Source organism: Legionella antarctica, from assembly GCF_011764505.1.
Taxonomy (GTDB): Bacteria; Pseudomonadota; Gammaproteobacteria; order Legionellales; family Legionellaceae; genus Legionella; species Legionella antarctica.
On sequence record NZ_AP022839.1, the window covers coordinates 1,104,730 to 1,162,400 of the forward strand.

The window sequence follows — 57,671 nt, forward strand, 5'->3', positions numbered from 1 at the left end:
AAAAAAGGTTTTTTAAGAGCTATTCTTCTTAATACAAAGAGGAGAATAAAATGTCTAAAAAGCGAGCTTATTATACGGCGGCCAAGAAGGCAAAAATAACGCTAGCTGCGATTGAGGGGAAACTCACACAAGCGCAAATTACCAGTGAATACGGTGTTCACGCAACGCAGGTAAAAACTTGGAAGCAATCGGCCATCAAAGCCATTAACGATTTATTCTCTGGGGCTAATGAAAAAGAAGCCAAGTCCCAAGAGCAGCTTGTTGAGGCATTATATCAAGAAATTGGTCGACTTCAAGCGCAGCTATCTTGGCTAAAAAAAAAGCATGAACTTTAGTCTGGATGAAAAGCGCGTCATGATTGATCCTCTTGCCGAGCTCACCATTCGTGAACAATGCTTGCTATTAGACTTGCCTGTTTCAAGTTATTATTATAGTGCCAAGCCCATTTCTGTCGAAGATGAAGCGCTTATGGCGCTACTTGATGAGCACTATCTGCAGTATCCATGTGAAGGTAAAATTAAGCGGGCAAGATGGCTGTCAAAAGAAGTAGGCTATCCTGTTGGTAAACGTCGAGTAAAAAAGTTGATGGAAATGATGGGGTTATCGACTGTTTACCCAAAGCCAAATACAAGCGTTCCCAATAAGGAGCATGAGGTGTTCCCTTATTTATTAAAAGAGGTGGATTAATATAGGCGCGGTTTTCTGGACACAAAAAAAGGTTTTTTAAGAGCTATTCTTCTTAATACAAAGAGGAGAATAAAATGTCTAAAAAGCGAGCTTATTATACGGCGGCCAAGAAGGCAAAAATAACGCTAGCTGCGATTGAGGGGAAACTCACACAAGCGCAAATTACCAGTGAATACGGTGTTCACGCAACGCAGGTAAAAACTTGGAAGCAATCGGCCATCAAAGCCATTAACGATTTATTCTCTGGGGCTAATGAAAAAGAAGCCAAGTCCCAAGAGCAGCTTGTTGAGGCATTATATCAAGAAATTGGTCGACTTCAAGCGCAGCTATCTTGGCTAAAAAAAAAGCATGAACTTTAGTCTGGATGAAAAGCGCGTCATGATTGATCCTCTTGCCGAGCTCACCATTCGTGAACAATGCTTGCTATTAGACTTGCCTGTTTCAAGTTATTATTATAGTGCCAAGCCCATTTCTGTCGAAGATGAAGCGCTTATGGCGCTACTTGATGAGCACTATCTGCAGTATCCATGTGAAGGTAAAATTAAGCGGGCAAGATGGCTGTCAAAAGAAGTAGGCTATCCTGTTGGTAAACGTCGAGTAAAAAAGTTGATGGAAATGATGGGGTTATCGACTGTTTACCCAAAGCCAAATACAAGCGTTCCCAATAAGGAGCATGAGGTGTTCCCTTATTTATTAAAAGAGGTGGATATCACCAAACCAAATCAGGTTTGGGCCGCAGATATCACCTACATCCGCATGAAAGGAAAGCATGTGTATTTAGTAGCTATTATGGACTGGTATAGTCGTTATGTGATTGGATGGTGTCAATCAGCATCCAATTTTGACCCTCAAACCGCATCCAAAATTGACCCTCAAAAACATATCACATTGATTATTTACTTTACTGTTTTAGCTTCGATTTTTAAAGCGATAACTTTCATTTCCAGTCTCAACAATAGAGCAATGATGAGTCAATCTGTCCAGCATGGCTGCGGTCATTTTTGTATCACAAAACACCTTTGGCCATTCACCAAAATTTAAGTTTGTTGTAATGATTAATGATGTTTTTTCATATAATTTGCTAACTAAATGAAACAACAGAGCTCCGCCCGCTTCAGAAAATGGTAAATATCCAAGCTCATCCAGGACAATAGCATCAAAATTTTGCAGGCGATTAGCTAGCCGTCCTGTATTAACTTGTTTTTTTTCTTGTTCTAATTTGTTGACCAGATCAACAACATTATAAAAACAAGCCCGCTTTCCTTGCTTAATTAAATTAGTTGCTATAGCAATAGCTAAGTGCGTTTTACCAGAGCCCGTGCCACCCACAAAAATAATATTGCGCCCAGCATCAACAAAGCTCCCTGCGTGCAATAAACTTATTTCTTCTTCATTAACAGGATGTTGCGTAAAATCAAATTGGCTTAAATTACGATTGACCGGGAATTTTGCGACACTCAGTTGATAATTAATAGCACGCGTTTTGCGTGTTATTTGTTCTGCTTCTAATAGCATAGATAACCACTCATAATGAGTTAGTTTCACCAAAGGCTTCGACTCTTCATAGGCTAGCAACCTATCTAACATGCCTTGTAATTTTAATATCTTAAGCAACTCAGATAATTTAGTGAATGGCATGATTTGCTCCCGTTAAGAGTAAATTATATTTATGACAATTACTTGTGGGTTCTTCCTTTAAGATTAATCCAGCGGGCATTGTCGTTGCTTGAGGAAGTGCTGTAGGCCGTAATCGATGCAACGCATTAAGAATATAATCACGGCTAACCACCTGCTCTGTTAGCGCTAATTCACAGGCTACACTCACCGCCTCAATGCCATGCTCACTCATTGCCAACAGCACCTCAACGCATTCTCTGTCACCACCACGGCGCTTCATGAGAATGCTTTTGATTTTTAAAATGGCTGGTGGTAATTGCCAGTCTTTGAATGGAGCACCATTGCGTAATGCCCCTGGCTTGCGCTCCAGTAAAGGTAAATAATGCCATGGATTAAACAGTGTTTTATTGCGGCCAAAGGTGCGTTGGTGGCAACCGATGGACTCATTACCTGAAAATACCTCTATAGTTAATGCGTATATCCTGAGCGTCACCATCTGGTTGGCATAGGCACAATCAACGCTATAACGATTTCTATCGCAATGAATCAAGCAGGTTGAATGTACTAGAGTTGAAACTTCTTTATACCCATCAAATGGATGATTTAACGCTCTAAAATGAGTTCTTTCTTCTTGAAATACAGCGTCAACAGTTAGTTCTTGTTGTTCTGGGTGATGCCTTTTCTCGGCCAATAATTGGCATTGCTGCTGAAGATGTTCATTTAATAACGACAAGGTTTCATATTTAAGACGTGGTTTAAATACCCAGTCACGTACATTATCAACTTGATTTTCAATCTGCCCCTTTTCCCATCCGGCTGCGGGATTGCAGGCTGTAGGTTCAATTAAGTAATGATCCATTAATGCCAAAAATCGCCGGTTAAAAGCACGCTCCTTACCCTTGAAAACACTATCTACCGCCGTTTTCATGTTGTCATAAATACCTCTTAGCGTTAAGCCACCAAAAAATTTGAAGGCTAAATTATGCGCATCAAATAACATTTCTTGAGTTTCTCGAGGATATGCTACAAGAAAAAATTTACGGCTGTAGCTTAAACGAAATTGAGCTACTTTGATTTTTTGAACAACGCCTGCAAGCTCTACAGTTTCTTCACTCCAATCAAACTGATAGGCCTCTCCGGGATGATAGTATTGTGGAATATAGGCTTTTAATGACTCTCGACTCGTACAGCGCCATACTTTAACAAAACGCTGGACACTATCATAAGAACCGCAATAGCCACTTTCTTTTAGTTGAGTGTAGTACTTCATTGCACTACGGCGTTCCTTTTTCGATAACTTGTGGTCGTTGTTCAACCATGATACCAACGTCTCTTTGAAGATATTCAGTGCAGGTAGTGGTTGAATGGAGCGTTGATAATTTTTCCCAGACTTTTCTGCTCGGATTACCCGTCTAACTGTATTACGCGATAATCCTGTTGTGCGAACAATTTCCGCAATAGTTAATTTTTGCACATGAAACATGCGCCTAATTTTTGCTTCTGTTTCCATGATCAACATCCTCTAATTCCCTCTAGATTATTAAAATCTAGAGTACACGTTTTACTCGATTTTAGAGGGTCAAAATTGGATGCTGATTTACCCTAAAAGGGGGTCATTTTTGCATGCTGATTTACATTGGATGGGCTATTTCACCTACTATGGAGGCTGAATTTTGTATTGAGGCGCTTAGAAACGCTTTGCTGCATTCGCGTTGTGAGATCTTTAACACGGATCAGGGTTCTCAATTTACCTCAAAAGATTGGATAAATACGCTAAAATCTCACCACATTTCTATCAGCATGGATGGGCGAGGACGTTATTTAGATAATATATTTATCGAGCGATTGTGGCGTAGTGTTAAGCAAGAAAAAATCTACCGGTATGATTTTGATACAATTGAAGAGGTTGAGCTGGCCTTAACGGAGTATTTTGAGTATTATAATAACCGAAGGCTTCACCAGTCCTTTAATTATTTAACGCCCGCAGAGGTGTATTATGGCCGGAAAAGACCATAAACCCTAAATGAGAGCGTCATGACTTACCCACAAGGCCCACAGGCCTATACGAGAAAGTGAAGCTCTCCTGACCTGTGGACTTGTGGATAAGTCATTCTGATAGAGTTGTGGTAAAATGACCTAAGACAATTCGTAGTAGCAATCACTATTCATACGGTATTGAGTAGGTTTAAATAGGTTAATTTGAGTGAATTTTTAACTATAAATGATGGATGAATAGCTCTTATTTTTCCTTAATTTTGTTCCAGACATGCGGACCCATATCAGATATCACCAAACCAAATCAGGTTTGGGCCGCAGATATCACCTACATCCGCATGAAAGGAAAGCATGTGTATTTAGTAGCTATTATGGACTGGTATAGTCGTTATGTGATTGGATGGGCTATTTCACCTACTATGGAGGCTGAATTTTGTATTGAGGCGCTTAGAAACGCTTTGCTGCATTCGCGTTGTGAGATCTTTAACACGGATCAGGGTTCTCAATTTACCTCAAAAGATTGGATAAATACGCTAAAATCTCACCACATTTCTATCAGCATGGATGGGCGAGGACGTTATTTAGATAATATATTTATCGAGCGATTGTGGCGTAGTGTTAAGCAAGAAAAAATCTACCGGTATGATTTTGATACAATTGAAGAGGTTGAGCTGGCCTTAACGGAGTATTTTGAGTATTATAATAACCGAAGGCTTCACCAGTCCTTTAATTATTTAACGCCCGCAGAGGTGTATTATGGCCGGAAAAGACCATAAACCCTAAATGAGAGCGTCATGACTTACCCACAAGGCCCACAGGCCTATACGAGAAAGTGAAGCTCTCCTGACCTGTGGACTTGTGGATAAGTCATTCTGATAGAGTTGTGGTAAAATGACCTAAGACAATTCGTAGTAGCAATCACTATTCATACGGTATTGAGTAGGTTTAAATAGGTTAATTTGAGTGAATTTTTAACTATAAATGATGGATGAATAGCTCTTATTTTTCCTTAATTTTGTTCCAGACATGCGGACCCATATCAATCAGCGGACGATCCACGGCAAAAATATCTAAATGCTGAAACGCAAAATTTATATGCTATCGAAAACTCTTATAAAAATTTATTTCTCAATGTACAGGGTGATTTTTTGGATGGTGAATACAACTTTGTTCTGACCTGTCAAGAAGAGCCTAAACTACTGTGTGATAAAACCTTAAATCATTCCTATTTAGCAAACGGAAAAAAAATCCTTGCAGGTGGCAGTTTGGTATTTAAAGACGGAATTCTTATAGAAATAACCAACAATAGTGGCCACTATAGACCCACTGATGCAGAAATGTTGTCAGTTATCAGAATCTTATACAGTGCAAGCAGAGGCACATTAATCAATTACATAAGTTACTGCACTAGCGAGCCTAAAATCTATTCTGTTGCTGAACTTGAATACTCTGATAAATTCACTTCGCCATTAGTGGCGAGGATGAAAAATAATACACCTGAAATTAAGAAGAATTTATCCGCAACGTGTGTGGAGTCAGGAGGAGTTCGAAGCACGACTAAATTACCTCAAGATTATGAAGGGCTCATGGACTTATATATGACCTCTGATCTTTCCCGGGATTATGATGAAGAGCTTGTCGAATTAATTATGCCCTCCAGGATAATCTCAGGTTACGATGAAAAACTTGTGGCACCTGATAAAAATAGGCTACCAGCTTTGGTTGATGGAGACAAACCCATTGGAAAAGATACATTTTCAGATCGAAGATTTGGTAGAAACTTGTCTGAAGATCTGATAACAAAATATAAGGAATTTTTTGGAAAAAGTACTTTTTTTTCCAAAAGTGTCGATTTGATAGAGCAGAACCAAGGTTCATCAAACGCATTGATTTCATAAAAATTAATGAATGAGCATCCAAAAATTATTGTGATTCAATTTTATTGGAACGCTAAAAATTCTTAATTGACGGGTAGAGATAATTTATTGTTCTTTGGATAATGATGAAAAACTAATACCCGTTCAAGCAGGGTCTAATAATTTCGCGAGTCCAACTCCAGGATCTTGAAGTTGTTTAAAAGAGAATGTTGCACATTACTAAAAGATGCTAAAAATCAGGCTACTCATGCGGACAATGGGCCTTCACAAAAAGCAAAGGCCATAAACCCTTAATGGTAAACTATCTTAGGCAAGCACTTGGCTTCTTCGATCCATGATTTCACCATTGAGGTGCTTGGTATACGACGACAAAGGTGGTGTAGCTCATTGGTTTTTCTCAAGGCTAGATATAAATTTTCATATCGACGATGTGCCAATTCCGGGATTGAGTCGACACCGCATTTTTCCAATAGTTCAGCAAACTCTTCGCCGATACCGTGGACTCTTGCCAAGTCAGCATGGTTTGTCCATTTAAGAATTAGTTTGGGGCTGATCCCGGTATGTTTACAAAGTTGATTTCGCTTACTGCGAGTGCAACAGGCTTTAAGAAACTGCTCCTGATAGTTAAGCCCCTCTTCATGAAGCAACTCAGCATAGCGTTTGCCAATACCATCAATTTCAATGAGTTTATGCATGATTAGTTCTCCCTGATGTTCTGTTTAATTATAGACCAATGTAACTCAGACAGGTTGGGAAATTTATCAGCTTAAGGTCTTGCTTAAATGCAGTTGTTCACAAGTTTATTTATAGTACAGGCCTCATACGTAATAGTGCTTCCATTACAACAGGACCCAATCCAGCTCCACACTTTTTTCTTTGTGATTTCTTGCACAACGAATCATAAATTTCGAATTACGAATTCAACTGATGCAATTGTAAAAGGAAGTTTATGATTTTATCCAAGGCTTTATTGATATCAGATTCAGACATTAACAATCATATCAAATCCACCATAAATCATACGTTTGCCATCAAAAGGCATGGGGTTGGTATCAGATTTTAAGCGAGGATCTTCCACGGCTTTCATCATTCCTTCATCATGAACATGCTTGGAAGGCCAAAGAATCCATGAAAAAACAACTATTTCATCCTCTTTGCACTTGACTGCCATAGGGAAAGACGTAATTTTTCCTTCGGGTATTTCATCTCCCCAACACTCAACCAGTTGTATGGCGCCGTGTTCTTTAAATATCTGGCCCGCTTTGGTTGCATGCTCAATATATTGCTGCTTTTTAGCCTTTGGTACTGCAACTACAAATCCATCAATATAACTCATAAAGCCTCCATTTAAATGTGTGGGTAAAATAGGTTACAGATTATTAACAGGCCACGTCAAGTTTCGTTTTTTTCAATTATTTTTCTTGCATAGAGTAAGCACTCTTTAATACCATTCATTTTGTTGTATATCCAACAAAATGTTATTATTTAGTTCAAAATTTTGTATCCTGTCAGAATCGCCGGGTAAGTGTCTGCCACTGAGCCCGGACTAATCCGAGCCGCGCGCGTCAGCAAGCGGAATTATCTCGAGATGCTTATGTGGTGCATGGAACCTGCCGCACTTTAAGTAAGATTAATTCAGCCAATGATGGCATTTCAAATTTTTTAGTCACCCTATCGTAAATATACTGATAAACGTTAACTTTCAGTTTTCTGGCCGTCTGTACAATCGTGGCAAACGTATCCTTTGATTTGGTGCCATTTTGGGAGACCGTTTGGAGATTGATGTCGCGTATCCTTGCTTGAAACCGTGTCCCTAATTCAGAGGCATTGTTGTGCAATGGCAGAAATGGATGGTCTAACACCAATAATAACGCTTGTTTTTTAGCACGTGTCTTTGCAATGCGTTGATCTAAAACATCATAGCCTGTCGTGGTTGCGAACAAAGTATCAAATTGCATTGATAGTTGTTGGGCCATTGATTGAGATGGAGCCGTCTTGTAAGTCAATAATGCATGGTAGAAATCCCATAATTGCTCAAGAAATACAGCCAATATATTCTGATTCATATCTGAGAATGGAGTGAGTTTTTTATAATGACGACCTTCATGGATCCAGCACAGCGCATGATGTAGGGCCAATTTATTAAACTGAGGCGCATCATCTGTCATTAAATAATGGATGAAGTATTTCGAGTGCTGATAATAGGCAAGAGCTGCTGACTCAAGAATTATGCGTCGATTCGTGCTGTGTTTTTTTGGATTTGGAAAAAGTGTTCCCATCAAACTATCGATTGATTCACGTGTGAGGGGTTGTGCATGCAGCATTGGTTTAATTTGATCCAACCATTTTTTTGCGAGACCAAACTCATCCATTAACTCATAAGCCTCCTGATTAAACATAAACTTTAATTGGTCTCGACACAGCAACTCCAATAAGGTCAAGCGATCTTTTTTACGACGAGTGAAGTATGCTGTAAAAAAGTCATTACATAAAACATGGGTGTAGTGATTTTTGCCGTTAACACGACTGCCTGTGTCATCCATCTGCTGGTACAAGCCTGCGTTGCTACCGGCATCGACAATATCTTCTTTTTCCTGATGAAAAATATCATTGCCTTCTGTCAGCATGGAAGCAATTTTACCATGTGATATTTGAATACCACATGTTTTTAAAAAGCGCTCAATGGCGCTCTCCGTCATCCCTGCATCACGGTATAATGTGATGACCAGCGCTTTAACCCCAGGACCAAATTCACTGCCCTTATATTCGCCAGGAATCGGCGCAATAAAGGTTTTTTTCAAAGATGGTGAGTAATACGTTTCCAGCTTGAATTCAACATTATCCGTGATGATTTTTAGATCCTGGATGATTCGAATCTCAAAACCCTTGAACTTGGCGTCATCTGGCAGCGTTGCTTTGTCCAGAGCAATCGTAACACGTCTATCAATACGTACGTTTTTTTTGTCTTTGCCTGTGTTTTTATTGTTCCCTTTACCACGTTTATTGCGATCTCCTTCAGATGAATGATTGGAATTGCCTGTATTATCGCCATTGCTACCTTTGGATTGACCGCGAATATTAGGTTTGCCCTGTTCACCCTTAAGGCGGTTTATCTCATCACGTAATACTTGGTTTTCCTCTCTGAGCAAAGCATTTTCTTCGGCAAGCATTTCGACCAAATTAACCAATACCTTAATGATAGTCACGGCCTTTTTGTCGGCAAGACTATCGATATCTTTTGTTAACTCATCTAAAACTTGTTTGATTTCTTGGCGTTTCATCATCTACCACTGCGTTACTAATGCTGATACGGCAATCATAACATGACTTTTTTTGAACGCATTTTTCGAGTTTTAACGCCACTAAGGGCTAAGAAAAAATCTGACCTCAGGAGGGAGATGTTTTATTAGTGAAAGGGGCTACATTGTGATCTTGGGGATCTTAGGGCATGCATATTGCATGACTTACGTTTGATATGGAAAAACATCAGTTTTACAGAAAAACCGTGTCAATAGGTATTTTGAATATTTTTAAAGAATTCCGCTTGCTGACGCGCGCGGCTCGGATTAATCCGGACTCAGTGGCAGACACTTACCCGGCGATTCTGACAGGATACAATATGATTGCGCCTAAAAACGTAATAAGGCTGAGCGCAAGTGATGGTGTAAACCCGTGCCACATGGTCAATTCCATAGTCACCGAATGACCAAGGATGGCGCTCGCCGCTGGTGACAATATTGCTTTATTAATAATAAATGGCACAATGCTTATAATTAATGTAAACACTGCAAGCAAAAACGCATTTATTGACATTTTTTTGTTTGCCTCCAGAACATGTTTTGGTTTTTGTTGCCCAAAAAAAGGCTTAATAATCAAGATAAATGCTAACGATGCAACCATCATGTTGGCAAAAACGACCATTGCGGTCAATATATATGAAGCAATTGGTGCAGCTAAATTGGCTTCATAAACTAATTCTTTTACATAAAAGCCAAGTAAAGGAGGCAATCCTGCCATAGAGGCGCCAGAAACTAATGCAGCCCAAAATGTCACTGGCATCGCTTTATGTAATCCACTCACTTTAGTCACTAATCTGGTGCCTGTTTGGTGTTGAATATCACCTACTACCATAAATAATGTTGCTTTATAAAGTGCGTGTGAGATGAGGAATGCAACAGCGGCTTTGATAACAGCATCCTGATCTGAACCTAATAAGAAAACCAGTGATCCCATTGCTGTTACGGTGGTGTAAGCCAATATTAATTTCATGTCGGTCTGTTTGAAAGCAAGCAATACACCAACAACCATTGTGATAGCCCCGATAGTAGTCAGGGCAATAAACCACAAGGCACTACCAGACATTACAGGATGAAATCTCGCTAAAAGATAAACCCCTGCTTGTACCATTGTTGCGGAATGAAGGTAAGCACTAATCGGGGTCGGCGCCTCCATTGCGTTAGGCAACCAAAAATGAAATGGAAATTGGGCAGACTTGGTAAATGCGCCAATTAATACCAATAACAAAATAGCTGTATACCACCTGTTTTCAACAAACCCACGCCCTTGATTTAATAATTCTGAAATGGAGTAAGTATCTGTGGCCAAGCCTATTAATAAAAAACCGGCTAGCAGGCACAGTGCACCCGAGCTTGTAATTAATAAGGCGTTTAATGCCGCCTCTCTTGCAGACGCTCTTTCATGATTGAATCCGATAAGTAAATAGGAACTAACACTGGTTATTTCCCAACAGACAAAGAGGGTAATTAAATTATCAGCCAGAACTACTCCCAGCATTGCGGACATGAATAAAAATAAGTAACAAAAATATCGGGATAAATGCCTGTTATTCTCAAGATAAGGGATGCTATAAATGACAATTAAAGTCCCAATACCGGTAATAAGCAAAGCAAACAATAAACTAAGACCATCAACGCAGAGTGAAATGGATACGCCTATTGATGGGAACCACTTTAGCGTATAAAAAATAATTGTTCCGTTCATTACTTGGGGAATAAAATGAGCAAAATAGAAAAATAAAAAAAATGGAATAGTTGAAATCAGCCACACAAAACGGGGGCGAATAAAAATAAATAGCATTAAAAATGCTGTTGTGAACAGTATTAGAATGATCCAGATTAACATCATTAAAATCCATTTAAGGACGCAATTTACATCTCTGCGGAAAAAACAATATACCTTTATAACATTTATTAGGTTTAGTGTGTATCCTGTTTACGGACAACATCAGTTTCTTTGAATCGCTGACCATGCTTCAGATTTCATCCAGCCTACAATAATTCGTTAACATCCCAGTTGTAATATGCATAGGATTTTAATATGGATTTATAAGGGCTATCAGGTTGTTTTTCTATCCAGGAGGTGAATGTTTGGTTGGCGGCAGCCCCTGAATGGACAAAGGTATAAAATAATTTTATGTAGTCCTTTCGAGCACAATGATATTCTTTTTTCCATGGCTGTGCTGCTATGGATGGAGATCTTCCGAACAAATCAATTCCTCCCAAGCCAGCTTGACGAGTAATGATGTCTTTTAAATGGACGTATTTTGCATTTGCAAGTATATCGCGCATGATCATGAACGTAGTTGTCCTTCCCTTCCCTGCAGCACAATGAACGTGTAGCCAGGTATTGAGAGGTGCGTTGTTAATTATTGCTATAAATTGATCTACCTGGCCAGGCGTAGGTGGATGATAATCAGGCACCTCAATTCTAACGTAAGCTACCCCTGCTTTTTGAGCAGCCTGCTGCTCTGTATAGGCCTCTTTGATCGGCACAATTACTGGTTCTATTGGAACCTTGAAGCCCGCTTGAGGTTTGCCCAACTTATTAATTTTGGCTACTCCTGAGCTAAGAAAGTATTCTACCCAAGAGTACTCTGCATCACTAATTGCCCTAGGTGTTTTACCCCAGTTTATCTCGTCTCGTTTATAAAATAAGCTAATGGGTAATCCATTAATATAGAGGTGCGTTTCCTGACGCAAATCAATAATATAAACAGAATGGGTCTTTCCCAAGGTTTTCCTTAACCAAATCATATTCCCTAGAGTAGGGGCAGCACTTCCGGAAATAAACAAGGCATTCATTCCTTTTTTATTAATTTTGACTTTTTTTCCGTCTAAGACTTCGATAGAGCTTGTTGCGCTACGCCAATGAACAGGTGCCACCTGCGGGGATCCATCGTTATTGGGCCAGTGATTTTTTATCCAGAATGCTCCGGAAGTGAGTTGTATTTTTTCTGCGGAATTTGTGGCTTTCATATTACTTGCTTCTGCAAAAAGGGTTGTAACTGTAAGTATGAAAATGTAGAAAACTAATAATCTGATAATTCTCATAGTAAAAACCTGATGCCTTTCTTTTAGTTTAAGCCTTAATTAATCAAGAAACCATCAAATTTATTTACAGGAACATATCCTAATCTATTAGGTAAAAAATGCCCTTGTGCTGTGCTATAATTGAACAATGAATGTAGGAGGTATTATGAACAGAACCATAGTTATTGGTCTATCTATACTCCTTTTTACAACAGCCGTTACAGCATTTGAATTTGACAAGAATAGAAGTTCACAAACAGGAGTCAGTCTCCAGGATAAGGCTGAGCAAGGCAATCCTGAATCCCAACTGCAATTAGGTATTAATTATGAAAAAGGCTACAGCGTTGAACAGGATCTGAAACAAGCACTCTTTTGGTATCAAAAAGCGGCAGCGCAAGGAAATCCTGAAGCTCAAAATAATCTTGGTTTATTCTACTTAAAAGGCTTGGCGACTTCCCAGGATATCAATAAAGCGCTGTTTTGGATAAAAAAGGCTGCAGACCAGGGCTTGGCAATGAGTCAAAATAATATGGGGGTCTTGTATGAACATGGAACGGGAGTGAAGCGCGATATGCAACAAGCCTTTTTGTGGTACAAAAAATCAGCAGATAAGGGGAGCTCTGATGGTCAATATAATTTAGCCACAATGTACATGAATGGAGGTGGCGTTCAACAAAACATGAGTAAAGCGATTTATTGGTACCAAAAAGCAGCCGATCAAGGTGATCTTGATGCTCAAAATAATCTTGGAGTGATTTATGAGAGTGGTGATTCGTGGGTTAAGAAAGATATAAAAGCTGCAATTAATTGGTATACAAAAGCAGCTAATGCAGGCTTATCTTTAGCACAGACAAATCTTGGTGTGTTGTACATGAATGCTGATTATGCAGTCAGAGATTATAAGCAAGCAATATATTGGTTTGAGAAGGCTGCTGAGCAAGGAAGCGTTAAGGCAAAAAACAATCTGGGCTTTTTATACGAACGTCGATGGGGAACCAGTAAGAATCCCAAGCAAGCAATATATTGGTATAAGAAAGCAGCGGATAAAGGCTTTGCAATGGCACAAAATAACTTAGGAATTTTGTATTCCAGTGATGGGGAATTTAGAGATTATAAACAAGCATATATATGGTTTAAAAAATCTGCCGATCAAGGCTTTGCAGAAGCGCAAAATAATCTTGGTTTAATTTATATGACTGGTAATGGGGTCGATAAAAATTACAAAAAAGCTGTTTTTTGGTACAAAAAGTCCACAGAGCAGGGATTAGCCTTGGGTGAGTACAATCTTGGGGTAATGTATATGAATGGTCTTGGTACCAAAAAAAATAATAAAGAAGCAGCACGTTTATTTCAAAAAGCAGCGGATCAAGGTTTAGCAGTGGCACAAAATAATTTAGGTGTAATGTACATGGAGGGGGAGGGGGTAAAAATAGATTTCAAAAAGGCAATTTATTGGTTTAATAAAGCAGCAGATCAAAATCTGGAGCTGGGTCAAATAAATCTGGGCATTATGTATGCTGAAGGTAAAGGGGTACTTAAGGATTTAAAGCAGGCGAAGTATTGGATTGGCAAAGCAAAGGATAGTGGCTCTTCTGATGCCAGCAGAATATGGATGTCTTATAAACTATGGAACTATTAAAGAGAGCAAAAACCACTGGGTTTCTAGTTATCTTTCTTGGTATGCTTATAATGATAGATATAAAAACTAACGGATTAGTTCTATGGCAAATTTTCAGATAAAAAATCCGGAAAAGAGACAATGGCGTATGCTGTTAGTTTATGATCTGTATAGAATTTTAAGTATTGCTGTATTTTTAGGTATTTATTTTTTGATTCCACCCCAAATTTAGCTAATTTAAATGGATTTCTGCAAGATCAAGAAAAAGAATTAATCCTCAATGCGCTCAATAAAACAAAATGGAATAGAACAGCTGCCGCTCGACTATTAGGCATTAGCTTCAGGACCTTACGGTACAGATTAAAAAAATTAGGTCTGGATTAAGCTTGGCGTGACTCCAATACGATGGAGACTATCTCGCTGTAAAATAATATGAGGTAAATTTATCTTAGACATTGAAATATATAACTTCTTGGTCTAAGGTTTAAAGACGCGATGATCAATCATTCACGCGAATTCTAATAATACATTACTAAGGAAAGTTATCATGAGCTCATGGAATAGTGTTGTTTTTTTAAAAACAAAAAATGCATGGTCTGACTCTGCTTCAATTTCAAGAATGAATGGCGTGCAAAGCCTTTGGTCTACCTCTGGTGACTGGGACTGGTGCATTAAGCTTGATCCTAAACATTCAACACCAGAAGAAACTGCAGATTTTGTTAAAAACCTAAGAAATGCTGACTGGGTTGCTGAGACTAAAACCAGCTGGTGGAAAGAAGTTGCAGTGAAATAAAAGTTACATCTGGCTGATTTGGGAGATTATCTCGCTTATGATGTTACTCATCAATATTTGGTGGACTTTAGCTGACTTAGTCTCTCAATTCGCCTTAACTTTCCAGGGCCTTTTTTGTATTGTCTTTCTTATATATCGTAGTTATTTTTTCCCCATTCCAAACATAGCTGAAATGCGCCCCTTGTTGGCATTTATGTATAATGTTGGGCTTAAATAAAGCAAAATTAGCCCCAGCGGACCGCACTGAATGATAAACGATGCCATCTTCTTGCTTTTCCTTGATTTGAGCTCCAAAATTTTGACTCAATTTATAATCTAAAGGTGAATAGATAGGATCAGTCTGTTTATTCAAAATTGTTAAATCGAATAATTGAGCACTAAAATCCGCAATTAAACTTCGCATATCCAATTCTTGAGCTGGCTCATTGGTGTAAGATAAGAATTGTTCTTTATGATAAATGGTTTCTGCAATAGCAATTGAGAGCGACTCGGCAGCATAATAGACTCCATAATCACCGTTAGAGAATCGACTGCCCTCAGGGTTAATATGGGTAAAGGCTGCCATAATATATCCACAGCCAGGAACAGCATATAATCTTTCTTGTTTAGGCACTAAGCCCAAAAGTCCAATTTCATCCTGTATCCTGGGGTTTGTTAGCATTTGTACTGCAAACAACGCGTCAAACTCTTCAGCGCAAGCGACATCTTCAAACAAATGAATAGGGGGAAATTGAGAGGGAATCAAGCGATAACAACGTTGTCGCGTATAGGGTAATTTACACAGTAAGTCTAATGAAGGCATCAGGCTTTACCGCCTCGTTCTGCATTTAGCCTGCTGGCAACTGCCCAAAGATCCACAACGCGCCCTTGCACCATAATATCCATAGCAGATCGGCCATTATAGAAAGGGGCTTTGTTGGGTTTCCTGACCCATTTATAAACGGATTCTTGATTTGAAAATAAAATCCTCAAAGCGGCATGAATGTTTAATAAGTATGATATACGTTCAATGAGATCGTGACTAAATGAGGCTTTTTCAGGAGAGTTTTTGTATTTAAACCAGGTTGAACGTTTGAGACCTAATAAGGATAACGCCTCATCGGTGGTGCAATGCCATTTATCTAAAATATTTAAAACCACTTTAAAGGCGGTTTGGACCTGTTCATGATTTATAGTAGTTGACTGCAATGGAATCATTGATTATCTCAACATGGCTTATAGTCTAAATATAGACTATATTATAGTTTTAGTCCATATATGGACGATTAATCCGTCCACATTAATACGTTAATTTGTTACCATAAATTTAATTTCATCAATTTTGGCTAAAATTCGTGCTTTTAAATAGTCGTCATGTTTTGCTAAACCAAGAGCCACCTTTAATTGTGCGATAGCTGCTCTTTTTTGTCCCTCAAGTAATAAACATTGTGACTGAGTAAAATACGCATAACTTTTTTGATGAGCTTCTGCTTGTGCACGAGCCAAAGCTCGGCAAAGTGGCAGATCGTGTGTGTATATTCTACTTCCTTTTAAGAGAATACTGATTGCTTTCTCTGCTTGATTAGCCGCGAGCAGCCCCTCGCTGTATGCCATTAGTGCAGCGTAATTATCAGGATAAATATTGAGCATTTCTGCCAGGCGAGAAAGGGCTGCCTGATGTTGCAACATTCCTGTTTCTGCATGAGCCATTGCAATTTGGAAATAAAGATTATCCTTATTTTGTTCTAGCAATGGTATTAGGCGGTCAGAGGCTTTACGGAAATAATTATTATTTAACAATGCCAGAACGTATCCATATTGGCAGGCAACATTGTGATTTTGTTTTGGACAGTGATATGCATAAAAATCGAGTAGTTTTTTATTTTCTGGCGCTACAGATACTCTGATTAACTCCTTAAACAGGGCATAATCTAAGGAGTCCGTGTATTGTTTTTTAGCTAAATGATCAGTCCGATTTTCAGCTTCTGCAATTCGGTCAGCATCCATTGGGTGGGTGCGCAGAATTGCCGGGATATTTGCAGTATAATAATAACGAGAATTTTCCTGCATCTTTTGAAAAAATGCAGCCATACCCCGTGGATTGAATCCGGCTTTGATTAACATATCAATGCCAATTCTATCGGCTTCTTTTTCTTTAGATCGAGTAAAATTGATATTATCCTGAGAAAAGCCGGAAAGTGATGCCATCATTGCTCCCATTCCTACAGTGGGATTTAAGACTCCTAAAGCTGCGGAGGCTAACAAAGAAGCTAACATAGGTATACGCATCTGTTTTTGATGCTCTATCATACTGTAAAGATGGTGTAAACGAACGTGGGCTATTTCATGGGCCATTACTGCCGCCAGTTCACTTTCATTGCTGGTAGTTAAAATAAGTTGAGAGTTAATACCGATGTATCCGCCAGGACCTGCGAAGGCGTTGATCTCTTTTGATTTAACAATAAAGAAATAGGGTGCTCTAATGTTACCAAAATGCGCCAGTTTTTTCCCTATATTATTAACAAACTGAATGGCTAATGGGTTACGCTCTATACTGTCTGATTGATTAATCAGTTGAATAAATTCCTTTTCTAACTGCTCCAGTTCATTTGTTGAGTAAGGGGATAATCCCTGAGCAAATGAGGTTAGAGTCAAAAGTGACAGAATTAGTAGTGCGATCCATGATTTTAGTTTGGAAAATTTAAGGTTAAATCTAAATTTCATGTTCAATTTAATCATTAGGCTACTCAAAAATTGAATAATTTGTTATCATTCGTGCACTTTTTAAAGGTGATTAATTGATGCACGAAAAGTTTCTGCTCACAGCACTTGAACAAGCCAGACTTGGTCGGGGGCTCTGTGCGCCCAATCCTAGTGTTGGTGCTATTGCTGTGCAAAATGGCAATATTATAGCACAAGCTTGTCATCAAGGTGCAGGTACGCCACATGCAGAACAACTATTGTTAGCACAAATCTCCCCTAAAATGCCAGGGATTCGTCTTTATATTACTCTTGAACCATGTAACCATTGGGGTAGAACACCGCCATGTGTTGATGCGATCATTGAACATGGGGTCGAAGAGGTATTTTTTGCTTATTTAGATCCTAACCCAATTGTAGCAAAAAATAATTCCTCAGCTAAATTACGTGAACATGGGGTCAAAGTTACTCATCTACCAATAGAGCAAATTAATGAGTTTTATAAAAGCTATGCCTACTGGACTGAAACCCGTCAGCCGAGAGTGACGGTAAAAATGGCTCAGTCTTTAGATGGTAAAATAGGGCGGTCTGAAGGGAAGCGATTGATTTTATCCAACTCGCTATGCTCTGAGTTTACGCATAAGATGCGTGCAACCACAGATATTATCTTAACAACAGCCAGGACTATCCAACTGGATAATCCCAAAATGAACGTCAGATTGGATAATACGGAACAGGCGAAACCAGTTGCTGTGATTGACCGCCATTTAAGTTTAAGTCCCCTCGCGGCTATTTTTTCAACAGCGAGCCACTGTCACATCCTTCACCATGAGTTAAAGAACGTTTCCTACCCAAACAGCAGCTTTTATTCTATACCATTAATAAATGGCACAATGGATTTAAAAGCAATATTTAGCTATTTAGGCGAGCTCGGATATCACGATGTTTGGGTAGAGGCTGGGGGTGCAATGTTTAGTGCTTTGCATCAAAAGGGTTTAGTTCACCGAACTTATTTGTATATAGTTCCAATCAGTTTAGGAGAAAAGGCTGTTTCAGCTTACCAGCAGAGCGGAATATTTGAACGAGCGCATACTGTTTCATGGCATGCTATGGGGGATAATATGATAGCATGTCTAGATTGGCAGGAGGATTAGTGTTTACAGGATTAATAGAGGAAAAAGGTAAGATTATCAACAATGTTGCTCATGGTTGTTCAAATCGCCTGGTGGTTTCATCACCTTTTGAAAGTCTACAAACAGGTGAAAGCATAGCTGTTAATGGGGTATGTTTAACTTTATTACCTTCAAAATCGAATGAATTAAATTTTGATGTGTCACCTGAAACCCTTAATTTAACTACGCTGGCTCATTTATCATCTGGAGACTTTGTCAATCTTGAGCGAGCTATGTTTGCCACGACTCGTTTTGGGGGCCATTACGTAAGTGGTCATGTGGATACTACAGCTCGAATAAAATCCATTAATTCAATGGATGAATACATTGAATTGGAGCTAACAGGGTTTAGTCCAAACGCCCTGCTTTATTTAGTTCCCAAAGGGAGTATTACAGTAGAAGGGGTTAGCTTAACTATTAATGCTTTAATAAACCAAAACGTTAAATTAATGTTGGTACCCCATACTTTGTCACAAACAAACTTAGGAATGCTAGGAGAAGGTCAGCACGTGAATATAGAATTTGATTATCTTACCCGTATTGTTGCTCATCAGCTTCAAATTTTCGGGAAATTGAACTGTGAGGTAGAGCCATGAACTATTCGTTAGCCACTATAGAACAGGCAGTAGAAACACTTAAAGCCGGTAAAATGATTATTTTAATGGATGATGAAGACAGGGAAAATGAAGGCGATCTCGTGATGGCTGCAGAGTTTGTTACTCCTGAAGCAATTAATTTTATGTCACGATTTGGTTGCGGATTAATTTGCCTGCCAATGGCTGATGAACTGATTGATAAATTGCAGTTACCTATGATGGCTCAGAATAATAAGTCACCTTATGGAACAGCATTTACTGTTTCTATAGAAGCAGCTCAAGGGGTCTCAACTGGAATTTCAGCCCGAGATAGAGCACATACGATTAAAGTAGCCATAGATTCTAAAAGTGGCCCCTCGGATGTCATATCTCCTGGCCATGTATTCCCATTACGTGCGAGAAGAAAAGGTGTTTTAGAAAGGGCTGGCCAAACAGAGGGCAGTGTCGATTTGTCACGAATCGCGGGATTAATTCCTGCTGCGGTAATTTGCGAAATAATAAACGAAGACGGGACAATGAGCCGACGCGATGAATTGGCATTGTTTTCCCGAACCCATCAAATCCCTATGGTAACGATTAAAGATTTGATTGAATACCGAATCCACCATGAGACCCTAATCCAAGCTGTTGCAAGTACTCCTATTCCTTTGCAGAATAGGGGGATTTTTAATATGACGGTTTTTGAGAATGATTTAGATTCTTCAGAACATTTTGCTCTGGTCAAACCACCATTATTCGGTAATCAGGCCCCTTTGGTTCGTGTTCACTCTGAATGTATTACTGGTGATGTTTTTGGATCGTGTAAGTGTGATTGCGGGAAACAACTAGAGCACTCCCTCGATTTGATAGCTGCTGAGGGGGGGGTATTAATTTATCTACGTCAAGAGGGCAGAGGGATTGGATTGGCTAATAAGTTGAAAGCCTATGCCTTACAAGACCAGGGTTTGGACACAGTTGAAGCTAATCTTAAACTGGGTTTACCTGCTGATGATAGAGATTACGCTATTGCCTATCAAATGCTTAAATATTTGGGTATTGAAGCGTTAAGATTAATGACTAATAATCCTTCAAAAATTGCTGCTGTTGAGCAATATGGAATTACAGTTACTGAACGTATCCCCTTAGAAATGGAACCAACTAACGACAATCGTGGATATTTAAAAACAAAAAAAGAAAAATTGGGGCATTTATTGTCCATTGAATAGGATGAATATGAAAGAAATAAAGGCACTTCCAGGTAAAACTAATAGTACATTCCCAGTTGCATTGGTCGTTAGTACCTTTAATCAACCCATTACTAATGCTTTAAAAGAAGGAGCGTTAGAGCGGTTGACGGAGCTTGGGTTTACATCGAATGAACTTACTGTAGTAGAAGTGCCTGGTGCTGTAGAAATCCCCTTAGCTGCCCAATTATTGGCCAAAAAAAAATCGGTGCAGGTTATCATTGCCCTGGGGGCCGTTATTCGTGGTGAAACGAGTCATTATGACTATGTGTGCGATCAAATTAGTCAAGGCTGTCAGAGGGTCATGTTAGATTTTGATATACCGGTCCTGTTTGGTGTACTTACTACAGATAATGAAGAGCAGGCTTGGGATAGATTGGGTGGTCAGCATGGGCACAAAGGGCGCGATATGGCAGATTCTGCGGTGATTATGCAGTCAATAAAGCAGCAATTAGAGTAAATGAAGGTTTACATAGATTGACCTGTTCATCTTGTAAACAATGTAATAGGGTGCTTCACTGAGCTTCCGCTTTCTTTAAAATTTGTTTGCTACTATGACTACTAAAAAATAAACATTGTATTAATTTATTAAATTTCTGTTATTTATATCCCCACTTTGATAGAATTAAATCCCGTTTACATGCAAATTTAATTTAGCACCAATTTGGGTGGATGCGGCATTAACGGGATAAAACATGACAAAATATATTTTTATTACTGGTGGGGTAGTGTCTTCTTTAGGTAAAGGCATTGCAGCCGCTTCACTTGCAGCCATTCTTGAGGCTCGCGGTCTTAGTGTTACATTAATTAAGCTTGATCCTTATATCAACGTTGATCCTGGTACTATGAGTCCGTTTCAGCATGGAGAAGTTTTTGTGACCCATGACGGCGCTGAAACTGATCTCGATCTAGGCCATTATGAGCGCTTTGTTAATACTACTATGACGAAGCGCAATAATTTTACTTCCGGTAAAATTTACGAAAACGTCATTAAAAAGGAAAGAAAAGGCGATTATCTAGGTGGAACAGTTCAGGTAATTCCTCATATTACTAATGAAATTAAAAGATGCATCAAACTAGGCGCTGATGGATTTGATGTTGCCATGGTAGAAATTGGCGGTACAGTAGGGGATATAGAATCATTACCTTTTCTTGAAGCAATCAGGCAAATGCGTATTGAATTAGGTGCACAAAGGGCTTTATTCATCCATCTTACTCTAGTACCTTATATTGCAACTTCTGGGGAAACTAAAACAAAGCCGACTCAACATTCTGTTAAAGAATTGAGATCTATAGGTATTCAACCCGATATTTTGATTTGTCGTTCAGAACAACCTTTATCTATGGGTGACAGGGCTAAAATCGCGCTGTTTACCAATGTTGAAAAAGAAGGGGTGATTTCTCTTGAAGATGCTCAAAGTATTTATCAAATACCTATGATGTTACATCAGCAAGGATTAGATGAAATTGTAGTAAAGAAATTAGCCCTGGATGCTAAACCAGCCGATCTTGGAGAGTGGCAGCATGTTGTGGACATGCAGGTAATTCAAACCGCGAAGGTAAAAATAGCAATGGTAGGTAAATACATTGAATTAAACGATGCCTATAAATCAATTAATGAAGCGCTGCTGCATGCAGGCATACATACCCAGACTAAAGTTGAAATAGCTTATCTGGATGCTGAATTAATTGAAAAACACGGAGCATCTTTGCTTGAAGGAATCGATGCCATTCTGGTTCCCGGCGGATTTGGAGAGCGAGGGATTGAAGGTAAAATCAAAGCAATAGAATATGCTCGAGAAAATAAAGTCCCTTTTTTAGGAATCTGTTTGGGTATGCAAACTGCCGTGATTGAGTTTGCCAGAAATGTCGTAGGTTGGGCTGATGCAAACTCTACTGAATTTAATAAAACAACAAACCATCCTGTGCTTGGATTAATTAGTGAATGGATGGACTCAGACGGTAGCAAACAAATTCGTGATGAGAATACTGATTTAGGTGGAACAATGAGGCTTGGAGCTCAATTGTGTCAATTGGTGGACAATACTTTGGCGCGAACAGTTTATGGAAAGCCACAGATTATTGAACGACACCGTCATCGATATGAAGTGAATAACTCCTATATTGAGGAGTTGGTTAAGCATGGCTTGATTATTTCTGGTCGCTCAGTAGATAATTCATTGGTGGAAATGGTAGAGTTACCTGATCATCCCTGGTTTTTAGCCTGCCAATTTCATCCTGAGTTTACTTCTAATCCCAGAGAAAGCCATCCTCTTTTTCAACAATTTGTACTTGCAGCACGTAAAAAACATCAAGAAAAGGATTAAGCATGAATTTATGCGGATTTGAAGTTGGGTTAGATAAACCTTTATTTTTGATAGCGGGTCCTTGTGTCATTGAAAGCGAGGAGTTAGCAATAGAAACCGCGGGTTATTTAAAAGAAATGTGTACTTACTTAAACATTCCTTTTATTTATAAATCTTCTTTTGACAAAGCGAATCGCTCTTCTATTTCAAGTTATAGAGGGCCTGGTTTTGAAAAAGGATTATTAATCCTGGAAAAAGTAAAGTCTCAAGTAGGCGTACCTATATTAACAGATGTTCATGAAGATACTCCTTTACTTGAAGTCTCCAGTGTTGTTGATGTATTACAAACTCCAGCTTTTTTATGCAGACAAACGAATTTCATTCAGAAAGTTGCTGCGATGAATAAACCCGTTAATATAAAAAAGGGCCAATTTTTAGCTCCATGGGAAATGAAGCATGTGATAGAAAAAGCAAAAGCTGAAGGCAATCAACAGATTATGGCTTGTGAGCGTGGGGTAAGTTTTGGCTATAATAATTTAGTATCTGACATGCGCGCTCTAGCCATAATGCGTGAAACAGGTTGTCCTATTGTTTATGATGCGACCCATTCAGTACAGTTACCTGGAGGCAATAATGGTGTTTCAGGGGGACAGAGAGAGTTCATTCCTGTTCTTGCCAGAGCGGCAGTGGCAGCAGGAATTTCAGGGTTGTTTATGGAAACTCATCCCGATCCTGATAAAGCATTAAGTGATGGACCCAATAGTTGGCCATTAGCTAAAATGAAACAATTATTAGAGTCCTTAAAAGCTATTGATACTGTGTATAAAAAAACAGGTGAAATTTGTATATAACCGCCAAGCAGTTATAACCAGTTGGAAGTTTGCCGGAATCAACTATGGAATTATTAGAAACTGGCAAATTAAACATTTGGGACTAAACATGAACTTCCGGCGCTGGATTCGATTTAGAAAGAGAATTAAATTATTACCCATTATCTGGACTTTGGCCATTTTCCAAAACCTGCTATGAGATAATTTAAAACCTCAAGCAATATATCGAACCCAATTCTACTCACCTCGCCTCAACCATAGCATGGAATTCGAAATGATAAATATAAATTCACTATGTACTTTTTTTGTGATACTGGTTATAATATGTGAATTATTATTAAGAGAGAATGGGTATGAAAAAATCAATCTACGATTTACCTTCAGAGATAGGAAAGGAAATTTCGGGTCACCTACCTTCGATAAAAGCCAAAACGAATGCTATATTAGATAAACATACCCGAACCTTATTTCAACCCCCTGCCATTTTATCCAAATTCCTGGAGTTTGTGGCTCATGGAAAGCAAGACCATGCAGAAAAAATATTTACAATAAGGAAAAAAAATCCCCACCAGCTCCAGGAGTTATTACTTGAACGAGGCACAGTGACCGACTATTCAGGTCGAACCTTTACCAATATTTCAGCGTATGAATACGCTTATTGGGCAAAGGACAAGCATATGTGCCGGATGCTTGAATCGCATATGGACGAGAATACAAAAGCGGCGATGCTAAAGCGCTGCGAAGCGATAGAGAGCAATGGGTTAACCTATAAGCAACATGGGGTCGAGGTTAAGAATTCAAAGCATTTTGACTTAACCCCACTCAAAACAGCACTGAACAATTATATTGATGGTTATGATAACTGGGAGAGCTCCCAGAATTGTGACGCCATGAAGGCGGCATGGATGGAGGTTGGAAAAGAGCAGCGCGATGTTCCAGTCCATGTGGCTAATGAATATTGCCGTAAAGACCGCTCGTTTGACCCAACACCTCAGTTTAATGAGGACAAATTACCCCGTAAGTTAGCGTTCCACAATTATAATACAAACAAAGGCGAATCGTGGTTCCCCTTGGTTATTTCTGATTCTTCCGGGCTTGCGGTTGATTTTGCATTAATTAGGGCGGGGCGTGGGGTGGGCGCGGCGGGGCCGTGGGGGTTGGACGCTTTCGGCGGCGCCGGATGATTTGGCGGCTATAATCCGCCTTGATGAAGTAAGAACATTAGATCTCACGCAGTCGCGTAAAAACCTGGAGCCGACAAAACCTGGGCTTGAGATTGATAACCGTATTTTTTAATGGCGTGCGTGAGCAGACCGGCGGCATAGGCCGCCGGGCTAAAATCCCAGCACACATTTAAAAACCATTCAAGTAGCTCCTGGTACTGCCAACTTTCTGTTGTTCTTACCCACCACATGACCCAGAGATGTAGGTACCTTCTGATCTTTTTGGGAGACACCCCATCTTTGACCATAAGATTAATCTGCTCTCGTGCTTTTCGTAACGTCCTTGCGTGCGGGACAATAGTGTCAAGCCCAGGCGTTTGATGATTAATTGCAATCTCTGTACCCCCCCCCACAATGAGGTTAGATTTTGCGCAGTACCCGCCGGGATAACTGCTCTATCATTTGCCTGTATCACATGGGTGTTATCCTGGGTTTGCGTCCCAGGATAGTGTATTCCGAGAAAGTGGAATCCTTTCTCAATGTTGCCTATGCGTGTCTTTTTGCGCGATAAACTGAGCCGTCTTTCATGCAACACCTCCATCATGCGCTGTTTGCAACGGTTAAGCTGACGGCTGGTTTGGCACAGAATAAGAATGTCATCCTGATACCGGATATAGGTTACATCCATCGAATTGAAGGCATCATCCAATGGCTTTAAATAAATGCCACTAAAAAACTGAGACAGCGGCCCACGTAGCGCAATTCCCTGATCGGGATTTTTATATCCGCGAGGGGTTTCAATGGGATTGATAATAATTTGTTCTAGCATGGATTGGACATTGAGATCGTTATAGTGCTTTTTGATATCTTGAATCAATTGGTGATGCGGGATGGACTTGTAAAACGATTTGATGTCAGCGCGGATGATGTATTGTGGTTTTTTTTCCAAAAGCACTTGCCGGATACGCCGCGTGGCAAGCCGTACACCACTTGGTCCATGAAGATGGTAGCAATTGGGGTTCATCACGTAAGGGAAGGTAGGTTTTATTTGTTTGAGCAAAATATTTTGGAAAATCCTGTCCGATAAATGCAGCTGATCAACCATTTCATCTGGAAAATAATGGCGCTTAAGATGGCGCGGTGTATAGCTGCCATTCACCATGGATTCAACACCCCGCACCAGCCAATCATCTATTTCTCGTGCCATGAAATGCACGTCGTGATTAGGGTTTGCATGATGTTTTTGTTTGTGAATTTTGGCGAACAACTTGCGGCCAATATTCACCATGTCGGCAATACTCCATCGTTTCATGTTGATTTTTGTTCTGTATGTTCGTGGTGTGAGGCCAAGAGCGGGATGACTCCTATTTAAAAAAATTGCTAAAGCGGATAAAGCGAGTATCTTGATGTTCGCAAAAACAATAAGGTACAAGGAGTTGCTCAACAATGACACCCGAGATTATATCCGTTTTAGCTGCTTTTGCACCTTTATTTACACGTCCTACCTGGAACAATATCAATACGCTTTTCATTGGTGCCATCCTTTGTCGAGGGGCAAGGCGTATTACGAGTATTTTACGTGTTATGGGCTTAAGCGAGGTTAAAAATTTCTCAAAATATCATCGTGTATTGAGTCGTACACAATGGAGTGGTTTAACTGCCAGCAAAATTTTATTTGGTCTTTTAATCACACTGCTTCCTGAATCATGGCCCAAGATTGTTGCTGTTGATGAAACACTGGAGCGCCGACGCGGAAAGAACATCAAAGCCAAAGGAGCATACCGTGATGCTGTTGCGTCCAGCCAATCACGGGTGGTTATTTGTTTTGGTTTGAAATGGGAATGCATGACCTTGATAGTACCGCTTCCTTGGTGTAAAAGACCATGGGCTTTGCCTTTTATGGTTATCCTTTCACCATCAAAAAAGTCAGATGAGGCCTCAGGAAAAAGACACAAAACATCGATAGACTGGACCATACAAATGGTGCGTTGTGTCAGCCGATGGTTGCACCGTACCCCTTGGATTTTGGTTGGTGATGGCGCCTATGCTTGTATGGCCCTTGCAAAAGTCTGTATAAAAAATGGTGCAACACTCATATCCAGAGTACGAATGGATGCGCAGTTATTTGAATTTCCTGAGGTCAAGCCAGCGGGAAAGCGTGGAAGAAATCAAATTAAAGGACAGCGTATCCGGCTCAAGGAATTACTAGTAGATACTAAGACATGGGATACACTTCAGGTAAAGTGGTATGGTGGTGAACAAAAAACTATTGAGTGCTTAACCTTTGAATGCCTATGGTATCATGCAGGCGTTCCACCAATAAGGCTACGCATAGTGCTTGTTAAAACACCCGATGGTAAGAATGAGGCGGAGACATTTTTCAGCACCAATACGGAAAATTCACCGACACAAATTATTGAGTGGTTTGTTTTACGCTGGAACATTGAAGTTACCTTTGAAGAAACCCGTGCCCACTTAGGCATTGAAACACAGCGTCAGTGGTCAGATAAGGCTATTGCAAGAACTACCCCTCTGCTTATGGGACTACTTTCGATATTGGTACTGGTTGCCATTAAAATGCATGAAACTAAAAAATTGTTAGTGCAAGAAACTACATCATGGTATGACAAAAAGGGCGAGCTCACCTTAGTCGACATTATTACAGCCATAAGAAGATCAATCTGGGTGAAGATGTATTTTTCAATGTCTAAAAATTACGAAAATAATACGGATTCTTTAAAAATAACCGAAAAAACTGCTAACTTATTGATTTATCAACTGGCTTTGGCTGCATAATTGGCTAAAGTCGAGAATAAGGAGCCAACTGAATACGAGCTCTTAACTGAAGAAATCCGACAGTGTAAGTTTCATGGTAATAAGTCACGTTATGATTTTGCAAATTATGAAATACGAAAATCTCGAGCCCGCTTGATGATGATGGACTGGATGGTTCTATTTGATGAGTCTTTTCCATTAGAATTAGGTTCTACAGACTCCCTGACTGCTGAAGCGACTCAGATGTTGATCTCGTTTAAGAAGCACCTCACAAAAGACACTGAGGCTGTGCAGCGTATCGGGAAATTGGTTGGCAACCTGGAATCACTTTTAATTAAAGCAGGTGAAGTTGAGCGAAACTGTACTCTATTAACCAATGACTTGCGTTCTCAGCTTGCCGATAAAACAAGAAGCATTGGCGAGTATTCTTCGCTTTGCGGTATTGTTAGATCCTTTCTTTCGAAAGCGAATCAGATCCATGAGAAAAAACATGCTATATCCGATATAATATGTAAAAAGTTTGCCCATCAAATTGTACGTAAAGTAATTGATTTGTTAGCTGCGGATACAGAAATTGGGCTTGTTCCTTACATAGCCAAAGTTAAAAGTACTGATAATGACATCTATCTAAACAAAGATTGGACTAGTGCAGTTAGTACTTATCTTGAGCACATGCCTTGGGATAAAATGGTTAAATATCTCGAGTTATCTAAAAAATCATCATCCAATGTGGAAGAGATTGAGAAGCTACCTTGGGAGAATATAGTAAAATATCTAATAGAATCTAAAAAAAATGGGTCTAATCTGGATGCTATCTCGGATAAGATTTTACGTATCATCAAAATAAAATCGAGTATGCTTTTATCGAAATCCGCTGGTTCAGAAGAAACTCAGGTTACCACGCCAGATGAAGATGCCGGTGACTTCAAAGAGAAACAAACCCTCAGTATCTGAGCTAATGGAGATTGATTGACTTTATTTGAATCTGCTGAGTCGCAAGGACGGGGTTTAATAACTGAAATGTGATGATATTACATGTGGAGGGAATACAGGTAGAGACACTTCTCTACCTGTGAGGTTTTAATTAAATCAGGGCTTAGTCTTGATCTTTGTCTTCGACTTCGTCCTTGCAACGTTCGGCTTTAGTTGCCATTTTGTCTTGCCATTTTTTTACCATATTTTGATAGGCAGTTTTCTGTTGTGGATTAAGAATCATATATATTTGATGTTTTGCATCAACTTTTGCCCTCATCATATCGCCCATTAATTTTGTTTTCTTGTCAATTAAACCATCGACTGTGCCTTGATCCATGCTATCAGATTGAATTTGCTGATTAATTTGCATCCTCAAATCTTTTATCTGGTTCCAGTTTGCTTGCATGGTTGTTTTTAATTGATCCAAAACAGGCATGATTTTAGCTTTCTGGGTTGCATCAATTTTTAGATTTTCAATCATTCTCTTCATGCCTTCACCGCAATGCTTGGATGCAAATGCTGCTTGACCAAGTAAGAGAGAGAAGGTAACCGCAACGATCCATAGAAGACTTTTTTTCATGATACTTTCCTTAGTTAAGTTAAATCCTATTACAGTATAGATACAAATTCTAATTTAGGGTAATTTAGACGGTTAATGTTCAATTATTAGGGAAAATCTATGAATTACTTACATACAATGGTCAGAATTACCAATGTTGAAGCCTCTCTTGATTTTTATTGTAACAAATTGGGATTGATTGAAGTAAAGCGAATTGAAAATGAGCAAGGACGTTTTACTTTAATATTTTTGGCTGCTCCAGATGATATCGAGCAAGTAAAACGTTCAAAAGGGCCAATGATTGAGTTAACTTTTAATTGGGATCATGAACAATATTTTGAGGGTCGTAATTTTGGTCATTTAGCCTTTTGCGTGGATAATATTTATGAAACCTGTCAACGTTTAAAAACTTCAGGTGTGGTGATAAACAGGCCTCCTCGAGACGGTCATATGGCGTTTATCCGCTCCCCGGATAATATTTCTGTTGAGTTGTTGCAAAAGGGAGAGCCATTGCCTAAACAAGAGCCATGGATGTCAGCGCCTAATATTGGAGTTTGGTAATCTCCAATAAAGCGATAATTCCAGATTCTTTTATAAGCTAAATTAATAAGTCGATTGGATTTTGAAGCGTTTATTTTATTTAATATTAGGTATTTTGATGAGCAACTCAACTGTATCAGCCTTAACTATAGTAAATTTGGCTCAACCTGAGTATCTCCCTGTTTTAAAAATGCCAGCCCAGCCAGTTCAATTTCCTCTCAGTCAATCTGATCGTGATTTGATTGAGCAGATGAGATATAAATTATTTGAATTAAATGGGGTAGGGCTTGCAGCCCCTCAGGTTAATCAACCGAAACAGATTTTGGCCATCTACATCCCAGAGGACGCGGCACTTCTAAGAGAGCATGTTGCTCCATACCCTATGCATGTGATGATTAACCCCTCCTATGAAGCTGCTCCAGATACTGCCATTCGATACGATTTTGAAGCCTGTTATTCTGTGCCGAATAGAGCAGGTAAGGTGCCCCGATTAGATGAAATTACACTGAACTACTTTGATGAATCAGGTCATTATCATCAGCAGGTAGAACGGGGGTTTTATGCCCGGGTTATTCAGCATGAAATCGATCATTTAAATGGAATTTTAATTGTTGATCGTTTGACATCAAATTGTGTGCAAGGCACTGTAGAGGAAATGATGGTACTGCGCCGTGCTGAATTACCGGAAGAAAAACGTATTTTATTTGATAAGCTAGTCAAAAAAAAATTGAACAATCGGTTGGAACCATGAGTGGATCATGACGCCATAGGAGCTGAGCTATATGAGTGGGAAGTAAAATTTAGCTTTGGCCTAATCTGTTTAGCAACTTGATACATTCTCTTTAGATTAAATTCCAGGATTACCCTGATTGTCTCCTCAAAATTGACTATTCTTATACTATACATAATAGTAAAAGAGGAGCGCAATATGAAAAAATTAGTTTTATTTTTAATAGCTCTCATTGCTTTACCCTCTGCAAATGCAAACGATATTAATAAAGGGGGGGCTGCCACCTTTCAGATAGCGGCTGATAATAGTACAGCATCTGGTAATGGCTCAGGTACTGCGAATGGCTTGGGTGGTTTCAATAGTACTGGCTCAGGTAATGGGTCAGGTACTGCGAATGGCCTGGGTGGATTCAATAGCACAGGCTCAGGTAATGGCTCAGGTACTGCGAATGGTTTAGGTGGTTTCACAAGCACTGGCTCAGGGAATGGCACCGGTACTACAAATGGCATGTAGACAGTATGTTTTATCTATTTCCTGGGATCAACAATATAAAATCCGGTGAAGTGAGATCACCGGATTTTGAACTGATAACTTGTCTTACGTCACTTGTTGTCTATTTGATGATGTATGTTTTATATTAGGTTAACAAGTATACTGAATACCCAATACCAAGGCATTTATTGTCGGGTTCAGATTGTTACTGGTTAAATTGCTGGTAAAGGTCGTCTCGTCAAGGAAGCCAGTGGATTGGGGCGTGGAGCCCATAGCAAAAATATAAGCTCCAGTTAGTGACCAATTCGTATCAAAATTGTAGGAAGCACCTATTTTTATTTCAGGAAGTGCCGCAGTATGGTTGATCTTTGAGGTGAAACCATTTGCCAGAGGAAAAGTTGGGTCATATGACTCAACGCTGGTTTTAATTTGCATGTTTTGTATTAAAGCGCCACCCTTTAAGAAAAGGCTATAGCTAGGTTGAATGTAGGCAATACCTATGAGTGCATCAAAACCAGTCAAAGTATGTTCAATAGTCAAGTTGCCAAATCCTACAAAGGCAGGATCAAGAGTAGTCCGGCCATAATAGCCCCAACCTAATTCACTAGTCACGGCAAATAGGTCATCCATCATAAAAAGCATACCAGCTGACAAAATCCCGGTATAATGCTGGGTGCTTTTGATCGATGAGAAAGCCTGATTGAAGCCAACGATATTAAAATTATAATTATCAATGGTATTCATGGTGTAACCACCTTCCAATGATATAAAACCAGCATTGGAAAAAGACTGCTCTCCCATACCGCCGGCATGGATAAAAGCACTACAGGATAAGGCTGAGAATAGGGAGATAAGGGTTATTTTTTTCATAATTTCGTAAATCATTCCATTTTAATTATTATTGTTAAAACCTGAATAATTTAAAACAGTTAATCATTAATTACCAGCAAAATTCTTAGTGAATTTTTATAGCCTTTGAATTGGGGCTGTCCTGAAGTTGATAACTACTACAACAGGTCAACTCGGTCTCTTATACACGTAGTTATACAGGCTATTCACAAAGATATGCACATAATTTGTGGATAACTTGTCGCTGTCGCGAAATGATTTGCTCGATAAATAATCGATGAGACTTGATTTGACGCACCAACATGTAACTTAAATCAGATCGAACCCAGCCAGCTCAATCACGCCCCTTGTATAACCGTTTTATAGGTGCTATTTGCATTATTTGCTGCAATATTAGTCATTTTATCAATTTCTGGACGTACCTCGCCTGAAAGATAACGAGTAAGTTGCCTTAAATTGAACCCAAATACAGCAGCATAACCAGCGCTTTTGGTGGTTTCATCAGATTTCATACGGCTTCTACCCAATTGACCTCCGTGTTTCGTGTGGCCAATCAAAGGCTCAATACCAGCGCGTCGATGATGCAATAATTGCCGAATTGGCCATGGTGTTGTTTCACGAGCCGCATTGAGCGTCCTATCAGGACGGGGTAATTGAATTTCAAGGACGCCTTTTTCAATCAATAGCTGTTCGTTGCTCAGTGAATAATACCCTTTATCTGTCGCCACAGATGCCAGCAACCCCTTTCCAAAAAGATGCTCATGTGTATTGAGCATCAGCGGTAAAGACTGAGCATCTGGCATATAAGTAGACGTGCATTCGCCAACAAAAAGAAAATTACCTCCAATACGTCCTAATTGATAGACGCGGCCAAACTGCACTCCTTTATTTAATTTACCTTTGTTAAAACAGCCGACTTCATAAGCATGCAATGAAGAGATCGATGTATTGATAATACCTTCAAAAAGATAACCATGTACATTCTGTAATAACATAGTCCCGCGCCAGCTCAGCGTCTCGACAGAACGGCGAAGCGCCCAATATTTACCCGATGCTAACTTAGCACCAAACAAATATAAATCATTTAAGATAGGCAGTACATCAGCATACGTTTCACGCCATAATCGCTGAAGTACCACGGATAATATACCCCCACCAACATCTTTACGTTTCAAATTAAAATAATACAGCGCGATTTGTTTTAAATTGCTTAGTCCAACGCAGTACTGTTTCATGCCACCAGAACACAATTGATTCAGTCCTTTTCCAACTTTTGACGCAAGGACAGCAACTTTAATCAATAAATTAGCGATTGCGGGATAGGCTATATTAGCTTCTTGCACAGTAGAGTCAATATCGAGCTCCGTAGGATTAGCATAATTCAGTTTAACCGCTTGTTGCGCTATCAAATTGGCAAGCCGTCGTTGTTTTTCAGGGCTTAATCGAGAACGAAACGTCTCGATTTTGGTATGGTCTGGCGCATGCCATTTCTTGATGAGACCATAACCACAAAACAGACGGAAGGCGGCATTATCACGTACCTGCTGCTCAGCAAACCTATCGGTTAAATTAAACATCTGCTGTAAGACATAAACCCCTAAATGAATACGGATTCGCAAGGGTCTGCCCATCCACCAATGTTTCTTCTCCGTGCGCTGTAAATCAGGCAATACTAATTGCAGCATCTCATCCCAGGGGAGTTTCTGAGCCAGCTTAACCAGGCGATGGTCATTACCGACTGTAATGGTAGCGGTGCCTCCTGTAACCGGCTCATCAAAGCCATTCACATCCAAGCTCATTGTTTGCTTACACCCTCTTTATCGTACTGTTCTTTGCTTCGCTACTAATTTGGCACATCTGTTACTGAAAAACATCAGATTCCACCACCAGATGGATAAGTGCTTTTTAAGCATGCCTTTTCGTAGGCGGTAGGTCTGGTAATGACTTAAAATCCCAAGATAAGAGTTGATGGAGCATAAAAAAGCCATCTGCTCTTCTTTGGTGGGTTTATGGTCTTTAACAACCTGGTTATGGCGCTGGATGGCCTCATAAAAATTCCCTTTGATGCGACGTCCGGCATGGATGCAGTGTGGTTTGAGCATCACTCCAAGAAACGGGACGCCTTTGCAGTAGTGCTGCAGGTATCGTTTACGCGGATGAAGCTCAAGTTCGAGCTCTTTTTGCAAAAACTGCTCCATTCGGGGTATGAGTGATTTTAAAAATGCATTATCTTCATGCACCAGAATAAAATCATCGACGTAACGACCATAGAAACGCACACCCAAATCGTGTTTGATGAAATGGTCAAAGGGATTTAAATAGAAATTGGCAAATACCTGGCTGGTGAGATTGCCAATCGGTAGCCCGCAGTGAGACCTGGCATAAAAAAGGCTCTTGTCTTTGGGAAAACCCTGCCAGTCGCGTCGTTTCCCCTTGATAAAGCAGTGGCTGGTTGGTTCATTTTGAATGACTTTGCAGGCGACCTCCAGGATTAATCCCTTGTCGGGCTGGTTATAATGGGTCTCGATAAAACAGCGAAGTTTCTCCCAGAGAATATGGCGGTTAATGCGGATGAAAAAACTTAAGATATCGAGCTTCAGCACATAGGAGTCTCTTTGGTAATTTAAAGAGCATTTGCGGATAAATTCGTCGGCACGCGCAATGCCCATGTGCGCGCCTCGTCCCTTGCGGCTCGCATAGCTATCATAAATAAAGGCTTTCTCAAACAGAGGATTCAATTGATTGATTAACCAGTGATGCACCACACGGTCACGAAAATCAGCAGCAAAGATTTCGCGTTTCACAGGCCTATCAATCACAAAAGCAATCGAGCGCCCAGGGTTCCAGGTGCTAGAATTGAGTTCATCTCGCAAAGCAATGAGATTGCTTTCATAATCCGTTTCAAAGCGGAGCGCATTCATGGTGTTGCGCTTGTTCTTGCGGCAGTCAAAATAGGCTTGAAATAAGGATTCCAATGACGCACCATAGTTCATACGGCTCTGTTCCTTTTCTATCAATAGTCTCATTCTAATAGGGTAGCGTGGACTTGTTAAAAGCCCACGCCGATTGTGACTTTACTTTGTTTAAAACCCCGAACACACCTAACCCGAAGATTGTTGTTCTTATTGTCGTCGTTCTGGTTGCCATTGTTGAAGTTCTGGTTCCAGGCGTTGTTCGTAGGATTGCCGGAAAACTCGGTAGAACTCCAGTAGTTGTCACCGGCAAAACCGCCTAAACAATTAATAAAGGTGTTTTGGTCTGTACAAGGCGTCTTGTGCAGACGCGAATCAACTGCCAAGTCAGTCCCTTTATCGCTTTTAAACAAAAGCATGCTCGCTCATGAACGCCGTAGCTCTCATGATTCTGGCTTTATCGACTGGCATTACGCCAGCCGGTCACCTGTTTGCCTATGCGATCTAAAAGCTCACTTAATAATGCCTGCTTTTTAAGTGATACCAGTTTCATCTCGACACACAGGCGAATTTCTAGTTTCAATAACTCCAACTCATCTAAAAACACCTCTAAGTGCTCTACTCTGTTTTGATTCTTGTTTGCTCGGTAAATACAACGAAGCAAATGAAGGGCGTCACGCTTCATATCCTGGCCCAGTGTGTATTTGTACTCCCTTGGAAAATCTTTTGTTATCTCAAACACCTTTAGTGTCAAAAGGTATGCGTCCCGATAAACCGGCAACTCGGTATATAGCGCCATCATTAAACCATAAAAATTAAGTCCGACCGCTATGCGGTTTTATAAGAGGCAGCTTCGCTGCCTCAAAAGAAAAGGGATAAAGGGTTTAAGGGGTAAAAGCCCGAACACACCTAACCCGAAGACCGAAGTTCTTACTGCCGCCGTCCTGGACGCCACTGCTGAAGACCTGGAGCCAGGCGAAGTCCGTAGGAAAGCCGGAAAACCCGGTAGAACTCCAGTAGAAGTCACCGGCAAAACCGCCTAAACCATTCGTATGCAACGTTGTATATAAGTTGGGATTGGTAGTGCCACAACCCGCATCAGTTCCTCCTGGTGGATTGGAATATCGTCCCAACTCGCAAATCGCCGGCATGAACCAGTCAGTAAACCCCTGTTCACTCTTGTTTCGACAGGCCTGCGCTGCCGGATATTGACCTACAGGGGTTTCAAGCGCATTGGTGTTACTTAATCCATCCGTGATACTGTCCGCTGCCGTATTATCGAATAATGTTGCCCATTGGAAAAAAAAGTCTGCTGGACTTTCTTCTTCATCCGTTAATGCGGCCACTTTCCCACCAATGCTTTGTGTGCTGGGTGTGGCATTATCCACAGAAAACAAAAAACCCCCTTGATAAATACAACCGTATCCTAACACCAAGACATTAACGTCCGTAGATGGCGCATTATCTGCAGTTACTGTGACCGTTGTTGGTACAGGCGCAGTTCCTGGCGCAGTAGTGCAGGCAGAGCTTAAAGAATCCAAACTGGCATTAATGCCTGGGGTGATGGTGATGTCGCAGGTGGCTCCGTTATTCAGTGTGCCCATACAGGCATTACTGGTAATTGACGTTCCAGCAGGAAATCCGGATGTACTCACCTGTACGTTGTTTGCTGGTATTGAGCCCGTATTTTCTATTCGAATGATGCGCGCAGTGCCAGAAAGGGCTGGGTCTGCTCCTGGATTGTTAATTGACAAAGCCAAGTTTTGCGTGAGAGGAGACAGGGTTGTCTGATTAAAGGTTACCTCTATAGCATGATTAGCCTGGATATTGTTCAACTGGAAGCTCGTGCCACCATTTTGTACCACATTGCCATCCAGCAGCCACTGATTGACTCCGAAACCGGTATTGGGTGTTGCCGTAAACGTCAGGCTGCTGCCAGCATTGACCACCTGTGCTGTTGTGGGGGAAATGGAGCCATTCGCACCCGCCGATGGTGCCACGGTGAATTGCTGCACCGGTGGCGGCGTTGCCAGGTGAATACGCAGGATATTGGCTGAACTCGGCTGGTAACACTGCAGGTCATTGCCCTGTTGGCATAAAACAGGGCCGCCCAATACATCGCCCAGCAGGGCAGAGCCATTGATATTGAGCGTCAGCGTACAACTTCCTTTAGCTGGAAACTGGCAGGGTGCGCCCTGAATCACCCCTGCAATGGGTTTCATCACCAGGTTTTTGGCTCTCGAGGACTGATTTTGTACCGTGTAAATCACCTGTGCACTGCCCCCTTTAGCTACGGTAATCTCGGTTGGTGTTTGCGGCACAAACGTCCATAAGGGCTTCGCCGCCTGCGCACTTGCAAGCGTCAGACAGGAGAATAAAACGGTCAGTATTGCATTGCTGAAAAATGTCTTTGTTTTCTCTAGCATGATTTTTATCCTTATGCCACGTAAGTAAGATTGACCAACACCCCATTGGTGTAAAGGTGATTGAGTGCTAATCCTGAATTCATAGTCTGCCCAAAAGCGCGACCCAGTTCGCTTTTACCCCAGTCGGCAAACTCATATCCAACCCCTACCTGCCAGTGGTCATTGAGCGACTTTTGCACGCCAGCCCCCAGCGTGTAGGTCAATGCGGTTTTTGTGTGGTCTGTAAAATTGGCATTGGGTAAGGCTTCAAAAATCAAGGGTGTGTTGGTGAATTCATGAGTGCGGTTAAAACCAACGCCAAGGCTCGCGCTCACCCAGGGCATGAGCCAATAGCCTTTATCAAGCAGAAGTTTTCCTTTTGCCGCTATGCGCGTGTTGCGTACTTTATATTGGTAGCTGTAATTATCAAATTGAGGGTCGGCATCATCCCAGATAATGCCCTGAAGATGGGCACTGCCGGTGGTGGTCACTGCCAGTCCCAATTGACCCAACCACTGGGAGGATAATGACTTTTGTATCCCCACAAACAGCTCACCTGATGCTAATGCATTGGTCGATTTTCTGGCCGCATACGTCTTTTCAATTTCCGGAGCCAAATAAAAAGTCTGAGTCTCCCCACCACGAGCCCAAACCGGGCCTGCGCTCACAGAGCCTACCCAGGTCCAGTCTTTGATGGCCATGACAGGCCCCATAGTGCCAGCTGAGGCTGTACTTCCCAGCACTCCTGCCGTGATGAGAGAAAGAACTAAGCGATGCTTCATAAACGTTCCTTGTATAATACAAATGATTTATTAAATGGACTTAAACAACAGGCAGCGGCAATCGATTTCAATAACAAGCGAATAAATGGACTAATACGCATCGCTGAATAAAAACTGAGCAAAAGGATAGGCAAGAACCCTGAACAAAGGAAATACACACAATAAAAAATAATAGAGGACATTGAAAATAAGGAAAAAGCTATTGCTGATTGCTGATTGCTGATTGCTGATTGCTGGCAATCGTCCCGTCATTGGACCTTACCAGCAATCCTTTTTTGATATCTAATCGATAGTTCATTCCCTGCATCAGCAATCCTATATTTTTACTTGGCGTTAGTGAGTATTGAAAAATTACTCTTAATTATGATACTTTGTTCATGATTTAAAATCAAAAAAATTCCTTCGATTTTTATTCCTCAAACTTGCCCAAATCATTTCGCGACAGCGACTGTGTGCCGTAGATGCACAGAACGTGAATTTAAGGAACGAATTTACCTCGAAGCATAGAAGCTATAGAAAAGATGGCGGTAGTCCCGCCGAAGCAAGCGACCAAGAGCGGGCTTGAAACCACTTCATGTGGCGTATGTTAAGAGCATAGGTCATGAGCGATGAAGAAAAGTCAGAATAGATCTGGCAGGTGTGGAACAGAAAGACGAATGTAAATGAACCACTGATGACGCGTCGATAGCGCGTGATATTGACATCGAAACCGGGGGCAAGGTCGTACTTCCGGGAAGAGTTTATGAGCGAACTTGGGTGCTGCATAAATGGTGTCCGGCGTGTAGGTGGCGTGAGTCTGTTTTCGGGCTTTTCTATGGAACTGCGGGAACCAATGTATTGATGCCAAGGGAAAGGTCAAATTGCAGAAACAATGAGGCTGATAGTACTGATGCAATACATTGGGGCGGAGCAACTCGTATTAGTGTTGAAGTCACTGTAATGGTGATGGAGCGAAGGGGTTGCGTTAAGTCGTTAGCATTAATGTACAACTGGAAGCAGGATGACATATTAGTGACAACAAAACCATTTAACATACCAAAACAACTTGTCTGGCAAGCTTATAAATTGGTGCGAGCCAATGCTGGCTCTGCTGGTATTGATAATCAATCCATTGATGAGTTTAGCCAAGACCTCAAGGGCAACTTGTATAAGCTATGGAATCGCATGAGTTCAGGAAGCTACTTTCCACCAGCGGTGAAAGAAGTAGCTATTCCTAAGAAACAAGGCGGTGTGAGAAAATTAGGTATACCTACAGTGACGGACAGAATTGCGCAAATGACGGTGAAATTAATGATGGAGCCGCTTCTTGAACCGCACTTTTTGAACGACTCCTATGGATATAGGCCTAATAAATCCGCCTTAGATGCGATAGGCGTTACAAGGAAACGGTGCTGGGATTATGACTGGGTCGTTGAATTTGACATAAAAGGTCTGTTTGACAATTTATCCCATGAACTTCTCATGAAAGCAGTGAAGCATCACATCAGCGACAAATGGATAGTGCTGTATGTGGAAAGATGGTTAACTGCACCAATTCATGATCCACAAGGAATATGCCTGCCGAGAACGGCCGGCACGCCGCAGGGCGGCGTGATCAGTCCTCTATTAAGTAATCTGTTTCTGCACTATGCATTTGATCACTGGATGACAAAACATCACCCGGAGTCTCCATGGTGTCGGTATGCCGACGATGGGCTTGCCCATTGCCGGACACAGCGAGAAGCAGAGGAAATGCTAAAAGAGATTGATGATCGATTTAAGTCTCGTGGTCTTGAAATTCACCCTGACAAGACAAAGATTATCTATTGCAAAGACGGAGCACGGAAAGGACGATATGGAAATAAATCATTCGACTTTCTAGGCTATACGTTCAAAGCAAGACGAGTCAAAGTCAAGTCAAGAAACAGTTTCTTCATTGGCTTCACTCCGGTGGTATCATTAAAGGCCGTGAAGGCAATGACATTGAAACTGCGGAGGGGCAGCTGGAGAAATAACACTTCCTTGAGTCTTCAAGAACTGGCTGACTTCATCAACCCGATGCTAAGGGGATGGCTTGCGTATTATGGAAAATACTCACGATCCGCTATGTATCGAGTTTGGCGGTGCGTCAACAATATGTTGTTGGCCTGGGCAAAGAAGAAGTATAAATCATTGGGGAACAGCAGAACCAAAGCAGGCAAACTAATGGAACGAATCCATAAAGAAATGCCTACGCTGTTCATTCATTGGCGCGAAGGTATGTTCGGTGCGTTGACTTAATGGGAGCCGGATGATGCGAGAGTATCATGTCCGGTTCTGCGAGCGGCTGAGGGGGAAGTTCCCTCGGTCGACTCACCATCTCTGTGAGTAGCCTCTTAGTCATCTTATCAATTCAGAGAGTTACTGGGTTGAATAAGATTTACCCATGGTGCATTTGTTTCTAGGTAAGGCTCTAATGTAATGAACAAATAGTGAAAATCAAGAAAGAATTACTCGCCTATTTACATAAGAGTGCAAAATGAGGAGGGTGCAGGGTTCTCTTTCCTTTCATCACCATATTCTTTATTTACCTCGTCAATGAAGGATTTACCTCTTCTTTTTAATTTCAAACCAGAACCTGAGATTTTAGGTGCAGATTGCACTGAATCAACTGAAGTTTCGATCATCTCTATACCCGAGCTTAATAAATAAATAGTTCGGATTTCACTATTCACTAATCGTTGCACTTTATGTTGATAATATTCTAGAGGGTCTTCGTTAGTGGAAATGCTAAATAATGAGCTGGAGTTGATTTTGCTAGACTCAACATTGGTGTTTTTAAACAGAGCCTTCATTGCTTTAGCGAAGGAAGGAATGCAGGAGGCATTATCATTAAAGCTTCGGTAAAATGGGCAAGCAAAGGCCTCTTCTCCAATTTGAAAGAATGCTCTTCCATCCACCTTCTTGCAAAAAACCCTGCTGGCATAAATAGATAAGGTAATGGTAGAAATTTTCAAACTATTCTCTTCAATTTTTTCTGCAGCCAGATATTGTCTTCCTTTTATATAAGTATCAATGGTCCTAAATAATTGAGGTGGAATTTTATTGGTATCACCAAGGGTATAGGGAGTTTTGAATGTTGCTTTTTTCATCGCTTGATAAGTTGGTTCATCGATAAAAATTCTCAGTGAAACGGGTGTATGCCCCTCTTTTAAACGTCCTACATATTCGGAAACCAGATGTTTGGTATAAGCAAGTACCCCGGGAAGTTCAGTGACTTTATTAAGCGAACGAGTTGCACCTGATGCTTTATATTTAACTTCAACAGCATAACGCAAAGGTTCATTAATCTGATTCTCATTATTAAAAATTTGCGGGTGGACAATGCCTCGCAAACCACCACTCCCTACAAAATAATTAGTATGGGGGAATTGGTTTTTTAGTTCGCTAAAATCTTTAATCTCCTGGTATCGAATTTTAATACCAATTGTTGCTGCATATTCCCTTAGTGTTTTTTCCAAATCACTAATTATAACTTTGGACGAAATGCTATCAAGAATATTCCCAAAGCCGTTGCTTCTATCCATTCCAGCAAAGGATGTTTGTTCAACATACATTGCGTGATTACGCGAAGGAACCTCATATTTTTCAAACATGAGAATTTCTTTTTCCGGGCATTGTAGTTTTAATTCAATCGCGCCTAAAAGGCCTATAGGTCCTGCACCAATAAAAATGATATCAGTCATATATTATCTTATGAAATCAACAGACGATCATAGTAACAAGATATTATTATCTTTACCTATATGTTTAATCATTACAGACAATCTGAGCAATGAGATTGAGATGGGCGTGATATTTAAAAGAACTAGTAGTAATAAATATAAATAAATAGTATAATTTAAAATCATATCCTATTTTAGATTGAAACAAGAGTTATTGAAATGCACACTACTAAATTTTTTGGAGAAGAACAAAACATTGGAAAAATGTTTACCTTGGGTGGCCTGTGTAGTTGTTATCAATTTACCTACCATGATGCTAGAATTGTTTTACTTGGTGAAATTCATGAAACAATGACCAGGAAATTAGCTAATGAATATATTGAAGTTTTAAATCAGTTCATTAGCAAGTACGGTAACGTAGCGATTTTTCTAGAGAGCATTGAAAGTGATGAAAAAAATGTCTCAGACCAATTAAGCTTTATGGATAGTATTCTATCCCTTGTTTCTCCCGATATGAAAGTTACACATGCTGATAAACGTCATTATAATGAAGAGTTTACTGATCTATTTTTCTATTTTAAAACCTTATCAGATCTTCCTTCTTCTAAAGCCTCCTATTTTGATGATCCCAAGTTTATCGACATACTTCATGAGTTGGCTGAAGGTTATAATAAAAATTTAAGCTTCTCAGATTTATTTAGTTTATTAAATTTAGAAATAGCCCGTTTAATTCAATTAGAAATGCAAATTACGCCACTTAATTTACAATTAAGTGAGTATGTAAAAACCTGTATTAAAAATCTTGATATAGCACTCGATAAGGTAAGAAATTTACAAAAAGAACATTGTTTGGTAGGTGGACATGGAGCAGAATCAGATTCAATTATTGATATTTGCATTGAAAGAATGAAACAGACTAAATCTTTTCAAATAATAATTGCATGGTTGGAAATATATTATTTATATGAAATTTATCATTTTGATGCCACTTTAATTATGGATTTATGGAGCACACTACATCATCAAAGTGATAATAATAAAACATTTATTATCGTTAGTGGAAATACACATACAGAGCATTTAGCTAATCTATTAAATTCGATTGCTGTGCCATTCAGTGTAACAACGCCAGAGAAGCAGGAGAGCCGAATAGCGCCAGTGACTCTGGAAGAGGTATTAACAGTACAGTTTGGTTGTTCCGTTAATACAAATCGTCATCTTTAGGTTTTACTTTACTCAATTGATTGCAGTTACGAAAAAAATTCACCCCTGATATTGCATGGCATAAAATGCTCATCCCGCTTGGCGTTACTCACTCCGCGCAATTTTTTAAATCAGATTTAGCTGCCAAGTACTCACCGTATCCAGTATTACTGACAAAGCGCTTGTGTGCGGATGATCTTATTAATGTCTATTCCCAGCGTGCAGATGATACAGATAAGAAAAATTTAGCAAAAGAAATGGTTAACATAGAGGCTTTATGTATAAGGCTTCAAGAAAGACCCCGGATTAGTGGGTTATATGGACCTGAACGACAGTAATTTCATTAAAAGCCTTACTCTATATTTTTCTCTGTTTTTTCCAATTTGTGCCCATCCAGATACCGTTCATTACGTTCACTGTCTTGTTTCTCTATTTGCTTTTCTTGATTCGTCCGCCCGAATTTAATGCGATTTTCCGAAGCTTTTTTTTCTTTTTCCAAACGAATTTTAGTCTTTCTTTTTTTATTTAGATTAATGACGTCCACCATAGTTCTCTCTTTTGTATAATGTTGTTTACCCTATAGCCTATAAAACATGCGTATTGTGAAAGGCGTGTGAATACGATAGCATAAATTACACGAAGTCTGATAATTTTGATAAACCCTAACAAGACAATAATCATTTGCAATGACTGAAATAAAGCGTATATTCGCTTTCTCATTGAGTTACTTATGAAAATAACCATTTAACTAGGTTCTTATCATGTCACATGGATAGTTCTTGATGACAATCACCTGCCGACCAACACTTAGGTAGTTCACTACCAATTTTATAATCGACTATAAGGATATTCTGGTGTCACTAATTTATAGATTTTTTATATCGCTTTTTTTTCTGACTTTATGCATGTTGTCTTTAAGCTCCATTGTCTCTGCTGATAACACGATACTAACTACCATTGAAGAATTCAATTTTAAGCAGGCTCCTGGTTTTAAATCTGATGAAACATATAGCCAAGTTTGGCATTTCAAAGAAAGTACCTATCTGGTGTGGGTCGATCCTGATTATCGTGCCCAAATCACCCAAATAAAGAACGGTAAAGTTACAACTGTACCCTTAGACGAGAATCCTGATTATGTAGTACAAAAAGATGGTCACCATCGTTTTTCCTTAGGTGTAGATAAACTGGGTTACGTTCATGTCACAGGTGATATGCATAATTATACAGATATGACCTCCAGCGTTATAACACCCTATCCAGCACGATACCAAAAAAAGAAAATTTTATACTGGCGCTCTAATAAAGCAGAGGATATCACCGGTAAATTTAGCTTTATGGGGGATACTTTTGATCGGGCTATGCGGGGCAGCGGCTGGATGATGGGGCGCTTTTTTACTGATAATAAGGGGGAGCTGTTCTATTCTTCACATGTTCAGGCTTTCAGATCGTCTACTAATTTTGGACAGATGGGTGTTGGCCTTTATAAATATAGCCCAACAGATGAAATGTGGACTGCTATAGGTGACATTGCCCCAGTTAACGAATCTAATATTACCTATATATTTCCCGTCCTATACTGGGAGTATTCAGGCTATAACAACAGTCAATTTCAAAACTACCAACCTGTATTTAAATTTGATAAATCGAATAATATGTATTTTGCGCTTACTGGCAATACTGTGCGAACCTTAAATGGGGCTAATCGATTATTATTTGCCAAATCTGAAGACGGCGGCATGACATGGAAGCGAGCCAATGACACGGTTATTGCCGGATTACCAATTCGGGGTATAAGTGGGTTACCTAATTCTGCAGATATCATCTTAGATACCGGAACTGAAAATTTTCTAGAAGCGAAGCCCGGGCTTAACATCGATAGTAACGGCAAACCAGGAGTTATGGTTCAAAACAAATGGCGGGTTTGGGATGGTGAAACCTGGTCATTTAATACTAAGGTCAACTACGACACGATGCTTACCGCCAATATGGGGTATCGCTTGCCTGACAACAGTTTAATTTTTAATGCAACAGGTTGGAATAAGCTATTAAGAACCTCATCATTTGACAGTGAAACAATAGGATATGATTTTGTAGGATACGATCGATTTATTGGCGTGGATGATTTTGCGCTTAAAAATTATGGTGTGATTTATGGCATTGGACAAAATACTACGAATGAAGCAGTTTTAAAAACAACAATAACCCAGGCTCCGTTACCTGCTGTATGGGCAGACATGGATATCGATGATGTATTCCTAAATTATAAAGGGAATGCAGGATATCTGAATGGCCGTTTTGTTTTGACTACCTATGGTGCTGGAATCGGTAATCAAAGTGATTCGTTGCATTATACCTATAAGAAAATGCAAGGAGATGGTGAAATAACTGCTCGAGTAACCGCATTTGCATTAGCTAATGACTCCGCAGGGTTGATGATGCGCGAAACGTTGAATGGGACCTCGAAACAGGTCAGTCAGTTACTGTATCCATTAAGGACTCCTAAATATACTGCTTTCCAAGTCAGGAGTAGGGTGGGTGGTTATCCAAGTTCATCACGAACTGACAATATCGCTGTGCCTTATTGGCTTCGCATTAAAAGGACAGGGGACATATTCACCGGGTTTATTTCACCTGATGGAATCACCTGGAAACAAACATCGTCCGCTACAGTTCCTATGGCTAACGAGATTTATGTAGGATTAGCAGCAAGTGCTGCAAGACATCGATGGTATATGGATGGGGCTACATTTGAAAATGTTATTGCACCGGCTGACATTTGCCAACCTGCAAATCCTACAATTAGCTTATCTCCCTCCTTCCAAAGCAGTAATGCAGGAGGCCTACTAAATTATGCTGTAGCTGTAATCAATAATGATTCACCCACTTGTCCTAATTCTAACTTCGTCCTGACTCAGGGAGTTCCTGGCGGTCTCTCAGGAAAATTAACTGCATCTGAACTATCCATTGCTCCTGGGGCAAAATCGTCGACTAATATAGAAATAGCATCTTCTGTATCGACCCCTTTAGGTGATTATAGCTTTACGGTCAAAGCAAGTAATGGAATTTACACAAGCTCTGCCAATGGAACCTATCAAGTCAAAAGCTCTTGTGTTTTAAATGCCCCAACAATATCAATTTCCCCTGAAAATAAAACTTCATCAGGAGATTTTCCCAGTAATTATATAGTTAACATTATCAGTAATGATACACCAACTGGGTATTCCTGCGAACGTGATCACCGATTATCGCCTAGCGTGATCACCTATTACTGCGCTGTTTTTACAAGCGGTGAGATTATTACAAAGTGATCACGATGAAGCAATTTCTTTTTTTCTCATGGACTCTCCGTTGAGTTCTATTCGATGTGCATTTTCAGAGATGCGATCGAGTATGGCATCGGCGATGGTTGGCTCACCTAAATACTCATGCCATTTAGCCACAGGAAACTGGCTTGTAATAATGGTCGATTTTAGCTGATACCGATCTTCAATAAGATTAAACAAGTCGTGGCGTTGTGCTGCATTGATTGCTGTTAATCCAAAGTCATCAAGAATCAGTACATCATCCTTGTGTAATTGCGTCATTAACTTGGCATAGCTTCCATCGGCATGTGAGATGCTCATTTCTTCTAAAAATCGCGTTAACAATAAATAGCGAACTTTATAACCTAGACGGCAAGCTTGGTTTCCGATAGCGCATGAAAGATATGTTTTCCCGCAGCCGGTAGGTCCGGTTATAAGTAAATTTTGATGGTGACGAACAAAGTCACATTTAGCAAGAGCCATCACTTTTGCCTTTTCCAAACCCCTCTTATTTTTATAACAAACATCTTCAATGGCTGCAGATTGCCTGAGTTTTGCTCGCCGCTGTAAACTCTGCACACGATTATTGTCTCTGCGTAGTATTTCGCGGTCCAACAAGAGACTTAACCTCTCTTCAAAGCTTAAGTCGGCGTGTTTGGGTTGGCTTTGTTGTTCACGAAAGCCCTCCTGCATGCCCGTCATTTTTAGTTGTCTCATTTGTTCTAATACGGATTCATTGTTCATTTTTTTCCTTGTTTTTTAATTAAAAATTGTTGATACAGACTCAGTGGTAATACTGAGAGCCCCTAATGTTGTCATGCGTTAATCCATGTAGGTTCACGTCACGTGATGCATGAATTTTTGCTCCTTGGTCAAGGTTATTTTCTAGAATGGATAACACGCTTTTACGGCTGTATGCCCCCTGGTGTACACCATAGGAGCAGGCTTGCTCTAAACGGATTTCTCCATAGCGTTTCGCTAGTTTCAAAATACCAAGGCAGGAACGGTAAGCCTGTTCGGGGTGAGGTTTTTCATCAAATATTCTTTTTACGACCATGTGTGTGCAAGCACCTATCTCGCTCGCCCACCGTAAATATCTCTCTTTTGATTGCTCGGTGTGTATGCGGTGCCTCTTGGGCATGTGATGAGAAATCGTGGATTGTTTACCTGGTATGCTTGAATACAGATGCATCGCTATGCGCTCTCCTTCAAAATAACATTCAACCGTATGCTGGTTAAACCATAAATCAATGAGCTGGCCGCAGTACCTATGAGGCACGCTGTAATAATGCCCTTGAAGCACAACATGGTAATCAATACCTGCGCGAGACGCTTTGTACTGCCTGTAATAATAGGCATCTGCTGGTAACGGTTTTAATACAGGTTTGTCCATTTCCATGAAGACTGACTCGCGACATCCAGGTAGTTTTTGAAATGGTTTTTGGTTCATTATGGTTAATAGCCGTGCAATCTCTGCATTGAGTTCATTAAGACCCACAAAGGTTTGATGTCGTAATCGGGCTAATATCCAACGTTGAGCAACTTGAACACCTGATTCAACAGATGCTTTGTCTTGAGGACGATAAGGCCTTGCTGGAAGTACAGCTGTGCCATAATGCTCAATGAAGTGTGCGTATGTTGGATTCGTATCAGGCTCATATCGACATGATTTACTGATGGCTGAACGGAGATTATCTGGCACAACAAGTGCTGGAACACCGCCAAAAAACTCAAACATCCGGCGTTGAGAACCCAAAAAGTCAGGAAGTTGCTGAGACCATGTGGCTTCAGCAAACGTATACTTAGAGGCACCCAAAACACCTACGAAAATTTCAGCAGCCCTGATGTCATTTGTTTCAGGATCAATAATACTGAACGTAACACCGCTGTAATCAATAAAAACCTTATCTCCCGCCTTATGTGTCTGACGCAACGAGCGTTTTAGGCTTTGCTTATAAGCACGATAGTGGTAACAATAACGAGAATAGCTTAAAGCGCCTTCTTGTTCTGATTGATGTTCATCCCAAAGCAACTGTAATGTGACGCCTTTTCGGCTTAATTCTTGGTGAGTTTTTGCGAAATCTATTAAGTCTAGCGCCTTGTTTAGGCTGGCATGAGCGGCTTTCGGCTTTAAAATTTCAAGTAAAGCTGGCTCGTCCATCCCCTCAGGAAGAGGCCATGAAAGATTTTTATCCAGGGCTCGATTGATGTATTTGATAACCACACCAACCGATACACTAAGACTGTTTGCTATTTGGCGCCTGCTTAATTTTAACTCAAAATGAAGACGCAGTATCTGAATCAATTTACGCATAGATGTTCCTTTTGCTGACATTTTTACTCTCCGATTAAACTAACTAGTATAACCGGTGCTAATGCTTGCAAAAGCCACGCCCCATATGGAGTGGTGGCATCGTGATCACCTATTCCTGTTTTTTGGGAAAAGTGATCACGATCAGGCGATAATCGGTGATCACGATCAAGCGATAATCACTGATCACGGTAGGGCGATAATGACTGATCACGATGGGCAGGAATACCCACCAACTTGCCCTTCTCGTGTTTTCAGGTTTTCAGTGGCTTCAGGAAACTACTATTTAAAAACCTTAATGGAACCCTATAATATCAATATGCTACCTGGGGATATTCGCGAATCGTTGCTCACGTTGACGCCAACAGTTGGTTTAAATCTAGGAACTTATACCCCATCGGTTTGGACGCAAAATGGTGGCTCGGCGAAAACAACATTTACTTACCAGGCTTCACCTGAGGTTGTAGTAAAAATCACTTCAAATAAGCCAGTTTATGATCGTCAAGCCACACCTTATAATGCAGTGATTACCGTTTCTGTTTTAGAAAATAATAAAGCGATTCCTAATGTGCCAATAATGGCAACACTGACGTGGCCTAGTGGTAAAACAGAAGCCATTGCAAAATTTGAAAGCGGGATGCGGGTATTCAACCAGGTTATCAATTCAGAAAGTCCTGTAGGAATTTACAATTTTACAGTCACTGCAAATTATAATGGTGAAAGCGTAACAAATAATCTGATGTTCAGCATAAGATAAGGCTTTACAGTGCCCAACTCACTAATTTTTTTGTCCTGGTTGAATGAAATTCTTCCTGTGGCAATAGACTTATAGCGCTTGGCAGCTCCTTGGTAATAAAAGGCTGCTTATTAAGTTGATATAGAGATTGTGTATGCGGTTATTTGAGTTTCCCTAAACTTCGACAAGGGGTGTTGGGGAGGTCTAACTCCTTCGGAGAGTATTATATAAAATCAAAGAATTAACTCCAAGCAGACTCTCTCCCTATAACTATTGGTGAAGATTCGTCTGCTAACCCTATGAATAAAGTTAACTTTGTGGAATAATTATTAGCCAATAACGATGATATTTGTCTATTTGTATGAAAATAAAAGCAATTTTCTTAATGAACTCTATTTTTTTTTCTATTCCATTATTCGCTGGTTCTGCGACTTGCCCTTTATCAAATGGAATCAATGTACACACCACAACGCAAACTTTAAATATTTGTAAACACGGCACTGTAATCAAGACCTTTAAAATAGCCCTCGGATACAAAGGCATCGGTAAAAAAAAAGCAGGTGATAACAAAACTCCAATTGGTTTATACGGGTTAGCACATCCAAGAACATCCAATCAATTTAAAGTCTTTATTCCAATTCTCTACCCCACTTCCAAGCAATTAGCATCAGGATATACAGGCAGAGATGTGGGGATTCATGGTCCAACTCAGTTATCAAGTTGGTTTAACTGGGTAAACAACTTACCAAGCTCAACGCATGGTTGTATTGCTGTTGGCAAAAATAACCATATTGAGTATGTGGCTAATTGGGTAAAAGCAAATCCTGGGGCTAAAGTTTTAATTATATAACGTGAGTTATGGATAAGGAACTCAGATTTACCATACTCCGTTCGGCCTGAGGAGGGCTTTAGCCCGTCTCGAAGGCTAGGCACTGGGCCAAAACCCTTCGAGACGTAGCTAAAGCGACTCCTCAGGGCGAACGGATCGAGGTAGTGACTGGGTTCAATAAGTTTCTTATCCATAACTGACGTTATATAAGCTTGAGCAATAACAGCCACAGGAACTTTATAGGTTAATCCACTTTTAGGCCTGTCGGTTTCCTACCTATTTTTGCCGGTTTAAGGATGTTGGTGATACGGGAGACAGTTCTATCTACTCGCCTCTGAAGCATGATTTCAACCATTACTGTTTCATTGGGATGCAGTATTTTGTTAATGTCAGCGAGTGAGGAATGAAAATCAAGTACCCTGTAGTAGGCAAGAGCCAGGTCACTTGCCTCAGGTTGTGCCTTAATACGAAACCCCAGATTACCTTGCATTTTTGGCGTATTAATCCCGTCTTCCATGATGTCATAATCAAGAAAATAGGTCAGTTTTCCCCGTATATGATGGTTTCGCTGGCGGTCCGAGAAGAAACCTGTCGGAAGCGCATCCTCACTGTATTCGGGGCCAGCAGTTAAATAAAGATCATAATCATCCAGATGATTGCCCCGATCATCAATAAGTCGGAATATAATCATAGAATGGCGATTGGTGATAAACTCACGCCTGGAGACAAGCTTCTTAACACATTCTTTGTGCTCATTTAACTGGGTGTCTTGTGTAAGTTTATCCAGTTCCTTTGCCAATGTAGTATAGGAGTCACGATTTTGTACCTGGAGGCATCGCAAGACCCATATAGCGGTTGGATGAGTGGCGGCATTGGCCATAGTAACGCTACGGATGATTCCCATTTTTTTACCGGAATGCGAACACCCTGGCAAAACCCCAAATGCCATTGGTTGTGTCCGTGTCATGTTGGCGACTACAAGATTTTCACCGTTATTACCCTCCTGATGTAACTTTAATAAACTGTAATTCATATTTGCAGAAGTGACGCGCACAACTCCATCTGAACCGGCTTCTCCAGTGTATGAGTTAAGCACATCATAAAGTTGCCGATCAATTTTCTGGCCTGTAAGCACAAACGAATAGATACCATTGGCAGTACAATCGTAATGAAGCCAACTTTCATTTAGTTGCCAGCTCATATCGCTTCCAAGCTCAAGCCAGTCAAGTACATGCTGCCCTGGTTCAATACCTTCAAAAAAACTCTTTATACGTCCAAGTCGGGATTTACCCAGTTGAGCAAGCGCAGAACCGTGGTTGGCAGGAGACAGCATGATAAGGTGACTTAATGGACATTTTTTAAGATTATTCTTAAAGTATAAATCCATCCATTTACGAACCACAGGGCCACCGGTTGAGTGAGTGATACAAGCAAAACGCTCCCCATGACGCAGCTTATCAGCAATTTCATCACGCACTGCATTATCAAATGCTCGTGCAATATCATCGACTGTTACGGTATCGTCAAAGCTTATATAGTGTCCCAGATAGATATTACCAACCTGGATGTTCAGCTTGCCGTCTTTACTCTGATTTTCAAGCCATTGAGGAAGTTCTCCATAAGTGTTGGTATGGGTGACGCTCCAGCCATGAACGAAGATAACAATCATAATTTTCCTTAATTTTTGATGTTACAAGGGGATGTTGTTGAAAAAATTGATGATTTTGGATTATTTTACAAGAGCATAGTTAAGTCAAATAAAAACTTGAGTAGGCACAGCTTGTCGCCAGTAATTAATAATAAAATTAGATTTAATTTAAAGATAAGAGAAGAATGTGCTCATTTCACTAAACCTGACTAATCGTATTCATAGCATTCAACAGGTGATTTTTTGACCAAAAAAGACAACCCTTAAGAATTTGAGACTCTTAACTCGCTTTATATTCTATAGTCAATGACAACCTCTAAGGAATAGTTTGGATAATTCACATTATGGTTGTCATTCAACGGGGATAGATAGTCCTATGATGCTTATCTTCCAGACAAGTCTTATAAGAATACCTATATCTGTATTGAAGAAAACCTGGGGTTTTGTTCCAATTCCTCAATCAAAATCTGATGGGACTTATTATGTTCCTTAAATAAATTCCATCTTGTTTTCATATACTCCTGAGGCTGAGAGGAGTTTGAACGCATATTAAAATCTCTACAAGCTTCTTGTTCCACGCGACCAGAAAATATGTTATCCAATGTTCCTGCGATAGGTTTTAACACCTTTAACTCTTCTTCAGTTAACGGGTTGGCATGAGCGTCTATTTGGCTTAATAGTTCCAGTTTATCATTGTATTCGATTAACAGTGCCTCGAAAGCATTATTCAATTCTTTGGTTAGTAAATCGGCCAGATTAAGCTGGTTAATTGATTGAACAAAACCAAATAGGGGACATGCAGGGTCATTTAGCAACATCCCTCTAATAATAATATCTCGTGGTGCCTGCACTAACTTCTCGACTCCCTCCAATAAAAATGGGCCTTGGGTTTGAGCATGTACCTGCTGAATCAGACGATTATAAATATCGACTACTATTTTTTCATCGGCACCCAGGGTTTTTAGCCCATCATTATTGATCCATTTGATTAAAGCCGTTAAGCAATCTAATGGCAGATAGGTCTCTTCAAGGGTGCTGGGAAGAAAATCATTAATCCAAGAGCCGCAGTAATAGCTTATACCACTCAGGATTTGTTTATTTTCCGGGCCTTGCGTGCTTATAGTTGCTCCATGTTCGATTAACCTGATAAGTAAAGACGATTCAGGATAATATTTTTGCATTATTGTCAGATATACGATAGTGTCGCTAAGCTCGTGATTGATTTTAGCCATCCATGGCTGAAATCGACTCGCAAACGCGACAAGTATGCCTCCGGCGGCCCTGGCCGTCCTGTGTCCGCTTGTTTTTTCACCCCATTCGGGGTTCAAAAACAACGCTACCCCAATGACTGACGCCTTTTCGGATGCCTTATATTTTGCCTGCGGCAAAACATCCGGCTCTAAGGCTACCAGGGACTACCAGCCTCGCTCGTTCCTCGCTTCCTTGGCTGGCAGCGAATGAAGCGACGTATTAAACTGGTTATATTTGTCAGGATTTCCGAATAACATTTCGACAGGGTTAATTTGATTCTTGTTTTTTAGACTAGGGTTTGCCCCTCTACTTAAAAAAAACTCCAGATCATCAAGAAAACCTGGCCCGTTGTAGTTTGCCCCGATTATAACAAAGGGGCCTTTGGTATGGGGAGTATAGTAATTATCAAACAGATACTGCACCATGAGGTGTAATATGGTATTTCCGTTTTCATCTTGTTCGTTAATGTCTAGATTTTCACGTTGGATAAGCTCTTGTACTGCTTTACTGCGATCTATCGTTGGGGTTTTGTTATGAAAGATATCATGTAATTTTGACATCATGCAAACTCCTGGCAAAAAATTACTGTTGGTTCATATAGAAAAGTTAATTGTATCCTGTCAGAATCGCCGGGTAAGTGTCTGCCACTGAGTCCGGATTAATCCGAGCCGCGCGCGTCAGCAAGCGGAATTCTTTAAAAATATTCAAAATACCTATTGACACGGTTTTTCTGTAAAACTGATGTTTTTCCATATCAAACGTAAGTCATGCAATATGCATGCCCTAAGATCCCCAAGATCACAATGTAGCCCCTTTCACTAATAAAACATCTCCCTCCTGAGGTCAGATTTTTTCTTAGCCCTTAGTGGCGTTAAAACTCGAAAAATGCGTTCAAAAAAAGTCATGTTATGATTGCCGTATCAGCATTAGTAACGCAGTGGTAGATGATGAAACGCCAAGAAATCAAACAAGTTTTAGATGAGTTAACAAAAGATATCGATAGTCTTGCCGACAAAAAGGCCGTGACTATCATTAAGGTATTGGTTAATTTGGTCGAAATGCTTGCCGAAGAAAATGCTTTGCTCAGAGAGGAAAACCAAGTATTACGTGATGAGATAAACCGCCTTAAGGGTGAACAGGGCAAACCTAATATTCGCGGTCAATCCAAAGGTAGCAATGGCGATAATACAGGCAATTCCAATCATTCATCTGAAGGAGATCGCAATAAACGTGGTAAAGGGAACAATAAAAACACAGGCAAAGACAAAAAAAACGTACGTATTGATAGACGTGTTACGATTGCTCTGGACAAAGCAACGCTGCCAGATGACGCCAAGTTCAAGGGTTTTGAGATTCGAATCATCCAGGATCTAAAAATCATCACGGATAATGTTGAATTCAAGCTGGAAACGTATTACTCACCATCTTTGAAAAAAACCTTTATTGCGCCGATTCCTGGCGAATATAAGGGCAGTGAATTTGGTCCTGGGGTTAAAGCGCTGGTCATCACATTATACCGTGATGCAGGGATGACGGAGAGCGCCATTGAGCGCTTTTTAAAAACATGTGGTATTCAAATATCACATGGTAAAATTGCTTCCATGCTGACAGAAGGCAATGATATTTTTCATCAGGAAAAAGAAGATATTGTCGATGCCGGTAGCAACGCAGGCTTGTACCAGCAGATGGATGACACAGGCAGTCGTGTTAACGGCAAAAATCACTACACCCATGTTTTATGTAATGACTTTTTTACAGCATACTTCACTCGTCGTAAAAAAGATCGCTTGACCTTATTGGAGTTGCTGTGTCGAGACCAATTAAAGTTTATGTTTAATCAGGAGGCTTATGAGTTAATGGATGAGTTTGGTCTCGCAAAAAAATGGTTGGATCAAATTAAACCAATGCTGCATGCACAACCCCTCACACGTGAATCAATCGATAGTTTGATGGGAACACTTTTTCCAAATCCAAAAAAACACAGCACGAATCGACGCATAATTCTTGAGTCAGCAGCTCTTGCCTATTATCAGCACTCGAAATACTTCATCCATTATTTAATGACAGATGATGCGCCTCAGTTTAATAAATTGGCCCTACATCATGCGCTGTGCTGGATCCATGAAGGTCGTCATTATAAAAAACTCACTCCATTCTCAGATATGAATCAGAATATATTGGCTGTATTTCTTGAGCAATTATGGGATTTCTACCATGCATTATTGACTTACAAGACGGCTCCATCTCAATCAATGGCCCAACAACTATCAATGCAATTTGATACTTTGTTCGCAACCACGACAGGCTATGATGTTTTAGATCAACGCATTGCAAAGACACGTGCTAAAAAACAAGCGTTATTATTGGTGTTAGACCATCCATTTCTGCCATTGCACAACAATGCCTCTGAATTAGGGACACGGTTTCAAGCAAGGATACGCGACATCAATCTCCAAACGGTCTCCCAAAATGGCACCAAATCAAAGGATACGTTTGCCACGATTGTACAGACGGCCAGAAAACTGAAAGTTAACGTTTATCAGTATATTTACGATAGGGTGACTAAAAAATTTGAAATGCCATCATTGGCTGAATTAATCTTACTTAAAGTGCGGCAGGTTCCATGCACCACATAAGCATCTCGAGATAATTCCGCTTGCTGACGCGCGCGGCTCGGATTAGTCCGGGCTCAGTGGCAGACACTTACCCGGCGATTCTGACAGGATACGAGTATTCGTATTTTTTTTGAAGAAATGGAACACATTTATGGCAACTCAGTGTATTCCATCATGGAATTAATAGAAGATGGAGAAGCTGAACATACTTCTCATTTAGAAGTTAATTTTGTATTAAAACTCGTTGCCGAATTACGAATCAATTTTAAAAAAAGCAAGAATTTTACTACGGAACTATTCGAAGAATTGCTCAAGGGTGGCTATCTAAAGCTCGAAGATAATGGTTCACTTTACCATACCCTGGTTCACCACTTTCACCCCAATCTACTGAAACGACAGTCATCTCACTATTCATGCGTTCAACAATACGCTTTCTCAGGACCGGTTGTAAAAGAAATATTGTTTGGAATTTCTGAGGATAACAGCGATGTATCAACTACTTGGATTCAGTTTGAAAGACACAATACAAACAGCCCTATCAATTTAATACTACACCTATTCGATTATTTCATCCATAAATGCACAGGTAAGAACATCGGTCCCTATGGTTCCTCGTACTATACAGAACGTAATCCACTCAGGATAAGCCTAAGATGAAGGGTATTTTGCACATAAAATATTTGTACTTACAGAAAAATTTATCTCTGGTTAAACTCTCCTTCCATCATATCAGGAAACAAATCAGGAACACTTTTTATAATTGAAAAATGATTCAATTCAGGAACAATAACAAATTGATTTAGCAATTGTGACTTACTGCAAAACCGTTTTAAAGATTTTATACTGAATAAAACATCCTTACCCCCAATAATAACGTTAAACGGAATATCCAGATTAGTTATGTATTCTACAGGACGTTCAGGCGTCAATGCATGTACCATTGCATTGGTATATCGGTTTACAATGAGCGGATCTACTTCCAGCATTTGTTTACTGACTCTTAATTTTACAACGTAATCATTCTTATAATACTTACCATCGCTCCAGCGATAAGCTAACAATTTAAACCAGTTTACTGATTTAACAAATAAATCTTTCTTATAAATACGGTAGGTATTAGAGTATCGTCCAAAATTAGGGGCAACAAAATAAAAGGAATGGATCCTGAGCGAGTGATCATAGTGGTTGTAGAAATTCAGCAGTAATCCTGCACTGATTGAATGTCCGCCTATTAAAACAGGTGCATTTGGATTTTCTTGTACCATAACCTCAAGCATTTTTTTTATATCATCAAATAATTGCAATTCGTTAGGGGAGTCGCCCCGCTTTCCCTCTGATAGCCCATGTCCTCTAAGATCCATCAAATAACAAGTAATTCTATGCTTATTAATTTCACTCGCCATGCGAAGATATGACTCATTAACATGACCTCCACCACAGTGAATGAATAATAATATTTTATTACTAACTTCAGATTCAATTTTAAAATAACTCATAGAAATACCATCGCTGGCTTTATATGAATTGGGTTTAAGATTGCTTGTTTTCATCATGTCGATGTCCCCTGGAGGTTATGCCATAATTTCAAGATCGCCCTTAATAAACTGCTGCATAGTCTGCTTTCTTTTAATCTTTCCACTAGCGCTGCCAGCCAAGGAAGCGAGGAACGAGCGAGGCTGGTAGTCCCTGGTAGCCTTAGAGCCGGATGTTTTGCCGCAGGCAAAATATAAGGCATCCGAAAAGGCGTCAGTCATTGGGGTAGCGTTGTTTTTGAACCCCGAATGGGGTGAAAAAACAAGCGGACACAGGACGGCCAGGGCCGCCGGAGGCATACTTGTCGCGTTTGCGAGTCGATTTCAGCCATGGATGGCTAAAATCAATCACGAGCTTAGCGACACTATCGATGTCCTGGGAATCGACCTTTGACGAATCAATACAATCTCATCTACATTAATATGAAAATGGTGTACAATTTTCTCTCTAATATTTTGCTTAATAGTTAGGTAATCGTGAATCTTGTGTTTTACTTCACAGACGATAATCAGTTTTTCTCTCTCGTCAGATGTAATGGTAAACGCAGCACAGCCTCCTCGAAGACCAGGATCAGATTCTCCAACTATCATTTCAATATCTTGTGGATAGTAGTTTTTTCCGTTTAAAATGATTAAGTCTTTGAGTCGACCAGTTAT

57 protein-coding genes and 1 pseudogene (1 of these 58 running past the window's edge) are annotated in these 57,671 nt (G+C 40.2%); 29 read left to right on the forward strand and 29 right to left on the reverse strand.

Annotated elements, in window-relative coordinates; genetic code table 11:
- The first annotated feature begins 50 nt into the window (after nucleotides 1–50).
- The 3 genes from HRS36_RS05325 to HRS36_RS05335 all read left to right on the forward strand — a co-directional run bounded on the left by HRS36_RS05325 (nucleotide 51) and on the right by HRS36_RS05335 (nucleotide 1,046).
- Entirely contained in the window at nucleotides 51–335 is a 285-nt protein-coding gene (locus tag HRS36_RS05325) for a transposase (protein WP_173235475.1), read from the forward strand.
- Nucleotides 325–687: an IS3 family transposase gene (locus tag HRS36_RS05330; RefSeq protein ID WP_173236510.1), complete on the forward strand. Its 363-nt coding sequence runs from the start codon at nucleotides 325–327 to the stop codon at nucleotides 685–687. Before HRS36_RS05325 ends, HRS36_RS05330 begins: the two co-directional genes overlap by 11 nt.
- 74 nt (nucleotides 688–761) lie before the next feature.
- Nucleotides 762–1,046 (forward strand): transposase, encoded by a 285-nt coding sequence (locus HRS36_RS05335; protein ID WP_173235475.1) that lies wholly within the window; start codon nucleotides 762–764, stop codon nucleotides 1,044–1,046.
- Nucleotides 1,047–1,596: 550 nt separating this feature from the next.
- Here HRS36_RS05335 and istB (HRS36_RS05340) read toward each other — a convergent pair.
- Both istB (HRS36_RS05340) and istA (HRS36_RS05345) read right to left on the reverse strand, forming a co-directional pair.
- On the reverse strand, nucleotides 1,597–2,325 hold the full coding sequence (gene istB, locus HRS36_RS05340) for an IS21-like element helper ATPase IstB (protein ID WP_173235816.1): 729 nt from the start codon (nucleotides 2,323–2,325) through the stop codon (nucleotides 1,597–1,599).
- A complete protein-coding gene (gene istA / locus HRS36_RS05345; RefSeq protein WP_197933184.1) occupies nucleotides 2,312–3,823 on the reverse strand; it encodes an IS21 family transposase in 1,512 nt (503 codons plus the stop codon). Before istA (HRS36_RS05345) ends, istB (HRS36_RS05340) begins: the two co-directional genes overlap by 14 nt.
- A gap of 104 nt (nucleotides 3,824–3,927) precedes the next feature.
- Between istA (HRS36_RS05345) and HRS36_RS05350 the strand changes: the two genes are divergently transcribed.
- The 3 genes and pseudogenes from HRS36_RS05350 (at nucleotide 3,928) to HRS36_RS05360 (ending at nucleotide 6,197) form a co-directional block, all read left to right on the forward strand.
- On the forward strand, nucleotides 3,928–4,320 hold the full coding sequence (locus HRS36_RS05350; RefSeq protein WP_173236511.1) for an integrase core domain-containing protein: 393 nt from the start codon (nucleotides 3,928–3,930) through the stop codon (nucleotides 4,318–4,320).
- A gap of 269 nt (nucleotides 4,321–4,589) precedes the next feature.
- Nucleotides 4,590–5,075: pseudogene (locus HRS36_RS05355) on the forward strand (IS3 family transposase); the annotation flags it as partial.
- Between the two features lie 372 nt (nucleotides 5,076–5,447).
- On the forward strand, nucleotides 5,448–6,197 hold the full coding sequence (locus tag HRS36_RS05360; protein ID WP_173236513.1) for a hypothetical protein: 750 nt from the start codon (nucleotides 5,448–5,450) through the stop codon (nucleotides 6,195–6,197).
- 269 nt (nucleotides 6,198–6,466) lie between these two features.
- Here HRS36_RS05360 and HRS36_RS05365 read toward each other — a convergent pair whose 3' ends face one another.
- The 5 genes from HRS36_RS05365 to HRS36_RS05385 all read right to left on the reverse strand — a co-directional run bounded on the left by HRS36_RS05365 (nucleotide 6,467) and on the right by HRS36_RS05385 (nucleotide 12,451).
- Nucleotides 6,467–6,871: a DUF4332 domain-containing protein gene (locus HRS36_RS05365; RefSeq protein ID WP_173236514.1), complete on the reverse strand. Its 405-nt coding sequence runs from the start codon at nucleotides 6,869–6,871 to the stop codon at nucleotides 6,467–6,469.
- Nucleotides 6,872–7,158: 287 nt separating this feature from the next.
- On the reverse strand, nucleotides 7,159–7,512 hold the full coding sequence (locus HRS36_RS05370; RefSeq protein WP_173236515.1) for a DUF1428 domain-containing protein: 354 nt from the start codon (nucleotides 7,510–7,512) through the stop codon (nucleotides 7,159–7,161).
- Nucleotides 7,513–7,768: 256 nt separating this feature from the next.
- The gene (locus HRS36_RS05375; RefSeq protein ID WP_173235423.1) at nucleotides 7,769–9,460 is read right to left on the reverse strand and encodes an IS66 family transposase; all 1,692 of its coding nucleotides are present in this window, start codon (nucleotides 9,458–9,460) and stop codon (nucleotides 7,769–7,771) included.
- A gap of 307 nt (nucleotides 9,461–9,767) precedes the next feature.
- Nucleotides 9,768–11,273, reverse strand: coding sequence for a proton-conducting transporter transmembrane domain-containing protein (locus HRS36_RS05380; protein ID WP_226905582.1), 1,506 nt, complete (start codon nucleotides 11,271–11,273; stop codon nucleotides 9,768–9,770).
- A 191-nt stretch (nucleotides 11,274–11,464) separates the two neighbouring features.
- Nucleotides 11,465–12,451, reverse strand: a complete 987-nt coding sequence (locus HRS36_RS05385; RefSeq protein WP_173236517.1) for a fused DSP-PTPase phosphatase/NAD kinase-like protein — start codon at nucleotides 12,449–12,451, stop codon at nucleotides 11,465–11,467.
- A gap of 220 nt (nucleotides 12,452–12,671) precedes the next feature.
- On the opposite strand from HRS36_RS05385, the gene HRS36_RS05390 reads away from it, so the two are divergent.
- The 3 genes from HRS36_RS05390 (at nucleotide 12,672) to HRS36_RS05400 (ending at nucleotide 14,916) form a co-directional block, all read left to right on the forward strand.
- Nucleotides 12,672–14,144 carry an SEL1-like repeat protein gene (locus HRS36_RS05390; RefSeq protein ID WP_173236518.1) on the forward strand — a complete coding sequence of 491 codons (1,473 nt, stop codon included), beginning with the start codon at nucleotides 12,672–12,674 and terminating at the stop codon, nucleotides 14,142–14,144.
- Between the two features lie 252 nt (nucleotides 14,145–14,396).
- The gene (locus HRS36_RS05395; RefSeq protein WP_267313959.1) at nucleotides 14,397–14,507 is read left to right on the forward strand and encodes a helix-turn-helix domain-containing protein; all 111 of its coding nucleotides are present in this window, start codon (nucleotides 14,397–14,399) and stop codon (nucleotides 14,505–14,507) included.
- 163 nt (nucleotides 14,508–14,670) lie between these two features.
- Entirely contained in the window at nucleotides 14,671–14,916 is a 246-nt protein-coding gene (locus HRS36_RS05400; RefSeq protein WP_173236519.1) for a hypothetical protein, read from the forward strand.
- A gap of 94 nt (nucleotides 14,917–15,010) precedes the next feature.
- Here HRS36_RS05400 and HRS36_RS05405 read toward each other — a convergent pair whose 3' ends face one another.
- From HRS36_RS05405 to HRS36_RS05415, 3 genes are all read right to left on the reverse strand, one after another.
- Entirely contained in the window at nucleotides 15,011–15,661 is a 651-nt protein-coding gene (locus HRS36_RS05405; protein ID WP_226905583.1) for an RES family NAD+ phosphorylase, read from the reverse strand.
- Between the two features lie 56 nt (nucleotides 15,662–15,717).
- Nucleotides 15,718–16,113 (reverse strand): MbcA/ParS/Xre antitoxin family protein, encoded by a 396-nt coding sequence (locus HRS36_RS05410; RefSeq protein WP_173236521.1) that lies wholly within the window; start codon nucleotides 16,111–16,113, stop codon nucleotides 15,718–15,720.
- A gap of 90 nt (nucleotides 16,114–16,203) precedes the next feature.
- Complete coding sequence (locus tag HRS36_RS05415; protein ID WP_173236522.1) at nucleotides 16,204–17,634, reverse strand: M48 family metalloprotease; 1,431 nt, start codon at nucleotides 17,632–17,634, stop codon at nucleotides 16,204–16,206.
- A 62-nt stretch (nucleotides 17,635–17,696) separates the two neighbouring features.
- Between HRS36_RS05415 and ribD the strand changes: the two genes are divergently transcribed.
- The 7 genes from ribD to HRS36_RS05450 all read left to right on the forward strand — a co-directional run bounded on the left by ribD (nucleotide 17,697) and on the right by HRS36_RS05450 (nucleotide 24,906).
- Nucleotides 17,697–18,749 carry a bifunctional diaminohydroxyphosphoribosylaminopyrimidine deaminase/5-amino-6-(5-phosphoribosylamino)uracil reductase RibD gene (gene ribD / locus HRS36_RS05420; protein WP_173236523.1) on the forward strand — a complete coding sequence of 351 codons (1,053 nt, stop codon included), beginning with the start codon at nucleotides 17,697–17,699 and terminating at the stop codon, nucleotides 18,747–18,749.
- Entirely contained in the window at nucleotides 18,749–19,363 is a 615-nt protein-coding gene (locus HRS36_RS05425) for a riboflavin synthase (RefSeq protein WP_173238466.1), read from the forward strand. Before ribD ends, HRS36_RS05425 begins: the two co-directional genes overlap by 1 nt.
- The gene (gene ribB / locus HRS36_RS05430) at nucleotides 19,360–20,568 is read left to right on the forward strand and encodes a 3,4-dihydroxy-2-butanone-4-phosphate synthase (protein WP_173236524.1); all 1,209 of its coding nucleotides are present in this window, start codon (nucleotides 19,360–19,362) and stop codon (nucleotides 20,566–20,568) included. Before HRS36_RS05425 ends, ribB begins: the two co-directional genes overlap by 4 nt.
- Before the next feature lie 7 nt (nucleotides 20,569–20,575).
- Nucleotides 20,576–21,046, forward strand: a complete 471-nt coding sequence (gene ribH, locus HRS36_RS05435) for a 6,7-dimethyl-8-ribityllumazine synthase (protein WP_173236525.1) — start codon at nucleotides 20,576–20,578, stop codon at nucleotides 21,044–21,046.
- Nucleotides 21,047–21,281: 235 nt separating this feature from the next.
- Nucleotides 21,282–22,913: a CTP synthase gene (locus tag HRS36_RS05440; RefSeq protein WP_173236526.1), complete on the forward strand. Its 1,632-nt coding sequence runs from the start codon at nucleotides 21,282–21,284 to the stop codon at nucleotides 22,911–22,913.
- 2 nt (nucleotides 22,914–22,915) lie between these two features.
- Complete coding sequence (gene kdsA, locus HRS36_RS05445) at nucleotides 22,916–23,743, forward strand: 3-deoxy-8-phosphooctulonate synthase (protein WP_173236527.1); 828 nt, start codon at nucleotides 22,916–22,918, stop codon at nucleotides 23,741–23,743.
- A 332-nt stretch (nucleotides 23,744–24,075) separates the two neighbouring features.
- Complete coding sequence (locus tag HRS36_RS05450) at nucleotides 24,076–24,906, forward strand: hypothetical protein (protein ID WP_173235463.1); 831 nt, start codon at nucleotides 24,076–24,078, stop codon at nucleotides 24,904–24,906.
- Between the two features lie 44 nt (nucleotides 24,907–24,950).
- Here the strand turns inward: HRS36_RS05450 and HRS36_RS05455 are convergent, their stop codons facing one another.
- A complete protein-coding gene (locus tag HRS36_RS05455; protein WP_173235382.1) occupies nucleotides 24,951–25,136 on the reverse strand; it encodes a hypothetical protein in 186 nt (61 codons plus the stop codon).
- Nucleotides 25,124–26,197: a reverse transcriptase/maturase family protein gene (locus HRS36_RS05460; RefSeq protein ID WP_173235461.1), complete on the reverse strand. Its 1,074-nt coding sequence runs from the start codon at nucleotides 26,195–26,197 to the stop codon at nucleotides 25,124–25,126. Before HRS36_RS05460 ends, HRS36_RS05455 begins: the two co-directional genes overlap by 13 nt.
- A gap of 134 nt (nucleotides 26,198–26,331) precedes the next feature.
- On the opposite strand from HRS36_RS05460, the gene HRS36_RS05465 reads away from it, so the two are divergent.
- Together HRS36_RS05465 and HRS36_RS05470 are read left to right on the forward strand one after the other, a co-directional pair.
- Nucleotides 26,332–27,681 carry an IS701 family transposase gene (locus HRS36_RS05465; protein ID WP_173235460.1) on the forward strand — a complete coding sequence of 450 codons (1,350 nt, stop codon included), beginning with the start codon at nucleotides 26,332–26,334 and terminating at the stop codon, nucleotides 27,679–27,681.
- Nucleotides 27,682–28,614, forward strand: a complete 933-nt coding sequence (locus tag HRS36_RS05470; RefSeq protein WP_173236528.1) for a hypothetical protein — start codon at nucleotides 27,682–27,684, stop codon at nucleotides 28,612–28,614.
- A 142-nt stretch (nucleotides 28,615–28,756) separates the two neighbouring features.
- On the opposite strand, the gene HRS36_RS05475 is transcribed toward HRS36_RS05470, so the two are convergent.
- Nucleotides 28,757–29,215 (reverse strand): Spy/CpxP family protein refolding chaperone, encoded by a 459-nt coding sequence (locus HRS36_RS05475; protein ID WP_173236529.1) that lies wholly within the window; start codon nucleotides 29,213–29,215, stop codon nucleotides 28,757–28,759.
- A gap of 99 nt (nucleotides 29,216–29,314) precedes the next feature.
- Between HRS36_RS05475 and HRS36_RS05480 the strand changes: the two genes are divergently transcribed.
- The 3 genes from HRS36_RS05480 to HRS36_RS05490 all read left to right on the forward strand — a co-directional run bounded on the left by HRS36_RS05480 (nucleotide 29,315) and on the right by HRS36_RS05490 (nucleotide 30,977).
- Nucleotides 29,315–29,755: a VOC family protein gene (locus HRS36_RS05480; protein WP_173236530.1), complete on the forward strand. Its 441-nt coding sequence runs from the start codon at nucleotides 29,315–29,317 to the stop codon at nucleotides 29,753–29,755.
- Between the two features lie 97 nt (nucleotides 29,756–29,852).
- Entirely contained in the window at nucleotides 29,853–30,485 is a 633-nt protein-coding gene (locus HRS36_RS05485; protein ID WP_173236531.1) for a peptide deformylase, read from the forward strand.
- Nucleotides 30,486–30,662: 177 nt separating this feature from the next.
- Complete coding sequence (locus tag HRS36_RS05490) at nucleotides 30,663–30,977, forward strand: hypothetical protein (protein WP_173236532.1); 315 nt, start codon at nucleotides 30,663–30,665, stop codon at nucleotides 30,975–30,977.
- 129 nt (nucleotides 30,978–31,106) lie between these two features.
- Here HRS36_RS05490 and HRS36_RS05495 read toward each other — a convergent pair whose 3' ends face one another.
- The 7 genes from HRS36_RS05495 to HRS36_RS05525 all read right to left on the reverse strand — a co-directional run bounded on the left by HRS36_RS05495 (nucleotide 31,107) and on the right by HRS36_RS05525 (nucleotide 37,904).
- Complete coding sequence (locus HRS36_RS05495; RefSeq protein WP_173236533.1) at nucleotides 31,107–31,826, reverse strand: hypothetical protein; 720 nt, start codon at nucleotides 31,824–31,826, stop codon at nucleotides 31,107–31,109.
- Nucleotides 31,827–32,143: 317 nt separating this feature from the next.
- The gene (locus HRS36_RS05500) at nucleotides 32,144–33,604 is read right to left on the reverse strand and encodes a transposase (RefSeq protein WP_173235467.1); all 1,461 of its coding nucleotides are present in this window, start codon (nucleotides 33,602–33,604) and stop codon (nucleotides 32,144–32,146) included.
- 18 nt (nucleotides 33,605–33,622) lie between these two features.
- Nucleotides 33,623–34,822 carry an RNA-directed DNA polymerase gene (locus HRS36_RS05505; RefSeq protein WP_226905453.1) on the reverse strand — a complete coding sequence of 400 codons (1,200 nt, stop codon included), beginning with the start codon at nucleotides 34,820–34,822 and terminating at the stop codon, nucleotides 33,623–33,625.
- A 32-nt stretch (nucleotides 34,823–34,854) separates the two neighbouring features.
- Entirely contained in the window at nucleotides 34,855–35,136 is a 282-nt protein-coding gene (locus HRS36_RS05510) for an Lcl domain-containing protein (RefSeq protein WP_173235465.1), read from the reverse strand.
- Nucleotides 35,137–35,174: 38 nt separating this feature from the next.
- The gene (locus HRS36_RS05515; RefSeq protein ID WP_338033693.1) at nucleotides 35,175–35,519 is read right to left on the reverse strand and encodes a four helix bundle protein; all 345 of its coding nucleotides are present in this window, start codon (nucleotides 35,517–35,519) and stop codon (nucleotides 35,175–35,177) included.
- An 82-nt stretch (nucleotides 35,520–35,601) separates the two neighbouring features.
- Nucleotides 35,602–36,831, reverse strand: a complete 1,230-nt coding sequence (locus HRS36_RS05520) for a DUF1566 domain-containing protein (protein ID WP_226905584.1) — start codon at nucleotides 36,829–36,831, stop codon at nucleotides 35,602–35,604.
- A 323-nt stretch (nucleotides 36,832–37,154) separates the two neighbouring features.
- The gene (locus tag HRS36_RS05525) at nucleotides 37,155–37,904 is read right to left on the reverse strand and encodes an outer membrane protein (protein WP_173235454.1); all 750 of its coding nucleotides are present in this window, start codon (nucleotides 37,902–37,904) and stop codon (nucleotides 37,155–37,157) included.
- Between the two features lie 840 nt (nucleotides 37,905–38,744).
- On the opposite strand from HRS36_RS05525, the gene ltrA reads away from it, so the two are divergent.
- Entirely contained in the window at nucleotides 38,745–40,163 is a 1,419-nt protein-coding gene (gene ltrA, locus HRS36_RS05530) for a group II intron reverse transcriptase/maturase (RefSeq protein ID WP_226905451.1), read from the forward strand.
- Nucleotides 40,164–40,384: 221 nt separating this feature from the next.
- Here the strand turns inward: ltrA and HRS36_RS18620 are convergent, their stop codons facing one another.
- A complete protein-coding gene (locus HRS36_RS18620) occupies nucleotides 40,385–41,518 on the reverse strand; it encodes a hypothetical protein (protein WP_226905585.1) in 1,134 nt (377 codons plus the stop codon).
- A 288-nt stretch (nucleotides 41,519–41,806) separates the two neighbouring features.
- Between HRS36_RS18620 and HRS36_RS05545 the strand changes: the two genes are divergently transcribed.
- Nucleotides 41,807–42,811, forward strand: coding sequence for a hypothetical protein (locus tag HRS36_RS05545; protein WP_173236536.1), 1,005 nt, complete (start codon nucleotides 41,807–41,809; stop codon nucleotides 42,809–42,811).
- 20 nt (nucleotides 42,812–42,831) lie between these two features.
- Nucleotides 42,832–43,128: a hypothetical protein gene (locus HRS36_RS05550; protein WP_173236537.1), complete on the forward strand. Its 297-nt coding sequence runs from the start codon at nucleotides 42,832–42,834 to the stop codon at nucleotides 43,126–43,128.
- Between the two features lie 14 nt (nucleotides 43,129–43,142).
- Here the strand turns inward: HRS36_RS05550 and HRS36_RS05555 are convergent, their stop codons facing one another.
- On the reverse strand, nucleotides 43,143–43,337 hold the full coding sequence (locus HRS36_RS05555; protein ID WP_173236538.1) for a DUF4169 family protein: 195 nt from the start codon (nucleotides 43,335–43,337) through the stop codon (nucleotides 43,143–43,145).
- Between the two features lie 358 nt (nucleotides 43,338–43,695).
- Here HRS36_RS05555 and HRS36_RS05560 point away from each other — a divergent pair, with 358 nt between their 5' ends.
- Complete coding sequence (locus HRS36_RS05560; protein ID WP_173236539.1) at nucleotides 43,696–46,098, forward strand: BNR-4 repeat-containing protein; 2,403 nt, start codon at nucleotides 43,696–43,698, stop codon at nucleotides 46,096–46,098.
- On the opposite strand, the gene istB (HRS36_RS05565) is transcribed toward HRS36_RS05560, so the two are convergent.
- On the reverse strand, nucleotides 46,099–46,836 hold the full coding sequence (gene istB, locus HRS36_RS05565; RefSeq protein ID WP_173236264.1) for an IS21-like element helper ATPase IstB: 738 nt from the start codon (nucleotides 46,834–46,836) through the stop codon (nucleotides 46,099–46,101).
- A gap of 40 nt (nucleotides 46,837–46,876) precedes the next feature.
- Nucleotides 46,877–48,427, reverse strand: coding sequence for an IS21 family transposase (gene istA / locus HRS36_RS05570; protein ID WP_173236263.1), 1,551 nt, complete (start codon nucleotides 48,425–48,427; stop codon nucleotides 46,877–46,879).
- Between the two features lie 40 nt (nucleotides 48,428–48,467).
- On the opposite strand from istA (HRS36_RS05570), the gene HRS36_RS05575 reads away from it, so the two are divergent.
- Nucleotides 48,468–49,160 carry a hypothetical protein gene (locus HRS36_RS05575; protein ID WP_173236540.1) on the forward strand — a complete coding sequence of 231 codons (693 nt, stop codon included), beginning with the start codon at nucleotides 48,468–48,470 and terminating at the stop codon, nucleotides 49,158–49,160.
- 340 nt (nucleotides 49,161–49,500) lie between these two features.
- Nucleotides 49,501–49,989, forward strand: coding sequence for a L,D-transpeptidase family protein (locus HRS36_RS05580; RefSeq protein WP_173236541.1), 489 nt, complete (start codon nucleotides 49,501–49,503; stop codon nucleotides 49,987–49,989).
- 223 nt (nucleotides 49,990–50,212) lie between these two features.
- On the opposite strand, the gene plaB is transcribed toward HRS36_RS05580, so the two are convergent.
- The 3 genes from plaB to HRS36_RS05595 all read right to left on the reverse strand — a co-directional run bounded on the left by plaB (nucleotide 50,213) and on the right by HRS36_RS05595 (nucleotide 53,430).
- On the reverse strand, nucleotides 50,213–51,637 hold the full coding sequence (gene plaB / locus HRS36_RS05585; protein WP_173236542.1) for a phospholipase PlaB: 1,425 nt from the start codon (nucleotides 51,635–51,637) through the stop codon (nucleotides 50,213–50,215).
- 392 nt (nucleotides 51,638–52,029) lie between these two features.
- Complete coding sequence (locus HRS36_RS05590; protein WP_173236543.1) at nucleotides 52,030–52,848, reverse strand: hypothetical protein; 819 nt, start codon at nucleotides 52,846–52,848, stop codon at nucleotides 52,030–52,032.
- 183 nt (nucleotides 52,849–53,031) lie between these two features.
- Nucleotides 53,032–53,430: a hypothetical protein gene (locus HRS36_RS05595; RefSeq protein ID WP_173236544.1), complete on the reverse strand. Its 399-nt coding sequence runs from the start codon at nucleotides 53,428–53,430 to the stop codon at nucleotides 53,032–53,034.
- Nucleotides 53,431–53,811: 381 nt separating this feature from the next.
- Here HRS36_RS05595 and HRS36_RS05600 point away from each other — a divergent pair, with 381 nt between their 5' ends.
- Nucleotides 53,812–55,503 (forward strand): IS66 family transposase, encoded by a 1,692-nt coding sequence (locus HRS36_RS05600; RefSeq protein WP_173235423.1) that lies wholly within the window; start codon nucleotides 53,812–53,814, stop codon nucleotides 55,501–55,503.
- A gap of 153 nt (nucleotides 55,504–55,656) precedes the next feature.
- The gene (locus HRS36_RS05605) at nucleotides 55,657–56,139 is read left to right on the forward strand and encodes a hypothetical protein (protein ID WP_173236545.1); all 483 of its coding nucleotides are present in this window, start codon (nucleotides 55,657–55,659) and stop codon (nucleotides 56,137–56,139) included.
- A 41-nt stretch (nucleotides 56,140–56,180) separates the two neighbouring features.
- Here the strand turns inward: HRS36_RS05605 and HRS36_RS05610 are convergent, their stop codons facing one another.
- A complete protein-coding gene (locus HRS36_RS05610) occupies nucleotides 56,181–57,035 on the reverse strand; it encodes an alpha/beta fold hydrolase (RefSeq protein WP_173236546.1) in 855 nt (284 codons plus the stop codon).
- A gap of 327 nt (nucleotides 57,036–57,362) precedes the next feature.
- Nucleotides 57,363–57,671, reverse strand: the end of a protein-coding gene (locus tag HRS36_RS05615; protein WP_173236547.1) for a fatty acyl-AMP ligase. The gene runs 1,398 nt beyond the window's last position; the window shows 309 of its 1,707 coding nt (coding positions 1,399–1,707); the start codon falls outside the window, past its right edge — the gene reads right to left on this strand; the stop codon is at nucleotides 57,363–57,365.

Bases quoted from the DNA above. Each gene is read 5' to 3' on its own strand.
- HRS36_RS05325 (WP_173235475.1), top strand. From the start codon at position 51: ATGTCTAAAAAGCGAGCTTATTATACGGCGGCCAAGAAGGCAAAAATA.
- HRS36_RS05330 (WP_173236510.1), top strand. From the start codon at position 325: ATGAACTTTAGTCTGGATGAAAAGCGCGTCATGATTGATCCTCTTGCC.
- HRS36_RS05335 (WP_173235475.1), top strand. From the start codon at position 762: ATGTCTAAAAAGCGAGCTTATTATACGGCGGCCAAGAAGGCAAAAATA.
- istB (WP_173235816.1), bottom strand. From the start codon at position 2,325: ATGCCATTCACTAAATTATCTGAGTTGCTTAAGATATTAAAATTACAA.
- istA (WP_197933184.1), bottom strand. From the start codon at position 3,823: ATGTTGATCATGGAAACAGAAGCAAAAATTAGGCGCATGTTTCATGTG.
- HRS36_RS05350 (WP_173236511.1), top strand. From the start codon at position 3,928: ATGCTGATTTACATTGGATGGGCTATTTCACCTACTATGGAGGCTGAA.
- HRS36_RS05365 (WP_173236514.1), bottom strand. From the start codon at position 6,871: ATGCATAAACTCATTGAAATTGATGGTATTGGCAAACGCTATGCTGAG.
- HRS36_RS05370 (WP_173236515.1), bottom strand. From the start codon at position 7,512: ATGAGTTATATTGATGGATTTGTAGTTGCAGTACCAAAGGCTAAAAAG.
- HRS36_RS05375 (WP_173235423.1), bottom strand. From the start codon at position 9,460: ATGATGAAACGCCAAGAAATCAAACAAGTTTTAGATGAGTTAACAAAA.
- HRS36_RS05380 (WP_226905582.1), bottom strand. From the start codon at position 11,273: ATGCTATTTATTTTTATTCGCCCCCGTTTTGTGTGGCTGATTTCAACT.
- HRS36_RS05385 (WP_173236517.1), bottom strand. From the start codon at position 12,451: ATGAAAGCCACAAATTCCGCAGAAAAAATACAACTCACTTCCGGAGCA.
- HRS36_RS05390 (WP_173236518.1), top strand. From the start codon at position 12,672: ATGAACAGAACCATAGTTATTGGTCTATCTATACTCCTTTTTACAACA.
- HRS36_RS05400 (WP_173236519.1), top strand. From the start codon at position 14,671: ATGAGCTCATGGAATAGTGTTGTTTTTTTAAAAACAAAAAATGCATGG.
- HRS36_RS05410 (WP_173236521.1), bottom strand. From the start codon at position 16,113: ATGATTCCATTGCAGTCAACTACTATAAATCATGAACAGGTCCAAACC.
- HRS36_RS05415 (WP_173236522.1), bottom strand. From the start codon at position 17,634: ATGATTAAATTGAACATGAAATTTAGATTTAACCTTAAATTTTCCAAA.
- ribD (WP_173236523.1), top strand. From the start codon at position 17,697: ATGCACGAAAAGTTTCTGCTCACAGCACTTGAACAAGCCAGACTTGGT.
- ribB (WP_173236524.1), top strand. From the start codon at position 19,360: ATGAACTATTCGTTAGCCACTATAGAACAGGCAGTAGAAACACTTAAA.
- ribH (WP_173236525.1), top strand. From the start codon at position 20,576: ATGAAAGAAATAAAGGCACTTCCAGGTAAAACTAATAGTACATTCCCA.
- HRS36_RS05440 (WP_173236526.1), top strand. From the start codon at position 21,282: ATGACAAAATATATTTTTATTACTGGTGGGGTAGTGTCTTCTTTAGGT.
- kdsA (WP_173236527.1), top strand. From the start codon at position 22,916: ATGAATTTATGCGGATTTGAAGTTGGGTTAGATAAACCTTTATTTTTG.
- HRS36_RS05450 (WP_173235463.1), top strand. From the start codon at position 24,076: ATGAAAAAATCAATCTACGATTTACCTTCAGAGATAGGAAAGGAAATT.
- HRS36_RS05455 (WP_173235382.1), bottom strand. From the start codon at position 25,136: ATGTGGTGGGTAAGAACAACAGAAAGTTGGCAGTACCAGGAGCTACTT.
- HRS36_RS05460 (WP_173235461.1), bottom strand. From the start codon at position 26,197: ATGAAACGATGGAGTATTGCCGACATGGTGAATATTGGCCGCAAGTTG.
- HRS36_RS05465 (WP_173235460.1), top strand. From the start codon at position 26,332: ATGACACCCGAGATTATATCCGTTTTAGCTGCTTTTGCACCTTTATTT.
- HRS36_RS05475 (WP_173236529.1), bottom strand. From the start codon at position 29,215: ATGAAAAAAAGTCTTCTATGGATCGTTGCGGTTACCTTCTCTCTCTTA.
- HRS36_RS05480 (WP_173236530.1), top strand. From the start codon at position 29,315: ATGAATTACTTACATACAATGGTCAGAATTACCAATGTTGAAGCCTCT.
- HRS36_RS05485 (WP_173236531.1), top strand. From the start codon at position 29,853: ATGAGCAACTCAACTGTATCAGCCTTAACTATAGTAAATTTGGCTCAA.
- HRS36_RS05490 (WP_173236532.1), top strand. From the start codon at position 30,663: ATGAAAAAATTAGTTTTATTTTTAATAGCTCTCATTGCTTTACCCTCT.
- HRS36_RS05495 (WP_173236533.1), bottom strand. From the start codon at position 31,826: ATGAAAAAAATAACCCTTATCTCCCTATTCTCAGCCTTATCCTGTAGT.
- HRS36_RS05500 (WP_173235467.1), bottom strand. From the start codon at position 33,604: ATGAGCTTGGATGTGAATGGCTTTGATGAGCCGGTTACAGGAGGCACC.
- HRS36_RS05510 (WP_173235465.1), bottom strand. From the start codon at position 35,136: ATGCTTTTGTTTAAAAGCGATAAAGGGACTGACTTGGCAGTTGATTCG.
- HRS36_RS05515 (WP_338033693.1), bottom strand. From the start codon at position 35,519: ATGATGGCGCTATATACCGAGTTGCCGGTTTATCGGGACGCATACCTT.
- HRS36_RS05525 (WP_173235454.1), bottom strand. From the start codon at position 37,904: ATGAAGCATCGCTTAGTTCTTTCTCTCATCACGGCAGGAGTGCTGGGA.
- ltrA (WP_226905451.1), top strand. From the start codon at position 38,745: ATGCCAAGGGAAAGGTCAAATTGCAGAAACAATGAGGCTGATAGTACT.
- HRS36_RS18620 (WP_226905585.1), bottom strand. From the start codon at position 41,518: ATGTTTGAAAAATATGAGGTTCCTTCGCGTAATCACGCAATGTATGTT.
- HRS36_RS05545 (WP_173236536.1), top strand. From the start codon at position 41,807: ATGCACACTACTAAATTTTTTGGAGAAGAACAAAACATTGGAAAAATG.
- HRS36_RS05555 (WP_173236538.1), bottom strand. From the start codon at position 43,337: ATGGTGGACGTCATTAATCTAAATAAAAAAAGAAAGACTAAAATTCGT.
- HRS36_RS05560 (WP_173236539.1), top strand. From the start codon at position 43,696: ATGTTGTCTTTAAGCTCCATTGTCTCTGCTGATAACACGATACTAACT.
- istB (WP_173236264.1), bottom strand. From the start codon at position 46,836: ATGAACAATGAATCCGTATTAGAACAAATGAGACAACTAAAAATGACG.
- istA (WP_173236263.1), bottom strand. From the start codon at position 48,427: ATGTCAGCAAAAGGAACATCTATGCGTAAATTGATTCAGATACTGCGT.
- HRS36_RS05575 (WP_173236540.1), top strand. From the start codon at position 48,468: ATGCTTGCAAAAGCCACGCCCCATATGGAGTGGTGGCATCGTGATCAC.
- HRS36_RS05580 (WP_173236541.1), top strand. From the start codon at position 49,501: ATGAAAATAAAAGCAATTTTCTTAATGAACTCTATTTTTTTTTCTATT.
- plaB (WP_173236542.1), bottom strand. From the start codon at position 51,637: ATGATTGTTATCTTCGTTCATGGCTGGAGCGTCACCCATACCAACACT.
- HRS36_RS05590 (WP_173236543.1), bottom strand. From the start codon at position 52,848: ATGGCTAAAATCAATCACGAGCTTAGCGACACTATCGTATATCTGACA.
- HRS36_RS05595 (WP_173236544.1), bottom strand. From the start codon at position 53,430: ATGATGTCAAAATTACATGATATCTTTCATAACAAAACCCCAACGATA.
- HRS36_RS05600 (WP_173235423.1), top strand. From the start codon at position 53,812: ATGATGAAACGCCAAGAAATCAAACAAGTTTTAGATGAGTTAACAAAA.
- HRS36_RS05605 (WP_173236545.1), top strand. From the start codon at position 55,657: ATGGAATTAATAGAAGATGGAGAAGCTGAACATACTTCTCATTTAGAA.
- HRS36_RS05610 (WP_173236546.1), bottom strand. From the start codon at position 57,035: ATGATGAAAACAAGCAATCTTAAACCCAATTCATATAAAGCCAGCGAT.